53 protein-coding genes (2 of these 53 only partly in view) are annotated in these 57671 nt (G+C 36.0%); 16 read left to right on the top strand and 37 right to left on the bottom strand.

Annotated elements, in window-relative coordinates; all coding sequences use genetic code 11:
• Positions 1-108 carry the final stretch of a glycerol-3-phosphate 1-O-acyltransferase PlsY gene (gene plsY / locus ACFCT9_RS02430; protein WP_412520543.1) on the top strand. It extends 501 nt beyond the left edge of the window, so 108 of the gene's 609 nt are visible here — the last part of the coding sequence; its start codon lies beyond the left edge, outside the window; the stop codon is at positions 106-108.
• A gap of 187 nt (positions 109-295) precedes the next feature.
• Positions 296-592, top strand: a complete 297-nt coding sequence (locus ACFCT9_RS02425) for a HesB/YadR/YfhF family protein (RefSeq protein ID WP_412520541.1) — start codon at positions 296-298, stop codon at positions 590-592.
• A 64-nt stretch (positions 593-656) separates the two neighbouring features.
• Here ACFCT9_RS02425 and menI read toward each other — a convergent pair whose 3' ends face one another.
• The 3 genes from menI to ACFCT9_RS02410 form a co-directional block, all read right to left on the bottom strand.
• Positions 657-1118 carry a 1,4-dihydroxy-2-naphthoyl-CoA hydrolase MenI gene (gene menI / locus ACFCT9_RS02420; RefSeq protein WP_412520539.1) on the bottom strand — a complete coding sequence of 154 codons (462 nt, stop codon included), beginning with the start codon at positions 1116-1118 and terminating at the stop codon, positions 657-659.
• Positions 1119-1238: 120 nt separating this feature from the next.
• A complete protein-coding gene (gene acnA, locus ACFCT9_RS02415) occupies positions 1239-3944 on the bottom strand; it encodes an aconitate hydratase AcnA (protein WP_412520537.1) in 2706 nt (901 codons plus the stop codon).
• A 262-nt stretch (positions 3945-4206) separates the two neighbouring features.
• Positions 4207-5832, bottom strand: coding sequence for a BCCT family transporter (locus ACFCT9_RS02410; protein WP_412520535.1), 1626 nt, complete (start codon positions 5830-5832; stop codon positions 4207-4209).
• A 379-nt stretch (positions 5833-6211) separates the two neighbouring features.
• Here ACFCT9_RS02410 and mscL point away from each other — a divergent pair, with 379 nt between their 5' ends.
• Entirely contained in the window at positions 6212-6562 is a 351-nt protein-coding gene (gene mscL, locus ACFCT9_RS02405) for a large conductance mechanosensitive channel protein MscL (RefSeq protein WP_412520533.1), read from the top strand.
• Between the two features lie 84 nt (positions 6563-6646).
• Here mscL and sbcC read toward each other — a convergent pair whose 3' ends face one another.
• The 7 genes from sbcC to sosA all read right to left on the bottom strand — a co-directional run bounded on the left by sbcC (position 6647) and on the right by sosA (position 14945).
• Entirely contained in the window at positions 6647-9685 is a 3039-nt protein-coding gene (gene sbcC / locus ACFCT9_RS02400; protein ID WP_412520531.1) for an exonuclease subunit SbcC, read from the bottom strand.
• The gene (sbcD, locus tag ACFCT9_RS02395; protein WP_412520529.1) at positions 9682-10809 is read right to left on the bottom strand and encodes an exonuclease subunit SbcD; all 1128 of its coding nucleotides are present in this window, start codon (positions 10807-10809) and stop codon (positions 9682-9684) included. Before sbcD ends, sbcC begins: the two co-directional genes overlap by 4 nt.
• 272 nt (positions 10810-11081) lie before the next feature.
• Entirely contained in the window at positions 11082-11549 is a 468-nt protein-coding gene (locus ACFCT9_RS02390; protein WP_412520527.1) for a CcdC family protein, read from the bottom strand.
• A gap of 161 nt (positions 11550-11710) precedes the next feature.
• Complete coding sequence (locus ACFCT9_RS02385) at positions 11711-11941, bottom strand: YneF family protein (RefSeq protein ID WP_412520525.1); 231 nt, start codon at positions 11939-11941, stop codon at positions 11711-11713.
• Positions 11942-12115: 174 nt separating this feature from the next.
• Positions 12116-14104 carry a transketolase gene (gene tkt, locus ACFCT9_RS02380; RefSeq protein ID WP_412520523.1) on the bottom strand — a complete coding sequence of 663 codons (1989 nt, stop codon included), beginning with the start codon at positions 14102-14104 and terminating at the stop codon, positions 12116-12118.
• Positions 14105-14311: 207 nt separating this feature from the next.
• Entirely contained in the window at positions 14312-14554 is a 243-nt protein-coding gene (locus ACFCT9_RS02375; RefSeq protein ID WP_412520522.1) for a DUF896 domain-containing protein, read from the bottom strand.
• A gap of 157 nt (positions 14555-14711) precedes the next feature.
• Positions 14712-14945, bottom strand: coding sequence for a DNA damage-induced cell division inhibitor SosA (gene sosA / locus ACFCT9_RS02370; protein ID WP_412520520.1), 234 nt, complete (start codon positions 14943-14945; stop codon positions 14712-14714).
• A 144-nt stretch (positions 14946-15089) separates the two neighbouring features.
• Here sosA and lexA point away from each other — a divergent pair, with 144 nt between their 5' ends.
• Together lexA and ACFCT9_RS02360 are read left to right on the top strand one after the other, a co-directional pair.
• Entirely contained in the window at positions 15090-15713 is a 624-nt protein-coding gene (lexA, locus tag ACFCT9_RS02365) for a transcriptional repressor LexA (protein WP_412520518.1), read from the top strand.
• A gap of 270 nt (positions 15714-15983) precedes the next feature.
• Entirely contained in the window at positions 15984-16667 is a 684-nt protein-coding gene (locus ACFCT9_RS02360; protein ID WP_412520516.1) for a phosphoribosylaminoimidazolesuccinocarboxamide synthase, read from the top strand.
• Positions 16668-16724: 57 nt separating this feature from the next.
• Here the strand turns inward: ACFCT9_RS02360 and ACFCT9_RS02355 are convergent, their stop codons facing one another.
• From ACFCT9_RS02355 to rpsN, 8 genes are all read right to left on the bottom strand, one after another.
• Positions 16725-17237, bottom strand: a complete 513-nt coding sequence (locus ACFCT9_RS02355; protein ID WP_412520514.1) for an NAD(P)H-dependent oxidoreductase — start codon at positions 17235-17237, stop codon at positions 16725-16727.
• Between the two features lie 108 nt (positions 17238-17345).
• Entirely contained in the window at positions 17346-18758 is a 1413-nt protein-coding gene (locus tag ACFCT9_RS02350) for a sucrose-specific PTS transporter subunit IIBC (protein WP_412520512.1), read from the bottom strand.
• The gene (locus ACFCT9_RS02345) at positions 18751-19716 is read right to left on the bottom strand and encodes a carbohydrate kinase family protein (protein ID WP_412520510.1); all 966 of its coding nucleotides are present in this window, start codon (positions 19714-19716) and stop codon (positions 18751-18753) included. The genes ACFCT9_RS02350 and ACFCT9_RS02345 overlap by 8 nt, the downstream gene beginning before the upstream one ends.
• A 2-nt stretch (positions 19717-19718) precedes the next feature.
• Positions 19719-21188 (bottom strand): glycoside hydrolase family 32 protein, encoded by a 1470-nt coding sequence (locus tag ACFCT9_RS02340; RefSeq protein ID WP_412520508.1) that lies wholly within the window; start codon positions 21186-21188, stop codon positions 19719-19721.
• An 80-nt stretch (positions 21189-21268) separates the two neighbouring features.
• On the bottom strand, positions 21269-22237 hold the full coding sequence (locus ACFCT9_RS02335) for a LacI family DNA-binding transcriptional regulator (RefSeq protein ID WP_412520506.1): 969 nt from the start codon (positions 22235-22237) through the stop codon (positions 21269-21271).
• 200 nt (positions 22238-22437) lie between these two features.
• Positions 22438-23373, bottom strand: coding sequence for a CAP domain-containing protein (locus ACFCT9_RS02330; protein ID WP_412520505.1), 936 nt, complete (start codon positions 23371-23373; stop codon positions 22438-22440).
• Positions 23374-23473: 100 nt separating this feature from the next.
• On the bottom strand, positions 23474-24451 hold the full coding sequence (gene guaC / locus ACFCT9_RS02325) for a GMP reductase (protein ID WP_412520503.1): 978 nt from the start codon (positions 24449-24451) through the stop codon (positions 23474-23476).
• Between the two features lie 179 nt (positions 24452-24630).
• Positions 24631-24900 (bottom strand): 30S ribosomal protein S14, encoded by a 270-nt coding sequence (gene rpsN / locus ACFCT9_RS02320; RefSeq protein ID WP_002480842.1) that lies wholly within the window; start codon positions 24898-24900, stop codon positions 24631-24633.
• Positions 24901-25156: 256 nt separating this feature from the next.
• Here rpsN and rpmG point away from each other — a divergent pair, with 256 nt between their 5' ends.
• The 3 genes from rpmG (at position 25157) to ACFCT9_RS02305 (ending at position 27523) form a co-directional block, all read left to right on the top strand.
• On the top strand, positions 25157-25306 hold the full coding sequence (rpmG, locus tag ACFCT9_RS02315) for a 50S ribosomal protein L33 (RefSeq protein WP_001265708.1): 150 nt from the start codon (positions 25157-25159) through the stop codon (positions 25304-25306).
• 315 nt (positions 25307-25621) lie between these two features.
• Entirely contained in the window at positions 25622-27079 is a 1458-nt protein-coding gene (locus ACFCT9_RS02310; protein ID WP_412520498.1) for an amino acid permease, read from the top strand.
• A 129-nt stretch (positions 27080-27208) separates the two neighbouring features.
• On the top strand, positions 27209-27523 hold the full coding sequence (locus tag ACFCT9_RS02305; protein WP_107606053.1) for a hypothetical protein: 315 nt from the start codon (positions 27209-27211) through the stop codon (positions 27521-27523).
• A 56-nt stretch (positions 27524-27579) separates the two neighbouring features.
• On the opposite strand, the gene ACFCT9_RS02300 is transcribed toward ACFCT9_RS02305, so the two are convergent.
• Genes ACFCT9_RS02300 through ACFCT9_RS02285 form a run of 4 tightly spaced genes read right to left on the bottom strand, consistent with a single transcriptional unit; the run spans position 27580 to position 31707 of the window.
• Positions 27580-28383, bottom strand: a complete 804-nt coding sequence (locus tag ACFCT9_RS02300; RefSeq protein WP_412520496.1) for a Cof-type HAD-IIB family hydrolase — start codon at positions 28381-28383, stop codon at positions 27580-27582.
• A 53-nt stretch (positions 28384-28436) separates the two neighbouring features.
• On the bottom strand, positions 28437-29354 hold the full coding sequence (gene thrB, locus ACFCT9_RS02295) for a homoserine kinase (RefSeq protein ID WP_412520494.1): 918 nt from the start codon (positions 29352-29354) through the stop codon (positions 28437-28439).
• Complete coding sequence (gene thrC, locus ACFCT9_RS02290) at positions 29354-30421, bottom strand: threonine synthase (protein ID WP_412520493.1); 1068 nt, start codon at positions 30419-30421, stop codon at positions 29354-29356. Before thrC ends, thrB begins: the two co-directional genes overlap by 1 nt.
• Before the next feature lie 5 nt (positions 30422-30426).
• Entirely contained in the window at positions 30427-31707 is a 1281-nt protein-coding gene (locus ACFCT9_RS02285; RefSeq protein WP_412520491.1) for a homoserine dehydrogenase, read from the bottom strand.
• Positions 31708-31899: 192 nt separating this feature from the next.
• On the opposite strand from ACFCT9_RS02285, the gene ACFCT9_RS02280 reads away from it, so the two are divergent.
• On the top strand, positions 31900-33282 hold the full coding sequence (locus tag ACFCT9_RS02280) for an aspartate kinase (protein WP_412520490.1): 1383 nt from the start codon (positions 31900-31902) through the stop codon (positions 33280-33282).
• Positions 33283-33363: 81 nt separating this feature from the next.
• On the opposite strand, the gene ACFCT9_RS02275 is transcribed toward ACFCT9_RS02280, so the two are convergent.
• The gene (locus ACFCT9_RS02275) at positions 33364-33948 is read right to left on the bottom strand and encodes a hypothetical protein (RefSeq protein WP_412520489.1); all 585 of its coding nucleotides are present in this window, start codon (positions 33946-33948) and stop codon (positions 33364-33366) included.
• Between the two features lie 95 nt (positions 33949-34043).
• The gene (locus ACFCT9_RS02270; RefSeq protein ID WP_412520487.1) at positions 34044-34478 is read right to left on the bottom strand and encodes a hypothetical protein; all 435 of its coding nucleotides are present in this window, start codon (positions 34476-34478) and stop codon (positions 34044-34046) included.
• 225 nt (positions 34479-34703) lie between these two features.
• Here ACFCT9_RS02270 and ACFCT9_RS02265 point away from each other — a divergent pair, with 225 nt between their 5' ends.
• The gene (locus ACFCT9_RS02265) at positions 34704-35078 is read left to right on the top strand and encodes a transcriptional regulator, SarA/Rot family (protein ID WP_412520485.1); all 375 of its coding nucleotides are present in this window, start codon (positions 34704-34706) and stop codon (positions 35076-35078) included.
• A gap of 250 nt (positions 35079-35328) precedes the next feature.
• On the top strand, positions 35329-36189 hold the full coding sequence (locus ACFCT9_RS02260) for a hypothetical protein (protein ID WP_412520484.1): 861 nt from the start codon (positions 35329-35331) through the stop codon (positions 36187-36189).
• Between the two features lie 187 nt (positions 36190-36376).
• Here ACFCT9_RS02260 and nucI read toward each other — a convergent pair whose 3' ends face one another.
• Positions 36377-36910 carry a thermonuclease NucI gene (nucI, locus tag ACFCT9_RS02255; RefSeq protein ID WP_412520482.1) on the bottom strand — a complete coding sequence of 178 codons (534 nt, stop codon included), beginning with the start codon at positions 36908-36910 and terminating at the stop codon, positions 36377-36379.
• 127 nt (positions 36911-37037) lie between these two features.
• On the opposite strand from nucI, the gene ACFCT9_RS02250 reads away from it, so the two are divergent.
• Positions 37038-37232 (top strand): hypothetical protein, encoded by a 195-nt coding sequence (locus ACFCT9_RS02250; protein WP_412520480.1) that lies wholly within the window; start codon positions 37038-37040, stop codon positions 37230-37232.
• A gap of 54 nt (positions 37233-37286) precedes the next feature.
• Here ACFCT9_RS02250 and cls read toward each other — a convergent pair whose 3' ends face one another.
• A complete protein-coding gene (cls, locus tag ACFCT9_RS02245) occupies positions 37287-38792 on the bottom strand; it encodes a cardiolipin synthase (RefSeq protein WP_412520478.1) in 1506 nt (501 codons plus the stop codon).
• Between the two features lie 421 nt (positions 38793-39213).
• Between cls and ACFCT9_RS02240 the strand changes: the two genes are divergently transcribed.
• Both ACFCT9_RS02240 and glnA read left to right on the top strand, forming a co-directional pair.
• Positions 39214-39579, top strand: coding sequence for a MerR family transcriptional regulator (locus ACFCT9_RS02240; protein WP_002480827.1), 366 nt, complete (start codon positions 39214-39216; stop codon positions 39577-39579).
• Between the two features lie 20 nt (positions 39580-39599).
• The gene (gene glnA / locus ACFCT9_RS02235) at positions 39600-40940 is read left to right on the top strand and encodes a type I glutamate--ammonia ligase (protein ID WP_412520477.1); all 1341 of its coding nucleotides are present in this window, start codon (positions 39600-39602) and stop codon (positions 40938-40940) included.
• A 403-nt stretch (positions 40941-41343) separates the two neighbouring features.
• On the opposite strand, the gene ACFCT9_RS02230 is transcribed toward glnA, so the two are convergent.
• Positions 41344-42582 carry an aminotransferase class I/II-fold pyridoxal phosphate-dependent enzyme gene (locus ACFCT9_RS02230; protein WP_412520476.1) on the bottom strand — a complete coding sequence of 413 codons (1239 nt, stop codon included), beginning with the start codon at positions 42580-42582 and terminating at the stop codon, positions 41344-41346.
• 5 nt (positions 42583-42587) lie between these two features.
• Complete coding sequence (hflX, locus tag ACFCT9_RS02225) at positions 42588-43844, bottom strand: GTPase HflX (protein WP_412520474.1); 1257 nt, start codon at positions 43842-43844, stop codon at positions 42588-42590.
• 114 nt (positions 43845-43958) lie between these two features.
• Here hflX and ACFCT9_RS02220 point away from each other — a divergent pair, with 114 nt between their 5' ends.
• Positions 43959-44432 (top strand): glutathione peroxidase, encoded by a 474-nt coding sequence (locus tag ACFCT9_RS02220; RefSeq protein WP_412520473.1) that lies wholly within the window; start codon positions 43959-43961, stop codon positions 44430-44432.
• Positions 44433-44696: 264 nt separating this feature from the next.
• Here ACFCT9_RS02220 and hfq read toward each other — a convergent pair whose 3' ends face one another.
• The 9 genes from hfq to mutS all read right to left on the bottom strand — a co-directional run bounded on the left by hfq (position 44697) and on the right by mutS (position 56532).
• Positions 44697-44909, bottom strand: coding sequence for an RNA chaperone Hfq (gene hfq, locus ACFCT9_RS02215; RefSeq protein WP_412520472.1), 213 nt, complete (start codon positions 44907-44909; stop codon positions 44697-44699).
• Positions 44906-45868, bottom strand: a complete 963-nt coding sequence (gene miaA / locus ACFCT9_RS02210) for a tRNA (adenosine(37)-N6)-dimethylallyltransferase MiaA (protein WP_412520470.1) — start codon at positions 45866-45868, stop codon at positions 44906-44908. Before miaA ends, hfq begins: the two co-directional genes overlap by 4 nt.
• Before the next feature lies 1 nt (position 45869).
• Complete coding sequence (locus ACFCT9_RS02205) at positions 45870-46805, bottom strand: alpha/beta hydrolase (RefSeq protein ID WP_412520468.1); 936 nt, start codon at positions 46803-46805, stop codon at positions 45870-45872.
• A 197-nt stretch (positions 46806-47002) separates the two neighbouring features.
• Positions 47003-48670: a glycerol-3-phosphate dehydrogenase/oxidase gene (locus ACFCT9_RS02200; protein WP_412520467.1), complete on the bottom strand. Its 1668-nt coding sequence runs from the start codon at positions 48668-48670 to the stop codon at positions 47003-47005.
• A gap of 188 nt (positions 48671-48858) precedes the next feature.
• Positions 48859-50358: a glycerol kinase GlpK gene (gene glpK / locus ACFCT9_RS02195; protein ID WP_412520465.1), complete on the bottom strand. Its 1500-nt coding sequence runs from the start codon at positions 50356-50358 to the stop codon at positions 48859-48861.
• An 83-nt stretch (positions 50359-50441) separates the two neighbouring features.
• Entirely contained in the window at positions 50442-51257 is an 816-nt protein-coding gene (locus tag ACFCT9_RS02190) for an MIP/aquaporin family protein (protein ID WP_412520463.1), read from the bottom strand.
• A 168-nt stretch (positions 51258-51425) separates the two neighbouring features.
• Positions 51426-51959 carry a glycerol-3-phosphate responsive antiterminator gene (locus tag ACFCT9_RS02185; RefSeq protein WP_412520462.1) on the bottom strand — a complete coding sequence of 178 codons (534 nt, stop codon included), beginning with the start codon at positions 51957-51959 and terminating at the stop codon, positions 51426-51428.
• Positions 51960-51972: 13 nt separating this feature from the next.
• Positions 51973-53916: a DNA mismatch repair endonuclease MutL gene (mutL, locus tag ACFCT9_RS02180; protein ID WP_412520460.1), complete on the bottom strand. Its 1944-nt coding sequence runs from the start codon at positions 53914-53916 to the stop codon at positions 51973-51975.
• A gap of 12 nt (positions 53917-53928) precedes the next feature.
• Complete coding sequence (gene mutS / locus ACFCT9_RS02175) at positions 53929-56532, bottom strand: DNA mismatch repair protein MutS (RefSeq protein WP_412520459.1); 2604 nt, start codon at positions 56530-56532, stop codon at positions 53929-53931.
• 277 nt (positions 56533-56809) lie between these two features.
• Here mutS and ACFCT9_RS02170 point away from each other — a divergent pair, with 277 nt between their 5' ends.
• Positions 56810-57671, top strand: partial view of a glycerophosphodiester phosphodiesterase gene (locus ACFCT9_RS02170; protein ID WP_412520457.1) — the 5' portion only. Its footprint extends 92 nt past the window's final position; 862 of the gene's 954 nt are visible here — the first part of the coding sequence; the start codon lies at positions 56810-56812; the stop codon falls past the right edge of the window.

Genomic DNA, 57671 nt, shown 5'->3' with positions numbered 1-57671 from the left:
ATTTTGCTTGGTGTCAGTATCATTGTTGCAATCTTATTGATTATCAGACACCGTACAAATATCGCAAGAATCTTTAAAGGTGAAGAGCCTAAAATTAAATGGATGTAAACTATTGACCGGGACAAGATTTGTTCCGGTTTTTTTATGACTATTCAAACATTTGTCAAATTAGTTCTATACTTTTTAAAGAAATTGAGCATTTCAGGTTATTCTACATACTATAACGGTTATACTCTTATTATATGAATCATTCTATGCAACAATTTATTTTGGTAATAATGAGAGGAGTTTTACCATGGAATTGAAATTGACAGATAAAGCAATCAACTGGTTCAAAGATGAATTTGATTTACCAGAAGAAGGAAAAGCCATTCATATTTTCGTACGTTATGGCGGAGAACCTCAAATCAAACAAGGTTTCAGCCCTGCATTTAATCTTGATAACCGCAACGATCAACCGATTGAAATCGGATTTGAACAAGAATACGACGGCGTAAACATCATTATTGCCGAAAAAGATTTATGGTACTTTGAAGATGTCACATTAACAATTGATGTTGATGATAAAGATGAAATTACATTCAAATTTTAATAACCGTTAAAACACATATAAAACTGGGGCATCTCGATGTCCCAGTTTTTCTATACCTATTTACTTATTGAATACCATTCGTGACTTCAAAATGCTCGCCAGCTCTATTTCGTTTCTCTACCTCTTGATAAACGGCATGCCAATCAGGGAAATGTCGATCTAAACGAACCGGTGTATGTGAATCTTCTGTCATACAAATCAGTTCTGTTGAACCTGTGGTCGCTATTTCACCTTTTTCGTTATAAATCTCATAGTGATATAAAGAACGTAAACGTGTATAACGTTCTACCCATGTTTTGACTTTGACTTTCTCTGGATAAGTCACAGGTTTAATAAATTTCACATCTAAATGCGTTACAGGAGAAATGATGCCGCGTGCTTCCATATCTGCATAGTTGAAGCCAAGCTTGCTTATATAGTCTGTACGTGCAACTTCAAACCATGTCGCATAGTTGCCGTGATAAATAAAACCCATTTTATCAGTCTCTTGGTATCTTGCTTCTATTTCAGTTATACTGTATATCATTTTTACGCCACACTTTCTTTTCTCATTTCATGTTATATGATAGCACAAAATGAAGAGGCTAAGACAGTTTCAAACTATCTTAGCCTCACATCATTATTCTATGTGAATAAGGATTACACCTTATGCATTCGCTAATTTGTTACGTAATACAAGTTGTAAGATACCGCCATGACGGTAGTAGTCTAATTCAACTTGAGAATCGAAACGTGCGATAACTTCGAATTCGATTGTTTCGCCGTTTTCTTTTTTAGCTGTAACTTTAACTTTATCATGTGGTTTTACTGATTCATCGATGTCTACTGAAATTTCTTCAGTACCATCTAAACCAAGGCTGTCAGCTGATTCGCCGTCTTGGAATTGAAGCGGTAATACACCCATCATTACTAAGTTAGAACGGTGGATACGTTCGTAGCTTTGAGCGATAACAGTTTTAACACCTAATAAGTTTGTACCTTTCGCAGCCCAGTCACGAGAAGAACCCATACCGTAGTCATTGCCTGCAAGGACAACTAAACCAGTACCGTCTTCTTTGTATTTCATTGCTGCGTCGTAAATTGACATTACTTCACCTGTTGGCCAGTAAGTTGTGAAGCCGCCTTCTGTACCTGGCGCTAATTGGTTTTTGATACGGATGTTTGCGAATGTACCTCTAACCATAACTTCGTGGTTACCACGACGAGAACCGTATGAGTTGAATTCTCTGATTGGTACACCGTTTTCTTGCAAGTATTGACCTGCTGGCGTATCTTTACCGATTGCACCTGCTGGTGAAATGTGGTCAGTTGTTACTGAGTCACCAAATTTACCCATCACGCGTAAGTTGTTAAGCGGTTCGATTTTTCCTGGTTCTTTTGATAAACCTTGGAAGAATGTAGGGTTTTGGATATATGTTGATTTAGGATCAAAGTCATATAATGGTTGATCCGTTGTTTCAATTTCATTCCACATTTCGTTATTTGTGTAAACATCTGCATATTCTTCACGGAATAAGTCAGGTGTTACAGTGCTTTCAACTGTGTCAGCAACTTCTTTGATTGATGGCCAGATATCATTTAAGTATACATCGTTGCCATCTTTGTCTTGACCGATTGGGTCATGTTGTAAGTCGATATCCACAGTACCTGCTAAAGCATAAGCCACAACTAATGGTGGTGATGCTAAGTAGTTACCTTTCACTAATGGGTGAATACGACCTTCGAAGTTACGGTTACCAGATAATACAGAAGTTACTAATAAGTCTTCACCTGAAATTGCTTTTTCAATTTCTGGTAATAATGGACCAGAGTTACCGATACATGTCGTACAACCATAACCTACTAAGTTAAAGCCTAATGCATCTAAGTACTCTTGTAAGCCTGAATCATCTAAATAGCCTGTTACAACTTTTGAACCTGGCGCAAGTGATGTTTTCACGTATTCAGGTACTTTCATACCTTTTTCAACTGCTTTTTTCGCAACTAAACCAGCACCTAACATAACGTATGGGTTAGATGTGTTTGTACAAGAAGTGATTGCCGCAATTGCGATATCACCTGTTGTCATTTTAGCAGTGTGGCCATCTTCAAATTCAATTGTTGCTTCTTTGTCGAACTCTGATTCGTCGAATCCAAAACCTTGGTTACCTGCTGGAGCAGTAACTGCTTTTTCGAATTCTTGTTTCATATCGCCTAATTTGATTAAATCTTGTGGACGTTTAGGACCTGATAAAGAAGGTTCTACAGTAGATAAGTCTAATTCAACCACATCTGTGTATGAAGGATCTTCTTTTTCTACATCGAAGAACATATGGTTTTGTTTCAAGTATTCTTCAACTAATCCAATTTGTTCTTCTGTACGGCCAGTTAAACGTAAGTATTTTAATGATTCTTCATCTACTGGGAAGAAACCACATGTTGCACCATATTCAGGTGCCATGTTAGCAATTGTAGCACGGTCAGCTAATGGTAAGTGTTGTACACCAGGACCATAGAATTCTACGAATTTACCAACAACGCCTTTTTTACGTAACTCTTCAGTTACACGTAAAGCTAAGTCAGTTGCTGTTGCACCTTGTGGTAATTGGTTTTCTAAACGTACACCAATTACATCTGGGATTGGGAAGTATGAAGGTTGACCTAACATACCTGCTTCAGCTTCAATACCGCCGACACCCCAACCTAATACGCCAAGACCATTGATCATTGTCGTATGAGAGTCAGTACCGACTAATGTATCTGGGAATGCAACTGTTTCTCCATCTACGTCTCTCGCATGAACAACATTCGCTAAATACTCTAAGTTAACTTGGTGCACGATACCTGTTGCTGGTGGAACAGCATTGTAGTTATCGAATGCTTTTGTTGCCCAGTTTAAGAATTGGTAACGTTCAAAGTTACGGTGGAATTCTAATTTCATGTTTTGACGTAATGCATCTGGATTCGCATAGCTGTCTACTTGTACTGAGTGGTCAATAACTAAGTCTACAGGTACTTCTGGGTTAATTTTATTAATGTCGCCGCCTACATCATCCATTGCTTTACGTAATGAAGCTAAGTCAACAACTGCTGGTACACCTGTGAAGTCTTGTAAGATAACACGAGATGGTTTGAATGGTACTTCACCTTCAGCGCCATCACCGAATTTCGCTAATTCTTTAATGTGATCATCAGTGATAACGAAGCCATCCTCTTGACGTAATACTGATTCTAGTAATACACGGATTGAATATGGCAATTTGTTGATTTTAGTTAAACCTTGTTCTTCTAATGACTGCAAATCGTAAAAAGTATACGTTTTGTCGTTTAAAGTAAACGTTTTCTTTGCTTGTTCTTTTAAGTTAGAAGACATCTAAATCCCCCCTGATTAATATTAATGCCTTTAATTAGATTGTATATTGATATGATAGCGAATACAACTGATATTCATTAAAAACCCATTTGTTCCTTGTTTTTGTTTTATAATCAGTAAGTATAAGAAATCCTTATCATATACGGTTCGTGTAATAAGTATCTATTATGTATTGAGAATTATTTTCATTTATTCGACTCAAGCATATAAAAAATGCGCTGCCTTTCAATGTTTTATTGAAAGACAACGCATATCTCATCGATTAAGAATCTTGATGTTGTGCTTGTTGACGTGCTTTACGTTTTTCTAAAATATCTTCTTCATAATCTTGTTGTGAATATTTCACATACTCTTCTAAACGATGCTTATTAGGCGTTAATGTTAAACCTAAGAACTTACGTTCACGGTTCGCATCTTTGTAGAAGGCAATCATCATTAATATGATGACTATGGAGAATGGCAAGGCACTGATAATCGCCGCACTTTGTAGTGAGTTTAAGCCAGTATCTCCGCCTGAGAATAACAAGATAAATGCGATTAATGATTGCGCAATACCCCAAGTTACTTTAATCATTGATGAAGGTTCAAGTGAACCATATGATGTCTGCATACCTAACACGAATGTTGCTGAGTCTGCAGAAGTAACGAAGAATGATGCAATCAAGAGTAACGCAACGATTGATAACACAATACCAAGCGGCAAGTGATTGAACACGCCGAATAATTGCGTTTCAGGTGACATTTTGAATAGTTCAGGATGTTTTTTACCAGTTTCAATACCTAGTACACCGAACACACTGAACCAAATGAAGCTGACAAGTGCTGGTACTAATAATACGCCTGAAACGAATTCACGAATTGAACGTCCTTTAGATACACGTGCGATGAACACACCTACGAATGGACTCCAGCTTAACCACCAGCCCCAATAGTATAGTGTCCAGCCTGACATCCATTCACGTTTTTGTGGATTTAACGCTGCTGTATCAAAACTGTTGAATAAGAATGTATTCAACAAGCTACCTGTTGAGCTTGTTAACATATCTAAGATTAATACAGTTGGACCAATAATTAGTGCGACTATCATCAAGATTGTTCCTAAACCGATGTTTAAGTTACTTAAATATTGGATCCCTTTACTGATACCAGACCAAGCTGATGCGATGAACAAGATAGTTACAATTATGATAATGACACCTTGTACCCAAACATTGTTTGGAAGACCAAATAAGTAATGTAAACCACCATTGATTTGTAGCGCACCCATACCTAATGATACCGCTACACCGACAACAGTTGCGAAGACTGCTAAGACGTCAATGATTGTTCCAATTGGTCCATCTACTTTATCGCCTAAGATAGGACGTAAAGTCTTAGATAATAAACCTGGTTCTCCTTTTCTGAACTGTGCATAAGCAAGTGCTAATGCAACTACACCATAAGTTGCCCATGCATGGAAGCCCCAGTGGAAGAACGTAGAACGCAATGCTTCTGTATAAGCTTGAGCTGTTTCAGGTTTCGCATTTGGCGGCGCCGCAAAATGTCCCATTGGTTCTGCTGCACCATAGAATACTAAACCGATACCCATACCTGCACTGAATAACATCGCAAACCAAGAAATCGTATTGAATTCTGGTTTATCGTTCGGCTTACCTAGTTTCAGTTTTCCAATTGGGCTGAAGATAAGGAAAACACAGAAGAATACTAAGATTGTAGTTAAGATTAAGTAATACCAACCCAATTTATCGGTAATCCAAAGTTTGATTGTATTTGTAACATGATCAAACTGAGATGGGAAGATTGCACCAGCAAGTACTACGATAAGTACAATAAGCGAAGCGTAAATAAAGACTGGTGAAAACTTCTTACCTTTTTGAGAAGAATCCATAATCAATTACACCCTTTCTAGAATATTTTATTGTCGATACTATGCATTTGATATTTTATAACAAAATATCATTTTAGTAAAAAACCAAGTATAATCATAACAAAATCAAGTTGTATGGGCAAATTTAGAAAAATTGATTATACAATCGCATATAAATCAATTTTATTAAAAATACATTGAGTAATAATTAACTTGATTTCTTTCTATAGAGTTATACATTACTTTAACATACCCTTTTACCAGATAAATAACTTAGAAATAGGAACTTTTTTAAGTAAACGCTTACTATAAAAGAAATGCACAACTTCCAAAAAAATGTATTTTACTACACTAAATAATACTGTATAATAAACTTTAGAAAATTTAGGAGGACATATTCGTGTTTAAAGAATTCAAAGAGTTTGCCTTTAAAGGTAATGTATTAGATTTAGCTGTCGCTGTTGTTATGGGAGCTGCATTTAATAAGATTGTTACATCTCTTGTTACTTATATCATCATGCCATTAATCGGTTTGATTTTCGGTACTGTTGATTTCGCGAAAAACTGGTCAATGTTCGGTATTAAATATGGTTTATTTATCCAATCAATCATTGACTTCTTAATCGTTGCTTTCGCATTATTCTTATTCGTCAAAGTAGCTAACACAATGATGAAGAAAGAAGAAGTGGAAGAAGAGCCAGAAGAGAATACAGTGTTATTAACTGAAATCAGAGACTTACTACAAAAATAAAAATAGCCCATCTGATAAATAATATGTACTAAGAAGTAAAAAGCAATGCCGCAATTTTTACCTGCGGCATTGCTTTTTAGTTTTCTATTGGAATTTAAATGTTGCATTACTTTGATAACCATTTGACTGGATCTGAAGTATGCTTGGAATGCGTTGTTTTAATTCGCTGACATGAGAAATAATTCCTACCATGCGTCCTGACGATTTAATATTAATTAAAGTATCTAGTGCCGTTTCTAATGTTTCTTGATCCAACGTTCCAAAACCTTCATCAATAAAGATAGCTTCTAACGTAATACCGCCAGATTCTTGTTGAACTACTTCACTTAAACCTAAAGCCAACGCCAAAGCAGCTTGGAAAGATTCTCCGCCGGATAGCGTGCTGATGGGTCGTGATTTATTTGAGTACCAATCAAAGACTTCTATATCTAAACCACTGTATCCTGCTGAGACCGCTTCACTTCTCACCAACTTATATCGTTGATTTGTCATTTGGAAGAAGCGTTTATTCGCATGCTCAATAATCAAGTTTAAGTAATAGCGCAACACGAAGTTTTCTAATGTCAGTTTCTGATTATTCTTACCTGATAGAATTTCAGACAATCTGAATATCTCCTCTTGATCCGCTAACTCTTGTTGTAACGTCGTAATATGTTCTTTTAACGCTTTAAATTCTTTTTGATTGGCTTGCATTTTAAACTCATGTTCGGTCACTTGACGTGTTTTAACTTCTAATTGTGTATTTGCTTCTTGTAATTGTTCTGCTAAACTTTCTAAATCTGGTTTTTCTTGCCCTTCTACGCGTTGTTTTAAATTTTCAATTTGAGTAGTTAACTTTACTTGCGTATCACGGAATGTTTGAATCTCTTGTTCAATCGCTGCTTTCTCATTCATCTTTTCAAGCACACCTTGTACTTCATCAGGTGTTTGTATACCCAATGTCTCCATTTCTTGATGAGATGCTGTTTCTTGTTCTTTTATTTGTTGAGAGAGTTCAGTCAGACGTTCGTTTACACTTTGAAGTGAATTTTGATTTAACGCCTGTTCTTGTTCAATTCCTCTGATTGTTTCACTTAACTTTTGATGTTTACTTTCATACGCATTAACTTGTTTTTCTTTGATTTCATAATCATGTTTAAAGGCAGCACTTTCTTGATATGTTGTATTAGATTCAAAGGCATCAATCAGCTTTTGTTGATTTGTTAATTCTGCTTGTTGATTCGTCACTTTTATTTGTAATGACTGGATAGCTTCGTTGATTTGCTGCTTATGTTTTATTTTTTCTTCTAGTTCAGCATTTTGTTTTTGCTGTTGCTGTTTTTGTGCTTCTGTCTCTTTATACTTGGCTTGTAATGCTTCGATATCTACTTCTATTTTTGTATTTTCATGTTCCGCTTCAAACGTATCAACTGCCTGTTGTTCAATCTTGATTTCTGTATTCAGTTCAGCTGCTTTTCCTTTTAATTCGTCACGTTGTTGCTGCAACGCTTCAAGTTCAAGACGATAAGCTCTGAGCTGTTCATAATCCACATGATCAGATAAAGACGTTATCTCGTGTCCGCAAATTGGACAAGGGTCTCCTGGTTGCAACATGGATTGTAATTTTTTAATCATGGCTTCTTGGTTATCTAACTCTAACTGATGTGTATTAAACCCTTTAATTTTTTCTTCTAAGTCTGTTAATGCTTTCAGATTATCTTCTTGCTCTGTCGTTAAACGCTTAATATTTTCTTTTTGTTTTTTGTACGTAGTAAACGCAGTTTGATAGTGTTCAGCAGCTTTAATTTCATTGTCAATTTCAAACAATGCTTGTGTTAATTGTGTCACTTTATCGTAATTCGGCTGTTCAATTTCTTGGTCGGATTCAAGTTGTTTTAACTGCGTTTGTTGTGCTGTTAAAGCGTCTTGAAGTTGTTTCACTTCAGTTGTTAATGTTTCTAAGCGTTGATATGCCTTTTGGTATTGGTCTAAATTTTTATAAAAATACTGTGTATCATTTAAAAATTGTTGTGCTGCTTCAATTTGTGTTTGATCTTCTTGTAACTGGTCCAACTGCTTGTTGCTGTCTTCAAGTTGTTGTTTTAAATGATTGCGTTGTTTGTTTAACGCCTCAGCCTTCTCTTGTGTTTCTGTATAATCTTTACGTGTTTGTTTCAACGACGTCAAAATTTGATGCAACGGTCTGACTTCTCGCATTTGTTTTAACAACATTTCTAAAGCCTCGATACGTTTGATGTCACTTTGTAAGTTTTCATACTTCTCTTGTTCTTGACGCAATGCTTTGATATTTTGATCAAGTTCTAATGCTTTACGATAAGTCCCGTCTGCTTTTTCAAACGTATTTTGTATTTGTGCTCTTTCTTTAGTCAATTGTTTCAATGCATGCTCAGCTGTTGCTTCAAATTCTGGAATGTACTTCATCAATTTATCTGTTTGAATACTTGGCGTTTCTTTCAATGCTTCTAACTGCGTATCATCAAACGTCTCTACATTTTGCCAATGTTGCTCAATCGTTTGATAACGTAATTCTATTTGGTGTTTCTCATCTTTAATTTCTTCTTCTAATTGTTTTTTCAAAATATCAAAACGTACGGTGTTGAATAATGTACGTAGGATGGTTTGTTTTTCTGAACTTTTAGAGAACAAGAATTTCTTAAATTCACCTTGCGGCAGAATAAACAACTGTCTGAACTGGCTCGCATTCACACCTAATAATCTAATCAAGTACTCTTTACCTTGTCTGATTCGGCTTTCAATCAATTCATAAGTATCGTTTTTCCATTCGAAAATCTGGGCGTCACCTTTAGTTTCATTTTTATTGCCTTCTTTGACAAACGGAGCTTGACGTACTACTTTAAACCATCTGTTTTTCAAACGGAATTCAAACGTAACTACCATAGGTGATTTACCATCTGCGAAATGACTTCTAAGTTCCTTCCCTTTTCTGCTTTCTAACGATGCTTCATCAAATAATGCGTAAACAATCGCATCAAATAACATCGATTTCCCTGAACCTGTTTTACCGCTGATTAAAAATAATTCATTGTCTTCTAATTTAGAAAAGTCTATCGTTTCATCTAAGAAAGGTCCGAAATTTTCCAAATGTAATGTTAAAGGTCTCATGCCTCGTCACCTCGATTCATACGATTTAACAGCGCATTAATTTTATTCTCTTGTACATCACTTAATGATTTTTGTGTCATACTCTCATAAAAATCTTCTATAATTTCTTTGTCTGTCATTTGTTTAATCGCATTTTGTGTTTCATGCATTTCGAATGTTTGCGTATTATTAGACAGCGCTAATACATTCGGATAGATTTGTTTTAAATTCATCATCGGATCATTAACATGTGACAGTTGTGTCAAATTAAAATGCATATAGTTTTCTTTATTATCAACTTCAACATTTTCTTGAACTGCATCTTCATATGTCGCATCGACGACTTCTAATTGTCTAAGTGGTTTTAATGGAATGAAAGTAGATTTAATTTGTCCTTCATCCTCTACGATTAATCTGCGATAACCTTTGGATTGTTTTGTTTCTGAGAATGAATACTGCAAGAGCGAACCGCTGTAATGTACAAAATCGTATTGAATACTGAATGGATGGTGTAAATGTCCTAATAGCACACTATCAAATTGTTTCATGACATTTTCTGAAATTTCTTCTACCGTTCCAATCGATAAATCACGCTCTGAATCGGATTTAATCCCACCAGACACTGTTAAATGGCCTACCAACATATTCGTTTGGTCAGGATTGAGTTGTGCGGTCATATGCTTTAAACAGCATTGAATTGCTTGATCGTATGATTTTAATGTTTCTTCAGGATAGAAATGTTGAATTTCTCCTAATGTCGCATATGGCAGCATATAAAAATTAACGCCCTCTATGGTAATGGGTTCAGTGATACGATCTAAATTCGTACGGATATAGAGCTTTGTATGTTCAAACCAGCTGGCACCATAATTCAGTCGTGTTCTGCCATCATGATTTCCGCTAATAATAATGAGCGGAATATTTAAAGTTAAATTTAATGTTCTTGTAGTCTCTTCTAATAACTTGACTGTTTCTTTATTTGGATAACTCGTGTCATATAAGTCACCTGCGATAACAATGACATCTGGTTGTTCTTCTTTCATCGCTTCAATAAATTGTTTCAGAATGTAACGTTGATCTTCTAAGAAAGATTGTCCATTTAATATTTTACCTAAATGCCAATCGGCAGTATGTATGATTTTCATGCCATCACCTCTTTTATTGATTATAATACAAAACGCCCATCCCTATATAGAGCATAGACGTTAAACTGTATTTACTTATATAATTTTTGAAATTTTGCGAATGTATACACCAACCCAGCGATAATAGCTGAAATAATCGCAACGACGTGTTTGAACTTCATGTGATTCACCTCACTCTATAATACTTTTTACCCAATACAAAAATAAACGATGCTTTTTCATCACTCGAAAAGCATCGTTTATTTAATAATACTGAATGGATTGGACTCCTATTAATTAACCATTTGATTTCTCAGCTTTTTATATTTCATTAACATCGCGATACGCCAAGGTAATATCATTGAGAATGCGAGTAAGAAAAACATTCCGCCGAGTTGACCTGGGTCGATTTGACTACTGATGACTAATTTCATGACTGTACGAATGAGTAAAAGTGAAATCAAAATAATTGGGAAGGCCTTTGAACGTTTCATATAAATCTCTGTACCCTTTACCTCAAAACGAGAGGTCCAAATCAATACTATTGAGAACAATAACCCGACTGCCATTGCTTCAAGTGCTTCTAATCCTGTAATTCTAAAGTAAGGAATGACATACATCAAAGCACCTGTAGACATGAAAATCGGAGGTAAAATAAGTTTCTTCTCATTTACTGGATATTGTTGTGCTTTCATTCGTAATATAATAACGCCGATACTCATTAAAAATGCGACACCGACTGAAAATATGAGATATAACACCGTGACACCTTCTTTTCTTCATAGAGTCTATCCTAAGAAACCATTTCATAGTATATCATTTTGTGTCGATTATTCCATATCAAAAAGAATTGAACAAGTGAATTATAAACAAAAAGAAAGCTATATGCCGCTGCACACAACTTTCTTTTTATAGATACTGGTTATTTCATTTTTTGATCCATGTTTTTGTTCATCATTGTCATCATTTGATTTATTTTCTTTTGAGATGGTTTTTGGCCCATTTGCATCATCATCATACGTAACATCTCTTCATTGATAGGAGGATTCTTTTTAAGATAATCCATCATGTATTTTCTTGCTAAGAAGAATCCACCAAGTAAACCGATGATTAGCGCAACAATAATTAATAAAATTGCTATCCAAGTTGCCATTGTCTCACCCACTTTCTTTATCCTTTAGCATTTTACTAAAATAATTTCATCTTTTCAAGTTGAATTGATACTAAAACAAAAGAATAAGAGCTATTCCTAGCTCATTGAAACGCTAACCGTTACTTTGGGTGTTTCAATTGTAGAACAGCTCTTATCTGTATCTTAATTTAAAACTTATAGGTTATTCAAAAGTTTTAAAACATTTTCTTTAGTGAAGCCGTATTTTTCAACTACTAAACCGCCTGGTGCACTTGCGCCGAAACGATCGATACCAAGGACTTCGCCTTCTAAGCCGACATATTTATGCCAACCAAGTGATGAAGCCATTTCAATTGCTAAACGTTTTTTAATTGTTGGCGGAATTACTTCATCTTGGTAAGATTTTGGTTGTTGTTCGAACGCATACCAGTTTGGCATAGAAACGACACGTACTGAATTTCCGTTATCCGCAAATGTTTTTGCTGCTTCAACTGCTAAGCTGACTTCTGAACCAGAGGCTAATACAAGATATTCTGGGTTAGCTTCAGATTCATAAACAACATAAGCACCTTTACGTACACCTTCTTCAACTGTTTCTTTAGAAACATCTAATACTGGAAGGTTTTGACGTGTTAATACTAATGAAGTTGGTGTTTGTTCACTTTCTAATGCAACTTCCCAAGCGACACGTGTTTCGTTACCATCTGCTGGACGAATCACATTCATATTAGGAATTGCACGTAAACCAGCTAATTGTTCAATTGGTTCATGTGTTGGACCATCTTCACCAACAGCGATTGAATCATGTGTGAAGATGAATGTTGAGTTAAGACCCATAATTGCTGAAAGTCTTAATGCTGGTTTTAGGTAGTCACTGAATACGAAGAATGTTGCACCGTATGGATTTAATCCACCATGTGCTGCCATACCGTTTACAGCTGCTGCCATCGCAAATTCTCTAACACCAAACCAAATGTTTTTACCTTCAGGTGTATTGCGATCATAGTCAGGTGCATCTTTAACGTTAGATTTGTTTGAACCTGCTAAGTCAGCTGAACCACCGAAGAATGAAGGTACAGATTTGCTTATTGCTTGGATTACATCACCTGAGTCTGCACGTGTTGCACTTTCAGAACCTACTTCAAATTCAGGTAATTCTGCTTCATAGTTTTCTGGTAATTTACCAGCAATCGCATCTTTGAATTCTTGAGCTAATTCAGGATATGATTCTGTATATTTTTCAACTAAAGCTTTCCATGCTTCTTCATTTTCAGTTGCACGTGTCAACATAGTTTCATTGAAGACATCGTATACTTCATCTGGTACATAGAAGTGTTTTTCTGGATCTAATTTGTAGTTTTCTAATGTTAATGTACGTTCATCATCACCAAGTGGTGCACCATGTACGCCATGTGTACCTGATTTGTTTGGTGAACCGTAACCAATCACAGTTTTAACTTCAATCATAGTAGGACCATTTTGTTCTTTAGCTTTTTCAATCGCACTATTGATTTCTTCTAAATCATTACCATCTTTAACTAAGATATGGTTCCAACCATATGATTCAAAACGTTTTTTGATGTCTTCAGAGAATGCTTTATCAAGATCACCATCTAATGAGATATCATTTGAATCATATAACACGATTAACTTGTCTAATTGTAAGTGACCTGCAAGTGAAGCTGCTTCATGTGAAATACCTTCCATCAAGTCACCATCAGAAGCTAAAACATAAGTGTAGTGATTTACAACTTCTGCGTCAGGTTTATTGAATTTACCTGCTAAATGGTTTTCTGCCATTGCCATACCTACTGACATTGCGAAACCTTGTCCAAGTGGACCAGTTGTTACTTCGACACCTTGTGTGTGTCTAAATTCTGGATGACCTGGTGTTTTAGAATCCCATTGTCTAAATTGTTTTAATTCTTCTAATTCTAAGCTGCCTGATACATGTAATAGGCTGTAAAGTAATGCAGAACCATGTCCTGCAGATAAGATGAATCTGTCTCTGTTAAAGTATTCATTTGAATTAGGGTTAAAGTTCAAATGTCTTGTCCATAGTGTGTATGCCATCGGAGCGGCACCCATTGGTAATCCTGGATGACCAGAATTTGCTTTTTCAATTGCATCAATACTCAATGCTCTGATTGTATTGATTGCAAGCTCATCTCTTTTATCGAACATCAATAAAACTTCCTTTCTATACAGCATGATTTTATGCCATTATACATTATATTAGTTAAGTTTAACATTCATTATCCTCGTGAAACCGTTACCAAATATAATAAATGATATTTAATCATTAAAAATTTACAAATTCATGAAAAAGAGCTTTTAGAACGTCATTTATTCAGTTCTAAAAGCTCTACATTTATTGTAGTATATTGAATTTTATTGTCTTTTATTTTGCTCACGTTGTACTTGTTTCAATTTTTCAGGTGTTACATCATTACCTTCCGGATCTAATACCTTAGTATTTTCAATTTGTTGTTTGAAACCTTCACGGAATGTTTCAAGGTATTTTTGATGCAACTCTGCTCTTTCTTTTGCTTCTTCTTTAGTTAAACCTTCTGCTTTTTTCTTTTTAGAAAGCTCATTAATACGGTTAATTGTTTCTTTATGTTGATCTGCCATGCTCTCGACCTCCATTAGTCTGATGATTATTTATCTTAGCAAACAATCGCTCGAAATAAAATGAATATGTTTTGTTAATCTTATTCCCGATTGTATGAATCTTACACCTTTCACCCATTGATATATAAGGCAGAATCAACATTACGTTTAGCATTCATCAGTGAACTGTTGCGACAATTGGTCTATTGTTTTGTTCGCCTTGTTCTATATATTGTTTATCTTGTTCGGCTTTTTGTTCTACCTTCGTTGAAAGCGTATGGTCTGTCATTTCGTACACTTGTTCTTGCTTACTTGATTGCTCTGCTCCGATTAAAAACGCTGAAACTAACATAAAGGACATTAAAAACACTGCGATATATAGTAAAAAACTAGTTTGATATTTCTTAATCATTATTCGAACACCCCTAGAACATTTGTTTGTATTTACACAATATCAGAACGATTGTTCGGTGTCAACACTTTTACGAACAAATGTTTGTAAAGGCTATATTAACGTGATATAATAAGAACAAACTAGAAGAGGATGTGCATTTAAATGACTGAACTTACGAAGCGTCAAAGCGAAATTTATGAATATATAAAACAAGTCGTTCATACCAAAGGTTATCCGCCAAGTGTCAGAGAAATCGGTGAAGCAGTCGGACTTGCTTCAAGTTCTACTGTACACGGGCATTTATCACGATTAGAAAGCAAAGGCTATATTCGTCGTGACCCTACAAAACCACGTGCAATTGAAATTGTCAGCGATCAAATTGAAGATGCTGCTGAAATCGAAGGTACAATTCACGTACCAGTTATCGGTAAAGTTACAGCCGGTATCCCAATTACAGCAGTAGAAAATGTAGAAGAGTATTTCCCATTACCAGAACACTTTACTTCAACTCATAACAGCGATATCTTCATTCTAAATGTTGTCGGAGACAGTATGATTGAAGCTGGTATTTTAGATGGAGATAAAGTCATCGTCAGAAGTCAGACTATCGCAGAAAACGGTGATATTATTGTAGCTATGACAGAAGATGATGAAGCAACAGTAAAACGCTTCTACAAAGAAAAACATCGTTATAGATTACAACCAGAAAACAGCACGATGGACCCTATCTACTTAGAACATGTTACTGTTTTAGGTAAAGTTGTCGGTCTATTTAGAGAACTATAGGCTATCGTATCTGTTCATAAGCATATCATCTCTTCTAAATATTGTTCGTGACGAATAATTAAATTCAAATCAACTGATTAACAAATAAGCACACTGTAATGTCCCAGATATTTGGACACGACAGTGTGCTTTCTTTTTGCCTCATATGTTTTAGATAGCACACATCTTGTTTTTGAGTGTTATTTTCAAACCCATTTCATACTTTTATATTTATATAATAGTCAATTTCTCTTATACTAAATATAACTACTACTATAGGAGTGAGATGAAATGGATTTAATCTACAAAGGTAAAACAAAAGATGTCTATCAAGATAAAGATGGTGAAATTGTACTATTCTTTAAAGATGATATGACAGGTAAAGACGGTGTATTTGATCCAGGTGAAAACCAAGTTGGATTAACTGTTGAAGGTTCAGGTAAAGCTGGTTTAAAAATGACAAGCTACTTCTTCGAAAAAATTAATGCTGCGGGAATTCCAACACATTACATCGACGCAAACATCGACGAACGTCAAATGCGTGTTAAACAAGTTTCTGTGTTTGGCAATGGCTTAGAAATCATTTGCAGATACCGTGCAGTTGGTTCATTTATTCGTAGATATGGTGATTATATCGAAGAAGGTGCACCACTTAACGGTTATGTAGAAATGACTTTAAAAGATGACGAACGACAAGATCCATTAATCAATAAAGCTGGTCTTGAAGCTTTAAATATTTTAAAACCAGGTGAATATGATGAAATTGCTGAATTAACAGTTAAGATTTCAGATATTATCAAAGAAGAACTTGCTTCAAAAGGTTTAGAATTATTCGATATTAAATTAGAATTTGGTCGCGATGAAAAAACAGGCGAAGTGTTACTTATTGATGAAATCTCAGGCGGTAACATGCGTGTATTCGATAAAGACGGTAAATACATCGAACCATTAGCATTTGGAGATTATTTATTCTAATAACAAGCATGCCGAGAATGATTTGTTCATTCTCGGCTTTTATTTTGCTTATAAAGATTAAACGAATTCAACATAGCGCTTTGTACCTTCTGCTAACTCAGCAGTCGTCGCATGATTTACGGTACCATATTGCGCAAAGTATCCTTGATAATGTGCACCTATATAATTAAAGGTCGCAATAAACGGCGACAATAATGTCTCTAGCGTGTAGTGATTCGATCCTTCTTCGCTGTAATCCGCTTCTAAACTCCCCACAGTCGTCGCAATGGCGAATTTTTTATTTTGCAGCTTCGTCCCTTTTGGTCCATACGCATAATTAAATAACAAAACTTCATCAAGATATTGTTTTAACAACGGTGGACTACTATACCAATATAATGGAAATTGGAATACAATCGCATCATAATTCAATAATCGTGCTTGTTCAGTTGATACATCTAACTGACTGTCTGGATACTGTTTATACAAATCAACAACATCAACCGCTTCATGAATTAATGCATCTTTCCACATTCGATTCACGATTGATTGTTCCATATTTGGATGTGCAATCATTACTAATGTACGCATCTCAACGCTCCTTTTAATGATTATTTTGACTAAATACTTTAGTTATACTATACACTAAACCTTAATAAAAAAACTGCTAACCACAACGTGTGATTAACAGTTCATCCTTTATTTTGCTTCTTTAATTTTCTCAGCTAATTTATCGCTATATCCGAAGAACCACGTTAATACAAAAGCTGTCGCAAATGAAATAACAAGTACTAATAAATACAGCGGTAATTGGCCAATATCTTTTAAGAATAATAAGATACCTGGCAGTACCGTAATGGCCATTCCTGATGCTTTCAGGTGGAAGATTGCTGCGAAAAATCCTCCCACAGCACCACCAATCAAACCACAAACAAACGGTTTGAAGTAACGCAAGTTCACACCGAAAATCGCAGGTTCTGTAATGCCGAGTAGTGCTGAAAATGCTGATGGTAACGCTAACGCTTTTAATTTTGCTTTTTTCGTTTTAAGTCCTACCGCAACAGCTGCCGCGGCTTGTGCAGTCATAGCTGCTGAAATAATTGGATTGAATTCATTATAATGGAATTTTTCTAACAGCTGAATTTCCATGAAGTTAAAGATGTGATGCACACCTGTCACTACAATAATTTGTTGGAATAAGCCAATTAACAAACCAGCAATGCCAAACGGTAAAGCTAGTACCCATTCTGTGCCTGATAGTATAATCGTTTCAATCGAATGGAACACCGGACCAATCACAAATAAACCTAATGTGATCATCACGAGTAAGACTAAAAATGGCGTTACGATTAAATCAATCGCATCTGGTATCCGTTTTCTAAGTGCCTTCTCAAACTTCGCACCAAGCAAACCGACAAAGAATGCTGGCAAGACTGAGCCTTGATAGCCAACAATCGGGATGAAGCCAAAGAATTTGATAGCTTCTGCAGAACCATCACCGACTTGATAGGCATTCGGCAAAGCCGGATTGACTAGCATTAAACCTAATACAATCCCTAAAACCGGACTACCTCCAAAGACTTTAAATGCACTCCAAGCTACTAAAGCTGGTAAAAACGCAAATGCAGTATCCGTCAACACTTGTGTGAATAAAATAAAGTTTTGCGGTATATCTTTAGCTGTCATGCCCATCCAACCTAAAATTTGTTCATTCATGACCACACCGCGCAAGCCCATAAAGAGCCCTGTCGCGACTAATACTGGAATGATCGGCACAAAGACATCACCGAACACACGAATAGCACGTTGAAAGGCATTGCCTTGTTTTGCGCCCGCTTCTTTAACCTCAGACTTAGTACTGCCTTCTAAACCCAGATTAGTAATCTCATTATATATTTTATTGACGGTACCGGTTCCAAAAATAATTTGAAATTGACCCGAATTATAAAAGGCACCTTTCACCTTTTCAATTTCTTCTACTTGTGCTTGATCTACTTTTTCTTTATCTTTTACCATAATTCTCAGTCGTGTTGCACAATGGGCAAGAGACTGAATATTCTCTTCTCCACCCACTGCTTGAATGACTGATTCTGCGATTTTCTTATCACTCATGACTTTCACCTCTCATCAACATTTTCGTTTGTGCCTGTGTCGGTAAACTTTCGATTGCGCCATAGGCGGTTGTCGTTAATGCGCCAACCGCATTCGCAAATCTTAGATATTCTTTTCCTTCTTCAAATAACGTCTGTTTGCCTTGTGTTAATAATTGATAGTTAATCGCACCGATAAAGGCATCTCCTGCACCAGTGGTATCTAACACTTTAACTGGATAACCTGACTGTTGTGCTATTAAACCCTCTTTTGTGTATAGAGAAGCACCTGCTTTGCCTTCTGTATAAATTACTGCTTCAACATTTCCTCTAAACAAAGATGCGATTGCATGTTCTTTGTCTTTAATACGCGTAATAAATTCTAATTCTTCATCTGAAATTTTGACAATATGCGCTTTCGGAATAAATTCTAATACAGTATGATGAAGTGCATCTAGATCATCCCATAACGGAAAGCGCAGGTTCGGATCAAAGACAACCGTTCCATTTGCTTCTATCATTCGATCAATAAGTACACGATGTGTCATTTTCATTGGACAATCTACTAAATCTACAGAACAAAAATGTAAAATATCTGTTTCATCAAAAGAAAGTTCACTTAATTGATCCGCTTCCAACAACATATCCGCAGATGGTTTGCGATAAAAAGCAAAATCACGTTCGCCATCTGCTGTTAAACTGACAAAAGCTAAGGCTGTGTTCGCTTGCGTTGTTTGTTTCATATACTGCGTATCCACGCCGACACCATTGAGTTTATCTGTGATTTTTTCACCAAATGCATCATCACCGACTTGCGTAATAATTGCTGCGTCACCGCCAAGTCTCGCAACACAACTTGCAACGTTCGTCGGTGCGCCGCCTACTTGTGGTGAAAACTGTGTTACTTCTTTTAATTTCGCATCACGTTTACTCGGGATAAAATCGATTAATGCTTCGCCCACTGCATATAATTTACTCATGATTACCCTCTTTTCAATTCATATTGTTTCGTTTTAATTTTAACGTTTCCAGATGCTGAAAACATACAATGTTCATAGGGTGCTTTGGGAAACAAACGTGTTGTCATCACATGTGTTCCTTCATTAATGAAGATTTCCATACTCGAAGTATCGATGAAAATCCTTAAACTTTGTAATGGTTGATTTAATTTCACTGTTCTTGTCTGATTATCTTGATTGCTCGGTAATGTGCCACTTTGACTACGGTCAAGCATTAATGCACCTGTATACTTCTCATATGATATTTTAACCGCTTCATCACTTTGATTTGAAAATACAACACTTAATTCATCCGCTTCATTCTCTACAATTGAAATATCGACTTCTGACCGCTCAGGATGAATCAAATCTATCATAGTGCTGTCTTGATTAACCTCACATATTGCTTCATAACTGCACACTCTCAACTTCTCTACATCAGGATGTACCTTTTGAATCAATGTATCATCTTTAATATTCAATACCCTAGGCAACGTGAGACAATGTGCCCAATCATACTGATCTGTTGGATAATTGATATCTGGCAATCCCATCCAACCGATTAATACGCGTTCACCTTCTTTAGATAATGTCGTTTGCGGCGCATAAAAATCAAAGCCATGATCCAACTCCATAAATCCATCATGTTTCATTTCTAACGTTTCTAAACTAAAATCTCCGATGATATATCCAGACTGATATATATTTTGAAAATGTATACCGTCTGGTTCAATGCCTTGCGGACAGAAAATCAAGACATCTTTGTCATCTAGTTTAAATAAATCCGGACATTCCCACATATAGCCAAACTCAGATAATCCTGTGTCAATTTCACCGAGTAAATGAAAGTTAAGTGAGGTATCGCCTTGATAAATTAATGCGCGTCCTGTTTGTTCTGTAGTTTGTGCACCAATCACAAAATAATAATGCTCATCTTCTTGCCACACTTTAGGATCTCTGAAATGTTCTGTATAACCCTGTGGCACACCTTCAATAATCGGTTGTTTCGCAACAACCTCAATGTCGTCATTTAATTTCGCAACCATTTGGTTCGGTATACGTTCCCACGCTTTTGTCCTGTGATTTCCTGTATAAAAGACATACAAGTGATGATCAATTTGTATACTTGACCCACTATATGCCCCGTGAGAATCATATGTGGTATCTGGGTAAATAACAGGGCCTTTATTTTCAAAATGAATTAGGTCTTCTGACTCGACATGATACCAATACTTCAAACCATGTACAGGGCCTAGAGGAAACCATTGATAAAACAAGTGATATTTGCCTTTAAAATAAATAAAACCATTTGGGTCATTCAACAATCCTGTGACAGGTTGAATGTGATAGTGTTGTCTCCAAGGCGACTGATTCACTTGATCTTTCATCGCTTCAAAGATATCATTTGAAATTGAAGCTAACCCGCGATATCTCGCTTCACGTGTCCATTCCATTAGCGCACTCCTCTCTTATTGGAACCGGTTCCAAAATAGTATATAAGTAAAACGCTTTCATAAACATTTTACTTATTGGTTTAAGAGAAGTCAATACTGTTATTTTTAATCAATTCGAAATCCATCACTTCTACTTGTTCAATCGCTTCTCCTTTAATCGTACGAATCAAATTCTGTGCTGCTTTCTCACCCGTTTGTTTATAAGGGAAACTGATTGTCGCAAGAGACGGTGTGACAATGGAAGTCGTATCGTAACCGCCAAACCCAGCAATTGATAATTGATCGGGCACTTGAATGTGTTGTTGATGTGCTGCCTTTAATGTCCCTAACGCAATATTATCGGTACCGCAGATCAGCGCTTCATATTTTGAGACTAATGCTTCTGCCGCAGAAACGGCTTGTTGCAAATCAAATGTTGTGTAATAAATATCTGGTGTTTGATTATACTGTTTAAGCCCCGCTAATACGCCATTTTTTCTTTCAATCCCTACTGCTTTATCGTATTCATCGACACCTATATAGGCGATACGTTTAAAGTGCTGTTGACCGAACAACTCACCTATCATACGCCCTGCTTCAAAATCATTTTGTATCACTGACGGCACTCGTTCATCTGATTGTCCAACTACAATGACGGGGGCTTTGATATCTTGAATTGCTTCAATGTGCTGTTTCGTAATTTGTGTTGCGATAAGCAATATACCGTCTACTTTATTTTTGTTTAAAGTATATAATGCTTCTACTTCTTGTTCGATACTTTGGCTCGTATTCACAATCAATGTTTGGTACTTAATTTCACGTAAGTAGGTATCTGCCCCTTCTAGAATCTGGTTTGCCGCATAGGAATCTAATCTCGGAATAATCGCACCGATCATAAATGTGCGTTTCGCTTTAAGAGATTGCGCAAATTGATTGGGAGAATACCCTGTTTCTTGTACAATTCTATCTATTTTATCTTTAGTTTTCTGGCTGACAGAACCGCCATTTAAATATCTGGATACGGTACTTTTAGATACATTGGCCATCGCTGCTATATCTGAAATATTCATAATTAACCTCCTCACTTCTATATTTTTCAACTTTATTCGAAGTATTTAATTTCTTCTCACCCTATTTTTCTACTTGTGCTTATTATAATCAGGAGTGTATTCATTTATCAATAAGCGCTCTATAAATTAAACATTTCTTTATATTATAAAAGGCAAAATCTCTGTTGAAACCAGAAATTTTGCCTTCATGTGATGGGTTATTAACTTGTATAATTTTCGGTCCAGAACGGTTGTCTTTCATCATTGAAATCCACACCGACACCTAAGTTTTTATAATTGGGTTGTAAAATATTTTTTCTATGTCCTTCTGAATTCATCAGACCTTCATGTGCGAAAATACTATTTTGATGACCATACGCTAAGTTTTCGCCTGCGCTGTTATATTCAATCCCATCTTTTTTCATACGATCAAATGGAGACTCTCCTTTTTGGTTCGTATGATCAAAGTAATGATGGTCGGCCATGTCTTTACTATGTTTTCTCGCAGTATTAGAGATGGTATCACTATATTTCAATACAGATAAACCTTTTTGAACACGTTCTGCATTGACTATATCAAAGTTTTGCAGCTCAAAACCTTGTGCAAGTGATGACGATGGTGCACCGTAAGGTTTCATCAAACGATGTTCCATTTCTTTGCTGATTTGCATCACACCTGTCACTTGGTTATTTTCATGCTTATCATAAAAGACGGTTGTATAAATACCGTCTTTATCAAAGACATCATATTCATCGCTCGTGACTTGGTATTTGTAGTTGCCTTTTGTCATTTCATCAATGGGTTGACCCAGTCTATCTCTGACAGCTGATTTTGGAGAACCGTACTTGATTTTCGATTTTGAAGATATAACATTTTGGTTACTATAAATACCATTCACTTTATTGTTCATATAACTGACCATCACAAATGAATGATAATCTTTATGATAGGTATACCACTTTAAACCATATTCATTGGCACTGACACGCTTAGGTTGACCTAAAGCTTGTTCTACTTTATCTTTTGTCATATTCATTTGAATATTATTTAACGCAAAATCTTGCTTATCTGGCACTTTAAGTGCTGTTTCATTAACACTTTCCTGTGCAGTCACAGCTTGAATTTTGGCTTTTGCTTGGTTTTGAATGTTAATCATCCAAGGTGTTTCTTTAACTGGAATAATTAAGAAAGCAAGTAACAGGATGACTACAAATGAAAATGTGCGTCTAATCGTCTACACCTCCAGATGGTAAGGCTTAGTCTCTATCACCATTAAAGATAGAGTTTCTTACAATGACATAGTCTACTTTTCTTAATTCTAGTAAATCTTTGCCACCTGCATATGAAATAGAGCTTTGTAAATCTTGTTGCATTTCTTTTAATGTGTCTACTAATGAACCTTTATGTTCCACAAACATTTTCTTGCCTTCGACATTTTTACGCTCACCTTTTTGATATTCAGATGCACTGCCGAAGTATTCTTTGTATAATTTACCCTCTAATTCGACTGTTTCACCGGGTGACTCTTCATGTGCAGCAAATAATGAGCCGATCATTACCATTGAAGCACCGAAGCGGATAGATTTCGCAATATCGCCATGTGTTCTGATACCGCCATCAGCAATAATGGGTTTACGCGCTGCTTTACTGCAGTGGTTAACTGCCGCTAATTGCCAACCGCCTGTGCCAAAACCAGTTTTGATTTTAGTAATACATACACGCCCAGGTCCGATACCGACTTTTGTCGCATCTGCCCCTGCATTTTCTAATTCTCTTACAGCTTCAGGTGTCCCAACATTACCTGCAATCACAAACGATTCTGGTAAATATTCTTTTAAATGGCGAATCATATTGATTACTTGTTCTGAGTGGCCATGTGCAATATCGATTGTGACATATTCAGGTTTTAAGCCTTGTTCAGCAACTTCTTTTACAAAGTCATATTCATTCGCTTTCACGCCAACTGAAATTGATGCGAATAAGCCTTTATCGTGCATTTTTTTGATAAATGGAATACGTGCTGCTTCATCAAAACGATGCATAATATAGAAGTAATCATTTTCTGCGAACCATTCTGCAAGTTTTTCATTCATAACCGTCTGCATATTCGCAGGAACTACCGGCATTTTAAAACGACGTGGACCGAATTGAATGGATGTATCACATTCTGAACGGCTTGTTACAATACATTTATTAGGAATCATTTGGATATCTTCATAATCAAAAATTTTCATATCTATCTAACACCTTATTCTTTATTTTTATCTAATCTTCAAAAGTCCACTATACATCATACTATCTCATTATCGCTTTTGCCATGAAAAAGAATACATTCGTCAAAAAAGCAAAAAAAAAGAACACATTCCATTCAAGAAATGTGTTGCTTGATGAATTGATTCCCAAAAACTAGTGCTTACCAGCTTGCTTTTCTTACGCCTGGAATTTGACCTTTATGCGCATGTTCTCTGAATGCGATACGTGACATTTCGAATTTTCTCATTACACCACGTGGTCTTCCAGTCACTTTACATCTGCGAGTTAAACGTGTTGGTGATGAATCTCTAGGTAATTTTCTTAAAGCTTCATAGTCACCTTTAGCTTTTAACTCTTGACGTTTTGCGTAATATTTAGCAACGAGTTCTTCTCGTTTTTGTTCTTTAACAACTTTTGATTTTTTTGCCATTAAAGTTCCTACCTTTCTTAATAGTAAATGTTCATAATCGTAATTATTACGATTTATATCATAACACAATTTCCATCTTTATCAATACTTTTTGCTCATTTTTTAAGCAAAGTTATTTACTAATCACAAATTTTTCTATACAATAGAATACATTGAGCTTATGCTGCTTATTTTATCCATCTTGCACGACAGGCATGATTGTGGTAAATTTAAGTGCGTAAGTATTGCTAATAACTTAATAGAAAGGGTGTCTACATTGCGCGTAAACGTAACATTAGCTTGCACAGAATGCGGCGATCGTAATTATATTACTACTAAAAACAAACGTAACAATCCTGAACGTATCGAAATGAAAAAATACTGCCCAAGATTGAACAAATATACATTACACCGCGAAACTAAATAATGTATTGAAACTACGATAGTGAACTTACCTATTCAAATCGGTAATGTTCACTTTTTTTATTTTAATTTGTCCACTCATGTATGCTCAACATAAAATCATGTCAGCACACTTTGAATGGTTCTAAATATACACCTCTCTGACGATTTTGTCCATGAGGTATCACTGATTATGAAATACAGAATGTACTTTTTTTCTATTATTTGTCAGAATCTTTCAAAATATTTGATTTAATACGTCAAAGGTCATTGATAAGTTGTAAAAAAACAATTAGAATAGAGTACATATATTTTAATTTAAAGATTAGAGGTAACGCATATGGATGAAAACAAAATGAATCGAGGACTCAGTTCTCGCCATATATCAATGATTGCTATTGGGGGCGCAATCGGTACAGGTCTCTTTATTGCTATGGGCGGTGTCATCTCCCAAGCTGGACCTGGCGGTGCGATTTTAGCGTATTTGATTATTGGTATTATGTTGTATTTCTTAATGTCATCAGTTGGAGAGCTTGCAACCTTTTATCCTGTATCAGGCTCTTTCAGTTCATATTCAACGCGATTTATTGATCCTTCCCTTGGCTTTACTGTTGGTTGGCTATACTGGGCAATGTGGTCACTTGTTACGAGCGTAGATGTCATTATCGCATCAAACGTACTGTATTACTGGGACACATTCAAGTTTTTCTCTCCACTTACATGGAGTTTAATCTTTATCACGTTTTTATTACTGTTGAACATTTTTACGGTTAGAGCTTTCGGTGAAGCAGAATTTTGGTTGGCAGCCATTAAAGTCGTTACAATTATCGTATTTATCGTAGTAGGTATTTTGACAATCTTCGGTATTTTAGGCGGTCATACGTATGGCTTCAAAAACTTCACAATCGGCGAAGCACCGTTTGTTGGAGGCACTGCCGGATTCTTGAGCGTTCTATTAATCGCCGGATTCTCAGTCGGTGGAACCGAGGTCGTTGCGGTAACAGCTGGTGAATCAGATGATCCTAAAAAATCAATGCCGGCCGCAATCAAATCAGTGTTCTGGAGAATTTTATTATTCTATATTCTTTCAATTGCAGTGATTTCAGCGATTTTACCTTATAACGAACCATTATTACTTAATAAAAATGAATCTGTAACCCAAAGTCCATTTACCATTGTATTCGACAGAGTCGGTATCGCTTTTGCGGCATCTGTTATTAACGCAGTTATTTTAACGTCATTATTATCAGCCGCAAACTCTGGTATTTATTCAACAAGCCGTATGCTGTTCTCACTCAGCACAGACAAACAAGCACCGAAATTCTTAAGTTACTTGCACGGTAAAACAAAATTACCTATTCCAGCAATCCTAACGAATTTCGTTATTGTTGTCGTCGTTATTATTTTAGCGAACTTCCATGCGAATGCGATTTTCACATTGCTTGGCATTATCGGACAATTAGTTATCTTCGTATGGGCAGCCGCAATCTTCTCACAAATGAGATTGCGCAGAGGCTTAAAGGCACAAGGTATAGACGTCAACGAACGTTTGCCATATAAAACGCCTTTATATCCATTCGGCCCTATTATCGTTTTAGCTATCCTATTGTTCTTATTAATCGGGGGTTCATTCGAAAATATTGTTCAATTGAATGTCGGTGGAATCATTAAAGATATTGGTCCAATTCTAGTACTCTTCATTATATTCATCGTGCATAAAATGATTAAGAAAACAAAACCAGTTAAATTAAAAGAAATGGATGTAAGAAGTTTCGAAGAATTTAATAAAGTGAAATAATGTTTTCATTTAAACAGATTGGCTAAGCCAATCTGTTTTTTCTTGTTAAATGATAACTTTTAAGATTTTACCGACTTAGGATATATAGTATAATGAGGATAATAAGATGAGAAATCGAGGTGTTACAACATGGTAGGACAAACAAATTTATTTGACGATGTTTTAAAGGAAGACGAACGTTTTGTAATCGTCGTTCAATCTCTTGAAGAAAAAAATGGCAGACTGATTAAAAGAACTTTAAGAGAATATCCAAGTCTAGAACATGATCAAATGGTACCTCTATTTGAACACTTAAAAGATGTTTACCTAAGTGAACCGTTTGAAAGTGGACAATCTGCATTTATTATCACTGTCTATACAAACTTAGATTACTCAGCTGATAATATTTATGCGCTTGTAAAACGAAACCATGGCATGCATGAATGGACGCATACAGCTAAATAATCGCACAAAAATGAGACTTTCGATGAATATCAGAAAGTCTCATTTTTTGTTTCAATTTATAAAATTTTCTTTAAAGCATAGGCAATACCATCTGAGTTATGATCTAACGTCACAAAGTCAGCCACTTCTTTTAAAGCATCGCGCGCATTGCCCATTGCGACAGCGTAACCCGCTTCTTTCATCATAGAATAGTCATTCATACTATCCCCAAATGCGATGGTCTCACTAATATCAATTCCGACCTTCTCACATAATGCATGCAATGCTTGGCCTTTAGATACACCGTGAGGCACAAATTCTAAGAAGAAAGGTTTACTCGTCGTCACATCAATTTGATCGTTAAATACACCCTCAAATGCCTGTGCACGAGCTTGGATATGTTCTTCATAGTCCACACCTAATACTTTGGCTACTGGATTTTGAATAAAGGCTTTCAAATCATCTGTACGTTGCATTGGCAGACCTGTAAGTTCTGACTCAATATTCATGTACTCATGTTCACCTTCATAGATAATATGGCCATCTTGATACGTTAACGCAAACATATCGTTTTCTCGACAATAATCAATAATACGATCAAAGTCTGCTTTAGAAATACTTTGTTCCGCTTCTAACTCTCCATCTCTTACACGTGTCGTACGACTACCGTTAAAGCTGATGACATAACTATCATGTTCGTTTAGATGCAAGTCTCTCGCAATCGGCAGCATCCCTTCTGTAGGACGTCCTGAAGCTAAGACGACATGGTAACCTTTTTCTTGTAAATCAATTAAATAATTAGCAGTTTCTGGACTGACTTGATTCTCTGAATTCAACAAAGTATCATCCATATCCATTACTATCATTTTATAGTTGCTCATATGATGTATTGCGCTCCTTTTTAGCGTATTCCATCAAATTATATCGCATTTCCTTATGATTCATAAACTTTTTCTACGATTATTCCGCTTTTGTTGACTGAAATTAATTCAGATTCACATTCTGGCAATTCCTTGTTCAATCTTCTGACTAATTTACCGCTTTTAGAAGGATCAATTAACGTTAAAATTGTCGGACCTGCCCCGCTGATTACTGTCGCATAGGCATGGTATTCACGTCCTAACGCTTTAACGCGTTGAAATTCTGGGATCAACTCTTGACGGTAAGGTTCATGGAATCCATCCATTTCCATCAACATCCCTGCTAATTGATAATCATGCTGCATCAGCGCACTTAACATTGTGTTGCTGATGGCACTATATTGAACCGCTTGTTCATGTTCAAAACTTTTTGGCAAAACTTGTCTAGAGTCATGCGTTTTCAGCTCGTAACTTGGAATTGTGATGACCAAGTTCACATAAGGGGGTTCAATTGAAGAAATATACGTTTCTTTCGTTTCATGATTATAGAATCCAGCAATCATGCCACCATAAATAACTGGTGCAACGTTATCTGGATGACCTTCTATTTCTGTTGCGGCTTCAACCATTTCAAACTCTGATAATTGTAAATGGCCAAAGAAGTCTGCTAAATAAATCCCTGCAACTAAAGCAGAAGCCGAGGACCCAAGTCCTCTGGCTAAAGGAATTTCACTTCGCATTGAAACCGTTAATGGCGGGACAGACATTTCATATTTCTGTTCAAGAAATCGTACGACTTGGCAAATCAGATGATGCTCATCAGTCGGCAAGCCATGCAAGTTGTCACCCTTATGGTGGAAATGCCATTGTTCATCTGCACTTACTTCTGCTTCCACATAGAGGAACTTATTTAATGCGAGTCCGATTGAATCAAAGCCTACGCCTAGATTGGCAGTAGAAGCGGGAACTTTAAGCTTTAAACTTTCTCCCATTAATGAATAGCTCCTTTGATATATTTAATAATACTTGCTTTGTCATTTGGTAATGATTTAATTGGATTGTCTAATAATGAGATGGCAGTATCAGGGTCTTTTAAGCCGTTACCAGTCAACACTGCAGTTACAGTAATATCTTGTAGTAATTTACCGGCTCTATGCAATTTAATTAAGCCAGCGATTGATGCATTACTTGCTGGTTCTGCAAACACACCTTCTTTAGAAGCTAAGAGTTGATAAGCTTCTAAGATTTCATCGTCTGTGACACTATCAATTAAACCGTTAGACTCATCTAATGCTTTGACAGCTTTATCCCAACTTGCTGGGTTACCGATACGAATCGCAGTTGCGACTGTTTCAGGGTTTTTAATCACTTTATTTTGTACGATTGGTGAAGCCCCTTCAGCTTGGAAACCAAATAATTTCGGTAAACCTGTTTGATGTTTTTCATTAAACTCTTTGAAACCTTTCCAATACGCTGTAATATTACCTGCGTTACCAACTGGAATAGCTAACACATCCGGTGCTTTGCCGCCTAATTGATCTACAACTTCAAACGCACCTGTTTTTTGGCCTTCAATACGGAATGGATTAATAGAGTTGACTAATTCGATTTCGTTTTCTTCTTTCGCAACTTCTTTTACAATTTCTAATGCTTCATCAAAGTTGCCTTCAATAGAAACGATTTCTGCACCATACATTACTGCTTGTGATAATTTACCTAAAGCAATTTTACCTTCAGGAATAACCACAATCGCTTTTAAACCAGAACGTGCTGCATAAGCAGCTGCTGAAGCTGATGTGTTCCCTGTTGATGCACAAATGACTACTTTTTTGCCTTCTTCTTTGGCTTTAGTAACAGCCATTACCATACCGCGGTCTTTAAATGAGCCTGTTGGGTTGGCACCTTCAAATTTTACAAACAAGTTAATGCCTAACATGTCTGATAATGTATCACAATGAATCAACGGCGTTTGGCCTTCATTTAAAGTTACATTTGGTGTATTTTCGTTAACTGGGAGATATGCTTTGTATTCTTGTACTAAACCTTGCCATCTTTTCATTTTAATTAAACTCCTTCTACTGGATAAACTTTTTCTACTGGATATTTGCCTTGTGCTAAAATTTCGTCAGCTGGTACATTGATTCCTTTCACAACGACAGCTGCTGTGTTGTCACTGTGTTCAATGACATGAAGTGATTTGTGAAGCGGTAATTGTGCTTTAACCTCTTCTTCCACACGTTTAACAGGTGCTCCATTTGTTTTTAAAACTACAAAGTAACTTGCTTTTTCTTTTAATTTTGTAGGTTCATCTGCATCAATCATTTCTTTCGCATGACCTGTTTTTAATTCAAAGTGCGGCGGTAAAGTATGCAGATTAGATTCGAATTGCAGTGACACGTTTAGCAAGTCGCTGACTACTGCACTACCTGTCGCTAAACTACCTGCACCTTTACCATAGAACATCGTTTCCCCTACTGAGTCACCGATGACATAAATCGCATTGTATTCGTTTTCTACAGATGCTAATTGATGTCTTTCATCGATTAAGGTTGGTGCTACAGATGTCTCAATGACACCATTATCAAATGTACCTTTACCGATTAATTTGATTTTATATCCAAGCGCTTTTGCAGCGTTGATATCTTCTACTGATACGTTAGAAATTCCTGTTACTTTAACTTCATCTAAGCTAATTACTCTGTTGAATGATAAGTATGTAACGATGACTACTTTTCTTGCGGCATCGATACCTTCAACATCGTCAGTTGGATCTGCTTCTGCAAACCCTAAACGCTGCGCTTCATCCAAAGCTTCTTTAAAGCTTGTGCCTTCTTTAGTCATTTTAGATAAAATGAAGTTGGATGTTCCGTTTAAAATACCCATGAATTTACTAATATTATTGGCATTTAAACCATTGTTGATTGCGTTGACAATTGGAATACCGCCTGCCACACTGGCTTCGAATTTTAATGCGACACCATTTTCTTCTGCTAAATCTTCTAACGTTCTTAAATGCACTGCTAATAAATCTTTATTGGCAGTAATGACATGCTTGCCCTGTTTTAATGATTTTTTCAACCACTCAACAGTAGGTTCGATACCCCCCATAACTTCAATCACAATGTCGACATCTTCATCGTTTAAGATTTCATCCACATCTTCAGTCAAATGATATTTGCTGATGTTGAGCGGACGTTTTTTCTTTTTATCTCTAACGAGAATATGTTTGATGTGAAGATCTTTGTGAATCGTATCTTTAATCTGTTGATGATTCTCTTCAATAATTTTAACTACTCCTGAGCCCACTGTTCCCAGACCTAGCAAAGCGATGTTTAACTTCTTCATAATTACATTCCTCCGTTTGTTCGTTCTAAAAAAACACCTGCACTATTGAAAAATACTTGATTATGGTTTAGTATAAATTCATTCATCAAAATTGTAAAGTTCAAAAAATTTGGAATATGTTGAAATTTTAGCATTTTTCACCCAAAAAACAAAGCAGTAAATTATTAAGATTGAGAGAAAGGTTGATTAAATATGAAAGTAGCTAAATTCGGCGGCAGTTCCGTCGCTTCAGCAAGCCAAATTCAGAAGGTATTAAACATCATCAATAGCGATGACGAAAGAAAAATAATCGTTGTGTCTGCTCCTGGTAAAAGACATTCTGAAGATATTAAGACAACTGACTTGTTGCTTAGGCTTTATGAAAAAAGTGTAGCCAATTTAGATTATCAAAATAAAAAGGAAGAAATTATCGCCCGTTACGCAGATATTATCCATGATTTAAACATGGACGAAAGTATTTTAGCGGAATTCGATGACATTCTCGAACAGCGTATTAAAACAAACCAAAGCAATCCGCCTCGTTTAAAAGATGCATTGCTCTCTTGCGGTGAGGACTTCAACGCTCGCTTAATTGCACAATATAACAACGATCAAGGTGTTAAAACTACATATGTGTCACCTTTAGACGCAGGTATTACCGTTACCAACACACCGCAATTCGCACAAATCTTAGAAGAATCTTATGATAAAATTTACAATCTAAGAAAAATTGAAGGCAAAATTATTGTGCCAGGTTTCTTTGGTTACTCTAAACAAGGCAATGTTGTCACATTCCCTCGCGGCGGTTCAGATATCACAGGCGCCATTTTAGCACGCGGTGTTCGTGCAGCACTCTATGAAAACTTCACAGATGTGTCTGGAATTTATCGCGCTAACCCTAACTTAATTAAAGATGCCGAAATCATGGAAGAAGTAACATATCGAGAAATGCGTGAACTTTCATATGCGGGCTTTAGTGTATTCCACGATGAAGCACTTCAACCTGTTCAACAAGAACGTATTCCTGTTGTCATCAAAAATACAAACCGACCTGAAGATCCAGGTACTTTCATCAGATACGACCGTGATATCAAACCAGACCATTTAATTACAGGTATCAGTTGTGATAAAGGCTTCACAGTTATCAACGTACGTAAATACTTAATGAACAGACAAGTCGGTTTCACACGTAAAATCTTATCCGTATTAGAAGATTACAATATCTCATTTGACCATATGCCATCAGGTATTGATAACGTCAGTATCATCATGCGTACACATCAAATACGCGGTAAAGAAACGAAAGTGTTAAACGAAATCCGTAAACAATGCGATGTGGATGAATTAGGTATTGATAATGATTTAGCTGTGATGATGGTCGTAGGTTTAGGTATGAATCAAATGGTAGGTACTGCTAATATGATTACATCGGCATTAGCCAAAGCCAATATCAACTTAAAAATGATCAACCAAGGTGCATCTGAAATTTCAATGATGTTCGGAATCAGCGTCAAAGATGCAGATGATGCAGTGCGCGCAGTGTATGAAGGCAGTTGTGCATACAGAGAAGAACAACTAAATTTACAATTAAAATAATCTGAATTTAAACAATATTTAGTTAATTAGAAGACAAAAAAATTACAAGAGTGTTGCGTAAAAAGCAACGCTCTTGTTTCATTAGGATGCATATAATGCATCGTGCAGACGTTCTTCACCTACTACAACACGCAGCATCACAAATTGGTAATAACTTAAAGCATCGATTACCGCTTTATTATTAAAGCTGCTGCGATGTACTGACGGTTGCAGCAACTCATACATCAGAACGATTTCCGGTTTAATGTAGTCAACGCCCCATGGTAAGGAATGGAAATATATATGTTTTTCAGGTAACCGTATACTGTGATCGAATCTGAACATCCATTCTTTGTTATGAACATCATAAATATAAATAGTCATGATTTTTTGATGATGTATTTCTACTTCTAAATGTGTAAGCAGTGAGAATTTCGTATCTCTTAATTTTTCACTGACGTTCCCTTCTGAATCTATGTATCGAATACGATAATTATTGGGGATATTCTTGATAACCTTTGTAAGGTTCTTACGTTTCACGCAAATATCTACTGTATCGTTAATAATAAATTCATTCTTTAAAAATAATAATTTTGCAGTCTCTCCGAAAAATTTGATTTCATCATTGGCATGTTCTATCAATCTTTCAACCAAGAAATTTAAATCTTCATTATTAGACTTATGCATTCTGACACCTCCTACTAGTAAGCGCTTACAATTATGGTTATATTTTCTCTCTATTCATATTCATTTTATCGTGTGATTCACGACTTGTCTATCTTTTAATTCATATCACCGAGATGCGTATAATCCTGCTTGGCTTCTATCAAATCAGGATAATTGATGACATAACTATATTGCGTTTGTTCGATCAGCGCTTTTTGTAAGGCACCTATTTCAGCATGTACTTGATATAAACATCCTTGTTCATCTATGTAACTCGGTGCACACAAATAGATATCAATCTGTAAAGTTTTAAAAGTATTTACCATCGTGTCCCCTGTCATTATATGCAGGCTTGAATCAACTTTGCCTGGCGCAAAAATAATATTAGAAAACGTGTTACGACATACATATCGCATCACATCGGTAGAAAAAGTCACCACAGATACATGAATTCCCTGCTCAGTGAGATAGTCTAATACATAATATGACATTGGATGATTATCTAATGCGATGACGGCATTAGGAGGAAGATTTTTATAAAAATCTGTCAATTCTGTTTGATTCTTTAGGTTTGAGAACAATTTTTTAAACTCCTTTTGTTATACCCAGTAATCCTATTGGATTTATAAACATTATTTTTTCGTTTGTTAATTGATATTTTAAAAATAGTTACAATAATTTAAGTTAAAACCAAAGAATTTCTCTTTTCAAAGTATAACTTTTTTATTATAATAATGTAGACGCAAGATATTATAAATACAACACGAGGTGAAATCATGTATTCTGAAAAAACACAGTCTACAGAATCGATTTTTTACTATGAATTGCATCGAAAAGCATTAATTAATGCTTTGAAGAAGGAATTTAATTTACGCTTTAATGATCTATTATTTTTAAAACACATTTTAGATCATGATAAGAAATTAATTCCTCTTCTTGACGTAAAACACAGTATGAATTTCAGTTTAATGGAAATTCACAAATCTTTTAGCACATTAACGGAAATGAAAATCATCGGTAAACAGCGCTGTATCGATGATGAACGAAAAGTATTTATCACTATTACTAGCGCACAAACAAAAAAAGCATTGAAACTGCTTGAGGATTTTGACGCTTTACAAAAATCTATCTTACAAGATACAAAAGCGTAATAGTTTTTAAGTTATTTCATTGTTTCCCATGCTGAGTTGAAACCAAACACTCAAAATTAAATTTAATTTTTAAAGTTCCAGACACAATCACTTAATATTCGTCTGGAACTTTTTTAATATTAACGTAATATGTCATAAATGTTACATTAACCTTTAGTTAAGACTTTATTATTGATTTTTACCACTAAGAGTTAGATTATTAGGGTATGTTTAAATTTAACTACTTTTTATTGAGTAAGGAATGATAGATATGTATTTAATATTTCTTCTAGTTGCTGTAATTGTGATACTGGCAATTGCATTAGTTGTATCACGTGGCTTAATGCAACATCGACTAGATACTGAGATTTATTCAAAGAATCAACTCGTAAGTAAGGTGAACACTTTACGTACAGAAGTTGCATCATTGAAAAATCAAATCATTAATGATGGTTCACAACAACATCATTATGGTGTACGCAAAGCGAAACAATCTATTGAAAAAGTGATGCAAAACTTGAAAGAAGTTGGAGAAATCAAGTTTTATCATATTGTTTCAACAGGCAATACCGCAGTTAAACATCCGCTCTTCAATTTCTTGCGTACATTTGATTATGTGGTCATCACAGATAAAGGGTTGTTAAATATCGATGTGAAAAACTGGAAAGAAAAAACATTTTATCACTTCAGTGCCGAACCTGATAAACCTATTGATACAAATGTCGAGGATATTGATCAAATTATCGGCCATTACATCGCTGACCAATATCAAAGTCAATTCCAGTCTTCAAGAGAAGATATTTATACGTTCACTGAAAAAGTCAAAAGTAATAGTGTCACATTTGAATTCTATGACAATGACCCATATCTTACAGCCGCTATTAACTCTAAAGAGCTTAAAGATGCTTTTGAAAAACATTTCAATCAAAAAATTTCAAGCGTTGGTTTAGTATACTTTAGTGACGGGTCTGTAAATATTATCGATGGTCCCACTGAACGTCAAAAATATGTTGAAACCGCAACATCTAAGCATGACTTAAAAGATGCGATTCACAATATTTTTACGCAATCTAAACATGAAATCGCTGAACGCGATTGCGACAAAATTCTAAACTATATCAATCAACCATAATTAGTAAAACCCTGAAGTTAGCACAATGATTCTAACTTCAGGGTTTTACTTTGTTTTTGGAAATTGAAACTGATTTATTATGTCATATAAAGAAAAGGGAAAACTTCTGTTAAGTACAGAAATCTTCCCTTTTAAAATGAGCGCATAACCCATTCAATTATTTCTTTCATGACATTGGCTTGATTCGTTAACTCCAAATATTTAAATGCTTTTGTTTTGCTTCACGTTCAGCCGCTTTAAAGACGTCACGATATTTGCCGTTTGGCGCGAAATACTTTTCACGTGCTAGTCCTTGTTTAACTAATTTCTCATTAAACATATGCTTCTCATCCAGCCAAACATAGGCTAGATAACGACCATATTGATCTTTCGGTTCTTTATCAAATTCTAAATAAACCTTTTGATTATTCAAATGCTTCTTCGTATAACTTGAAGCTTCTTTCCCATACGGCTGTACAGGCGTATTAGGTTTAACTGTTTCTGGCGTATCCATTCCAATCATTCTGACTTTAATTTCACGGTTATCTTTATCTGTTGCGATAAAAGTATCACCATCAATAACACGTTTGACCGTTACCGCTTCTTTATCCCCAATTGACGTTGAGGCTTGTTCTCCTCCGCTTTGTTTAAACGGACCAGAATGATTAAAGTATTGGAAACCTAAAACAATTATAGCAATCACCGCAATAACAATGATTGTCGACATAGATTTACGTTTCAAAAATTTCACCTGCTTTGATTAAAGTTATCACCGAATCATCATACCTATTTTTTCCTAGCTACGTCAATTCTCTGATGCACAAAAATTTGGTATGATAGTAATAAGGAATTTGATGAGGAGGCGTGCTATGCAAGCCATTAAAGAGAATCTCGTAACGATTGTTGCTGTGGCAGTCGCAATTATCGTCGGCTTGATTTTGCAATATGTATATGAATTTCCATTACTTGTGACAGCCATTATTGGTGTCTTAATGGGAATGCTTGTTGGATTTATACTATTTATCATCCAACAAAATCGAGAAAAACATAACAAGAAGAAATAACACCGCATAAACAAACTCGGAAATGAGTCAGCTCACTTCCGAGTTTTTGTTTACTTATAAAATTGGTGTAATCAGTTTTGAGAAGCCTTCTTTCATCTTAATCCAGAAAGAACGATTCGCATAACGTGCTTTCGTCAACTCTGTCGATAAAGTCACGTCATGTTCAAAGGCTTTGCGTAATTCTGTCGCAATCGCTTTATCATACATAAACGCATTGACTTCAAAGTTTAATTCAAAGCTTCTGAAGTCCATGTTCGCTGATCCAACACTCGCTACTTCATCATCAATAACCATCATTTTAGAATGGATAAATCCATTATTATAAGTATAGATTTTTACTCCAGAGTCTAATAACTCTGCTGCATGATAGTACGTTGCCCAGTATACAAATGGATGGTCCGGCATATCTGGTATCATTAAATGAATGTCTACTCCAGAGTTCGCTGCCATCTTCAATGCGTTAATATAAGAATTATCTGGTATGAAATAAGGACTCTGCATATAAATAGATTCTTTGGCTGAGTTGATCATTTTGGTATAGCCGTACTCAATTTCATGCCAATTATCGTCAGGTCCACTGGAACAAATTTGTAGAGATACCTCACCTTTGTCTTCTTTAACAGGGAAATACTGTGGCTTATATTCTAATGATTGACGCTTAGCTTGAGAATTCCAGTCCAACATAAAGCGTAACTCTAAGGCATCTACGGCAGAACCTTCGACTCTGACATGCGTATCCCTCCAGTAGCCGAACTTCTTACTTAAACCTAAGTATTCGTCTCCTACGTTGAATCCGCCAACGTAGCCGATTTGGCCATCAATAACAACAATCTTTCTGTGATTTCGGTTATTGACTCTAAAATTGATGACGGGCAGTTTACTTGCGAAGAAAGATTCCACTTGTCCGCCAAGTTCTCTAAAACGCTTAAATTTGCGAAGTGATATCTTTTTCGAGCCAATATCATCATATAATAATAAGACCTCTACACCCGCTTCTAACCGTTCTTCTAATGCATCTATAATGCGATGTCCTAAGCCATCTAATTCAAAGACATAATACTCTAAATGGATAAACGTCTCTGCTTTTTTGATATCCTCAATCATTTGGTCATATAACTTATGACCATCAACAAACACATCGACAGCATTACCCTCTGTTAAGAAAGCAGGTTGTCTCGTCAGCAACATGTTCACTAAGTCGTGATGTTTATGCACAATCTCATTATCACTTTGAATTTCATCTTGTTGTACTTGGTAACGTTGTTCATTGATGATGTCATTAAATTGTTCGATATCTTTTTTATAATCTTTATACAGTTTTTTCTTTGATACCCCTCTTCCAAATAAAATGTATATGAAGAAACCTAAAACAGGCGCGATAAATAAGATAAAGAGCCATGCCCAAGTGGCACTTGTAGATCTATCTTTCAAAAAGATGATATTAAAAGCAACAATCAAATTCAAAAACGTGAATAAGATAAAAATGCCTAGCAATATATCTCCGAGTAATCCAGGTACGTAAAAGGCAATCATTGTTTCAACTCCATTCTTGCGATTCATTTTTAACACTTATATTGTTATTAATATTAAGTTAAAACATCTATCCATTAATAAAAATACGTTGAAACCATTTTATCATTTATAATTACCTAACACATCACACTAGCGACTGAAATATTTATTTTTAATTTGAACTTAACCTTATGTTTATGTCTGATAACACTTAGGTATTTATTTACATAGGACAAGCGATAACAAGATTTCTCTCGTATATACGTTTATATATAATAAATCGGAACGAAAATGTGAATTTTTTATGAATGGTTCGTGTTTTAATTTGTTTCAATTATCAGAAAACAACGCTATAACCCTTGATAAATAAGGCTTTTGATGCCCATGTCAGAAAACCTTACATATTTTTGTAATTTCGGTTTATTTGTGATAAATTAATAACAAGTTCAAAAATAGAGGTGATGGAGAAATGTCAAATGATGCACTACGCAGAAACATGGCCGTCTTCTCTATGAGTGTCGTAAATCAATTGACTGAGCTAACACCAAGACAGGTACGGTATTACGAAGCACATGGACTCGTTAAACCAGAGAGAACACCCGGTAACAAAAGATTATTTTCAATGAATGATTTAGATCGCCTGTTAGAAATCAAACACCTATTAGAAAAAGGGTTTAACCTAAAAGCAATCAAACAAATCATTTATCAAGATGATCAACATTTGTCTACTGATGAAAAAGCTATCAGAAAACATGTTATCGTTGAAGCAACACAGAAACCGCAACAGGAAGCTATCCCGATAAATCGAGGCGACCTTTCTCGTTTTATCAAATAATTCACTGGAGGATTTAAAACATGGCAAAACGTACATTTACAAAAGATGACATCCGCAGATTTGCTACTGAGGAAAACGTAAGATATTTACGCTTGCAATTCACTGACATTTTAGGAACAATCAAAAATGTTGAAGTACCTGTAAGTCAATTAGAAAAAGTATTAGATAATGAAATGATGTTCGACGGATCTTCAATTGAAGGTTTCGTACGTATTGAAGAATCAGATATGTATTTACACCCTGACTTAGACACTTGGGTTATTTTCCCTTGGACAGCAAGTCAAGGTAAAGTTGCGCGTTTAATCTGTGACGTATATGGTACAGACGGCAAACCATTTGCTGGTGACCCACGTACAAACTTAAAACGTGTCTTAAAAGAAATGGAAGAATTAGGCTTCACAGATTTCAACCTAGGACCTGAACCAGAATTCTTCTTATTCAAATTAGATGAATATGGCGAACCAACATTAGAATTAAATGACCATGGCGGTTACTTCGACTTAGCACCTACTGACTTAGGTGAAAACTGCCGTCGTGATATCGTATTAGAATTAGAAGACATGGGCTTTGATATTGAAGCCAGCCACCATGAAGTAGCACCTGGCCAACATGAAATCGACTTCAAATACGCTGATGCAATCACTGCTTGTGATAACATCCAAACATTTAAACTTGTTGTTAAAACAATCGCGCGTAAACATAACTTACATGCGACATTTATGCCAAAACCATTATTTGGTGTAAACGGAAGCGGTATGCACTTCAACGTTTCTTTATTCAAAGGTAAAGAAAATGCATTCTTCGATCCAAATGGTCGTGACCAAATGACTGAAGAAGCTTACCAATTCATCGCTGGTATCTTGAAAAACGCACGTGGATTCACTGCTGTATGTAACCCATTAGTAAATTCATACAAACGTTTAGTTCCAGGTTACGAAGCACCATGTTACATCGCTTGGAGTGGTAAAAACCGTTCTCCATTAGTACGTGTCCCAACTTCACGTGGTTTATCTACTCGTGTAGAAGTTCGTTCAGTTGACCCAGCAGCTAACCCATACATGGCTTTAGCAGCAATTTTAGAAGCTGGTTTAGACGGAATCAAAAACAAACTTAAAGTTTCAGACCCTGTTAACCAAAACATTTATGAAATGAACCGTGATGAACGTGAAGCAATCGGTATCGAAGACCTTCCTTCAACACTTTACACAGCATTAAAAGCAATGCGTGAAAATAAAATTGTTAAAGATGCATTAGGTTCACATATCTATAATCAATTCATCAACTCTAAATCAATTGAGTGGGATTACTATAGAACACAAGTATCTGAGTGGGAACGCGAACAATACATGAAATTGTATTAATATTACGCCCAAAGGTGCTAAACAATAGGGATATAAAAAGAGGCCATCTGGCCTCTTTTTTTGTTGTTATCTTAATCTTTTATTGCGTTTTATCTTACCAAGTTTATACAAAATGAAAGAAACTGCTACCATATATATTCCTAACACCGAATAGAAAAATACAGGCCCTAAAGATTTACTCGCTTCAAAACACAGCAGCATCATTAATGATAAGACAAACAATAAGGTACGATAAGTCAGAACCATAACGTTCTCCTCCACTCTGAGTATTCATGTACCTTCTTTTTCTCTCACATGTTCATTATTATTATATCTTTTTATTTTTTTAATTTCATATACTTCACAGTATTTTTTCTGCGCTTCCATTAAAAAACCGACGCAATTTTGCGTCGGTTGCTTTATTTTAGATAAGTCCTTCTTCATTCATTTGTTGAACAGCTCTTGTGACAGCGAGCTTAACATGTTCATACGTTAATCCACCTTGAACATAAGCTTCATATGGCGGTCTGATTGGCCCATCTGCAGATAATTCTATTGATGAGCCTTGTACGAATGTTCCTGCTGCCATAATTACATCATCTTCATACCCTGGCATATAACTTGGTTCAGGGCTAAAGTGTGCGTTGATGGGTGAAGCAGCTTGAATACACTGACAGAAACGAATCATTTGTTCAGCTGTCTCAAATTGAACAGTTTGAATCAAATCTGTTCTTGGTGTATCAAATGCAGGGACAGTATTCATATTTAATTTCGTTAAGAAAAGACTTGTAAAAAGTGCGCCTTTCAAACTTTGGCTAACGACATGCGGTGCAAGGAAGAAACCTTGATACATGCTCGGTAACTCTGTTAAAGATGCACCTGCCTCTTTACCGATTCCTGGCGCCGTTAAACGATAGCCGCAACGTTCGATTAAATCTGTTCGTCCAACGATATAACCCCCAATACGTGCTAAACCGCCGCCTGGGTTTTTAATTAATGATCCTGCCATTATATCGGCACCCGCTTCTATAGGCTCTATATCTTCCACAAACTCTCCATAGCAATTATCTACAAAGACCACGACTTCAGGATGTTTGGCTTTGATTTCAGCTACTGCGTGTTTAATTTCATCTACCATGATTGAAGGGCGTTGATCATACCCTTTTGAACGTTGAATGGCGATGACTTTTGTCTGTTCATTGATCACATTTAATACAGCAGGTACATCAATTTGACCTGACTTTGTTAACGCGACCTCCTTATATATAACACCATTTTCTTTTAAACTGCCAATACCATTCCCGTTCACACCGATTACTTCTAACAGTGTATCGTAAGGGCTGCCAGTGATATATAACAATTCGTCGCCATGTTTTAAATTGGCTTGTAACGCGACAGTAATCGCATGCGTACCAGAAATAATTTGCGGTCTGACTAATGCATCTTCTGCTTTAAATGTATGTGCATAAATTGCTTCTAAATGGTCACGTCCAATATCGTCATAACCATAACCAGTGGTCCCTTGTAAGTCAGATTCTGTCGCTTTGACCGCATGAAAGGCATCGAGTACTTTCGCTTGATTACGATAAGCACGTGCTTCAATCGTCTTAAAATAAGGTTGTAATTCATTTTCTGTTTCTTGAATCATTTGTTCTATGTCCATGATGCTCATTTCTCTCCATTTTCTTCTGCTTTTCTTCTATAACCTTCTACTTCATAACTTTCATTGTCCTCATTAAATTCTAACTTGTGAATTAATGTGTGGCGTTTTAAGAAATAAAGACGATCTGCATCATCTGCAGGAATCGTTTCTTGATAAGGTTCCATTTGTTTTTCAACTTGTTCCATTAATAGCTGTCTTACTTTATCTTCATCCGCTTCATCTCGTGCTGACACATAAACATTCGGCAACTGTGATGCGGGTGTTGGCCCTTCATTTAAATCTTTTTTGTTAAAGACAACAGCTTGTGGAATTTTATCCATATCTAAATCGCCGATAATTCGATTGACCGTATCATACTGCGTACGATATTCCTCATTGCTGGCATCAACGACATGGAGTAATAAGTCTGCATCACGTGCTTCTTCAAGTGTCGATTTAAACGCCGCAATCAAAGTCGTTGGCAATTTTTGAATAAAACCAACGGTATCAGAAATAATTAAGTTATAGCCATCATTCACTTGAATTTGACGGGTTTTAGGATCTAGCGTGGCGAATAAAATATCTTTTTCGTACGTAGATTCATCCGCTAAAATATTAAACCAAGTTGATTTACCAGCATTTGTATAGCCGACTAATGCGACTTGGAAGACATGATTTTGTCTTCGTTTAGAACGATAACGTTCACGATGTTCAACTACGGTTTGCAGTTGATGTTTAATTTCATTCATACGACGACGAATATGACGGCGGTCTGTTTCTAATTTCGTTTCACCTGGACCTCTTGTGCCGATACCGCCACCAAGTCTAGACAAACTTTTACCATGGCCTTGCAAGCGTGGCATTAAATAATCAAGTTGTGCTAGCTCAACTTGTAGCTTACCTTCTTTACTGCTTGCGCGCATCGCGAAAATTTCTAAAATCAATTGTGTTCTATCTATAATTTTAATACCTAAATTATCATTCAGACTTTTAGATTGTGCAGTTGTCAACTCATCATTGGTTACGACAACATCCACATCATACATTTCTACGTAATTTTTAATTTCTTGTAATTTTCCTTTACCCACATAGGATTTGTCTTCAATACGGTCTTTTTGTTGGGTAATTTCACCTAGCACATCTAAACGGCATGTTTGTGCAAGTGCTTTTAATTCATCCATTGTTTCTCTGAAGTCGAATTGCTTTTCATCATATGCATCAACCCCGATTAACAATGCTTTTTCAACCGCTTCTTCTGTATCAAATATTTTCTCTTGAGGCAAAATGTATCCTCCTTCAATTCATTTTACACGTCATCCCTTTTATTTTATCATAAGAGCATATCTAAAGACTAACAAGCAAGAATGTGTTAAGTTTGGGACAATGAGGTGAAAAACATGAGCATATATGATATTGAAGTTACAAACATAGATGGCACAACCTATCAGCTAGAACGCTACAAAGGAAAGGTCATGTTAATTGTCAACACAGCAAGCCAATGCGGCTTCACACCACAATTTGAAGGCTTGCAAGAGCTATACAAGCAATACCAAGACGAAGGCTTCGTCGTATTAGGATTCCCTTGTAACCAATTTGGCAAGCAAGAACCTGGTAACGGACATGAAGCCATGCAGAATTGTAAAATTAATTACGGGGTCACTTTCCCGATGCATGAAAAAATTAAAGTAAATGGACCAGAACAACACCCATTATATAAATATTTAACAGATCAACAAGATGGGTTCTTCAACAGTAAAATCAAATGGAATTTCACTAAATTCTTAATTGATAGAGATGGCAATGTGGTTAATCGTTTCTCACCGCAAAAAAATCCAAGTCAAATCAAATCAGATATTGAAGCACTATTATAATCAAATAAAGACCGTTATTAAAACCATTGCATCAATGATTTTAATAACGGTCTATTTATATTGCTATTAAAAAAAGCAACACCCTAACAATAAGCTGTATGCTTAGTGTCAGGCGTCGCTTCGTGTTCTACCTATAAAACCTTTTTAACTTGTTACTAAAACTCAGTTCAACATGATTCATCTTTTGTGAGATTATATGCAATCTAACCAGTACATGATGTATAGTCGTGATGATTGGGTTTTAGACTTAAACAAACGAACAAATTACTCAACTACTGATGGTTCTTGTGTGAATGTGCTGATCGCATGTTTGTAAATTAAATGATTTTTTCCTTGTGAATACAAGTTCACAACGGTGTCATCAAATTCTACAATTGTTCCTTTCATTTGGAAACCGTTTAATAAGAAAACAGTTAACTCTTCATTGCTGTCTTTGAAACCTTGCAGAAAGTTCTCTTGGATGCGTTTATCATTCATGATTGCATTCTCTCCTTCTTTTTATTTATGTGGGCAGTAATGTCATCTAGAATCAATGGAAGTGGCTGTTGCTCTCTATCAAACCATTGCACATTCATCTTGTTTTTGAACCAAGTCATTTGACGTTTTGCATAATTTCTTGAGTGTTGTTTCAACTTGTCAACTGCTTGTTCAATCGAAATGTCCTGATTAATAGCAGGAATCAACTCTTTATATCCTATCGCTTGCATGCTCTGACAATTTGTATAACCTTGTCTCAGCAGTTGCTCTACTTCATTATATAAACCCGCTTTCATCATAAGATCAACACGATTGTTTATTCGTTGATACATAGTTTCACGCGACGTTTCTACCCCTATTAATAATGTATCATAATTTTCTGTATATTGTTGAACTTTTTTGCGATTACTTAATTTTTTTTTCGTTTTCAGGTAATATTCAACCGCTCTCAACACTCTTTTGCGGTTATTCGGGTGAATATCCGCTGCCGATTCCGCATCAAAGCTTGCTAAATAAGCATGAAGTTCTTCGTTAGATTTACTTTCTAACAATTCAAGCTTCTCACGCACAGCTTGTGCTTTTTCTTCAGAAACTTCTTCTTTATCAAAAGGATAGTTATAAATTAATGATTGAATATAAAGCCCTGTACCTCCAGCGATGATTGGCACTTTACCGCGCTCTGTAATATCTTTAATTAAATGCTCAGCACGTGTTTTAAAATCATATGCTGAAAATGATTCATCTGGATTTAAAATATCAATGAGATAATGAGGGATATTCTGCATTTCATCAGGTGTTGCTTTAGCTGTCCCGATGTCCATGCCTTTATAAACTTGCATCGAATCACCGCTGATAATTTCACCGTCGATTTGTTTCGCAAGTTCAATACTTAATTCTGTTTTACCTACCGCTGTCGGTCCTACGATGACAACAAGTAAAGGTTTTGTGTGGTCGTGCATGTTAATCCCCCTGCTTGTATTTATTTAGGATATTTTTCTTTATCCAGTCATACATGTTATTCCATGTTTGTTGATACTCTTCTTCAAACAGAATTTCATGTCGTTTATTACGATAAAGTTGTACCGTAATATGTTTTACTCCATTTTTCTTCATTGCTACGCCCAGTCTGCGAATACCTTTGCCGTAATCTCCGAAAGGATCATCTTTACCAGAAATTAATAAGACAGGTAAATCTGGATCCATTTTCTTGATTTCTTTCGGTGTACTTGTGTTCATCATTTCATTTAATGTTTCGTAAATGACTTGATTGGACACTAAGAAACCGCAGTATGGATCTGCGCAATATTTATCAACTTCCTCTCTTTGTGTTGATAACCAATCATTCTCAGTACGCACGTGTTGAATACGTCGATTGAATGGTTTGAAAGTAAGACGGTTCACCCATTTGAGTCTTCTGCGTTTGCCAAAAACAATTGTGACTAATTTCATTAATGATGCTAAAACTTTACCTTTTACTTTCGGGAATAAACCTGTACCTGTCAAGATTAATCCTTGTGGCATTTCCGGATACATTTCAACATATTTACGTGCAATAATCGAACCCATTGAATGGCCCAGTACAATATACGGTATACCTGCACGATTAGGATATAGCGTTTGTGCAATTTCATAGGCATCTGAAGCTACCGTTTGGATGCTGTCATAATGACCTCTTGTACTTTCGTCTATATCTTTACCATGGCCGCGATGATTATGGCGAATCACATCATACCCTTGTTGATTGAGTGATTCGACAAACGTATCATAACGCCCCATATGCTCAGCCATACCATGAAAGATATGTACAATACCAATTCTTGTTTTATTTGCTTTATCTAATTTAACTTCAAGATTCGTACCATCTTCTACTGTTACTTTAAATGTGTTAGGACACATTGACTCCACCCCCGTCATACTTATAATTCTATGATGTCAATTCTTGTTGTCTTACATGTCTATTATAAAACAGTGTCGATTTTCTTGGAATAGGATTTCATTTACCTAAAACGTAAATAAACTGCATATTTTCATACATAGATATCAAAAATGAGCTGAAACATCGTTCCAACTCATTTTGATTTAATTAAATTTGTTTATTCTGCTGCTTGATGATTTGCAGTTCTAGCTTGATTTACCGCTTCATTTAACTCTTCTGTAAACAATGCGCGTTGCATATCATCATAGTCCAACAGTTGTGCAAGTACATTGACTACTGCATCTTTATATTTCAAGACATCATCCACATCGAAATACAACATACCTGTTCTGCGGATTAAGAAATCTGTAGGTTTATAAACCATTTCATTTTGGATACCATATACAAGTTCTGCATAAATCTCTAATGGCAATCCTGAATTTTGATATTGTGCAGTATGCGCAATTTTATAAATTTCATCCGCATTTGAACCGTAGCGACGTGCAATATCCTCTGCTGTTTTAGCATCGATTTGATATTTTTTCGCTTCTGCTACTTTCTCTTCTACGAAATGTTCAAAGTTCGCACTGCCGCCGACATCTCCGCCTGAAATAGTCAGATTTTTTGTTTCACAAGGACCGAATTTTTTACCGAAATCTTGTTGCAAACGTTTTGCGAGCAAATCAACAATACCTTTTGCCATATGACGATAGCCTGTTAATTTACCGCCAGCAATCGTTAACAGACCTGATTTACCTTCCCAAATTTCATCTTTACGTGAAATTTCAGATGGGTCTTTACCTTCTTCTAAAATTAATGGTCTGATACCTGCCCATGAAGATTCGATATCTTTATCCGTAATATCTAGGCCTGGGAACATATAGTTCACCGCATCAACTAAATAATCACGATCTTCTTGTGTTGGTAGTGGTGATGCTTTGTCATTATTGTAGAATGTGTCTGTTGTACCAATATAAGCTTTGCCTTCACGAGGAATTGCAAAGATCATTCTGCCATCAGATTTTGTATCAAAATAAACCGCTTGTTGTAATGGGAATTTAGATTGATCAATGACAATATGAACACCTTTCGTTAAGCGCAATTGTTTATTGTTTCTTGAATAATCTGCACCTCTGACTTCATCTACCCATGGTCCACTGGCATTGATCACTTTTTTAGCGTGAATTGTATAAGCTTCATCAGTCAACATATCTGTTACTTGAATACCATTCACTTTTTCGTTGTCATTGTATGTGAAGTTCATTGATTTTGTATAGTTTAGAATATCTGCACCTTTTTCTGCAGCACGTTTCATCACTTCAATTGTTAAACGCGCATCATCTGTACGATATTCAACATAGTAACCGCCGCCTTTAAGGCCATCTTTTTTAACTAACGGTTCTTTTTCTAATGTTTCTTTTTTATTCAACATTTTTTTACGTTCTGATTTTTTAACACCTGCTAAACGGTCATACATTGCTAAACCGATAGATGTTGAAAATTTACCGAAAGTACCGCCTTTATGCATTGGCAACAACATCCATTCTGGTGTGGTTACATGTGGACCATTCTCATAAACAATCGCACGTTCACGTCCAGTTTCAGCTACAACCCCGACTTGTAGTTGTTTTAAATAACGTAAACCGCCATGTACTAATTTGGTAGAACGAGAACTTGTTCCTTGCGCGAAGTCTTGCATTTCTACTAAGGCTACTTTCATACCGCGATCTGATGCATCTAATGCGATGCCGGCACCTGTAATACCTCCGCCGATAATCACGACATCATATTCTTCCTCTTTCATTCTTTCTTTAATTGCATTTCTGTTTAATGTTGATAAACTCATGAACAACGCCTCCTAAAATATTCTGATATACATGCATGAGACAAGTCGATAAGTGAATTTACCGCGAAATAGATAAAAAATGAGAGACCTATCCCATACATTTAAAATGGTGTGAACAGTTCTCTCATTCTCGAGTCATAGATATTAACTTGTCTTTAGTATAACACAATTAGAAATCAATCGTCTAATTAGTGCTCTGGTTTGAAGACTTGTGTCGCTTCTACTGCTTTCTTCCAACCTTTATAAAGTTTTTCTCTTTCTTCTTCAGACATTTCAGGTTCGAAAGTACGCTCTAATTTCCAACGGTTTGAGATTTCTTCTTTACTATCCCAGAATCCAACCGCTAACCCTGCAAGATACGCAGCACCTAAAGCAGTTGTTTCATTGATTTCAGGTCGTTCTACTGTGATATTTTGAATATCTGCTTGGAACTGCATTAAGAAGTTATTCTTAACTGCACCGCCATCTACACGGATATTCTTCACTTCAATACCTGAGTCTTGAATCATAGCCTCAACCACATCACGTGTTTGATAGCAAATAGATTCTAAAGTTGCTCGGATGAAGTGTTCTTTTTCAGTTGCACGTGTAATACCAAAGACTGCACCGCGTGCACTAGAATCCCAGTATGGTGTACCTAGTCCAACAAATGCCGGTACTACATACACACCATCACTTGATTCAATACGATTCGCATAGTTCTCAGATTCAGGCGCTGAGTTAATCATACGCAACCCATCACGCAACCATTGAATGGCTGAACCAGAAACGAAAATTGAACCTTCTAGTGCATAGTGCACTTCGCCATTTAAACCGAATGCAATTGTTGTTAATAAGCCGTTATCAGATTGGATCGCTTCTTTACCTGTATTCATCAACATGAAGCCACCCGTACCATACGTGTTCTTCACTTCACCACGTTCGAAACATGCTTGTCCGAACAATGCCGCTTGTTGGTCACCTGCAATCCCTGCAATCGGTACTTCTTGTCCGAAGAAATGATAATCTCTTGTTTTAGCGTAAATTTCACTAGATTCGCGAACTTCTGGCAAGATTTGTTTTGGAATATCTAGAATTTCTAATAATTCATCATCCCATTTTAATTCATGAATATTGTAAATTAACGTACGGCTGGCATTTGTGTAGTCCGTCACATGCGCAGCGCCCCCTGATAATTTCCATACAATCCATGAATCCACTGTACCGAATAATAAATCGCCGTTTTCAGCTTTTTCTCTCGCACCTTCAACATTATCTAAAATCCATTTGATTTTAGTACCAGAGAAATATGGATCAAGTACTAAACCTGTTTTCTCACGGAAAGTATCTTCATAACCTTGATCACGTAATGATTGTACAATATCTTGCGTTTGACGTGATTGCCATACAATCGCATTGTAGATTGGACGGCCAGTATGCTTATCCCAAATAATTGTTGTTTCCCTTTGGTTCGTAATACCGATGCCGCTGATTTGATGCGGATAAATATTATCATTATTCAAGACAGTTGCGATAACAGATAATACTGATGTCCAGATTTCATTAGCATCATGTTCAACCCAACCTAAATGCGGAAAGTGTTGTGTGAATTCTTGTTGAGCTGTTGAAACAATTTCCCCTTCTTTATTGAATAAAATTGCACGTGTACTTGTAGTACCTTGGTCAATTGACATAATATATTTTTCCATTGTAAGCACTCCTTACCCCTGATTTTAACATGCTTTGATGTTTTTCTAATTTCATTTGATTCTCTTAAAACATTGATATCACTTTAATAAATCGTACTGATATCCTTTTTGTCGATTTTATTTAATACTAAACCTAAAATCAACGTTGCGATCGTTAATACGATTGAGACAACAGAAAGTGCATCAAATGCGCCTTTATACGCTGCACGATAAATACAAGCCCCTAACATTCCGCCTGCAATTGGTCCAAGTACAGGAACAATCGCATAAGACCATTGAGATCCGCCTTTACCTGAAATCGGTAATAAAGCATGCGCAATACGCGGACCTAAATCACGCGCTGGGTTAATCGCATACCCTGTTGGGCCACCTAAACTTAAACCGATTGCGACAATTAAGCCACCGACAATAATCGGATTTAAGCCTTCAGTAAATTTATTAATCCCAATAAATAGTAAACCTAACGTTAATGCTGCTGTACCGATAATTTCACTAATAAAGTTGGCATAATAATTCTTGATACCAGGTGCTGTACAAAATACAGCAAGTTTTGCTTCTTTATCATCAGTGACTTTCCAGTGTGGTAAATACATTAACCAAACTAAAACACCACCAACAATACCACCAAGCATTTGACAAATAATATAACCAGGTACTTTGTACCATTCAATACCGCCATCCATCGCAAACGCAACGGTAACAGCTGGATTTAAATGCGCACCTGAGAAAGTACCTACTGCGTAAACACCAAGTGTAACCGCAAGACCCCAGCCTAGTGAAATATTAATCCAATCACTGCCAAGACCTTTAGACTTCGCTAAATTCAAATTGGCAACCACGCCGCCCCCAAATAAAATCAGAATGGCTGCCCCTAGAAATTCCGCAAAATATGGACTCATCTAAAATCACTCCTTAAAAATAGACAAAGAGACCCCTACATGAACTGCGTACAATGTAGAAGTCTCCTATCTCTATCAGTATTAATATTAACTTATTAACAGAATATCTTTTTATGAAAGCGTTGTCAATAATTATTCACATTTTCACAAAATGAAAATGTAACATTTTTACCATAATGTTTTATTACTCGTCGTAACATATTCCGCACCACTTGTTACGGCCTCTTGTACTTCCTCTTCTAAATCAATTAAGCCACCCGCAATAACAGGGGTTTGTGTTTCATTATAAATCTTCTGAATCACCTTACTTGCGACTCCTGGCAATACTTCCACAAAATCTGGTTTCACTTGTTGAATTAAAGCGATACTACGATTAATTGCGTGACTATCTATAATAAAGACGCGTAAAATAGTTGTCACTTTCAACATTTTAGCTTTTTTAATCACTTTTGGTTTCGTCGATACAATCCCTTTAGGCTTGAATTTCTGAATTAAATATTCACATCCAAATTCATCATGCGCTATACCCCTTGTTAAATCTACATGAATATACATTTCCATTTCATGTTGTTTTAATAAGTCAGTAATACTTTGTAAATGACCGATGTGCGCATCTAATAATACACAAGTAGGATAATCCGTCTTCACTAATTTCTCTAAATCTCGCATTTCACGGATTGCAGGCAAAATGTGTGGTTTCAATGTCATATCTCCTTTATTGGATTCGTTTGAATAAACACTCCATTTCATAATTTGAAAAGCTGATGATAATCGGACGACCGTGAGGACAAGTAAATGGATCTTCCATTTCTCTCAATTGATCAATCAAGTCCGCCATTTCATGATTTCTTAAGTAATGATTTGCTTTAATTGATTTCTTGCAGCTCATCATAATAGCCGCTTCTTCTCGAATCTTCTTGATTTCTACTTTTTTATGTTCTAAGACATATTCAACCATATCCTGGATAATTTCTTCCGCTTCAGCTTTAGGGAACCATACAGGATAACTATTAACAATATAATCATGTGCACCGAATGGTTCAAGATGCACCCCGACTTTATCTAATTCATCTTTAAATTCATCGATAATCATTTGTTCATCTTTAGAAAAATGGAACGTTAATGGGATTAATAAATTCTGTACTTCATTCGTGACTTCACCAATTTTTTCTCGGAAGTACTCATATTTAATACGCTCTTGTGCCGCATGCTGATCAATCATAAACATCCCTGTTTCATTTTGCGCAATGATATATGTCCCATGAACTTGGCCAACCACTTCCATATATGGCACTCGATGCTTCGGTTGTGCATTCTGTGTTTCTCGTACATCTGGTTCAGGTGGTACATCATAAGCTGCTTCTTCAGGTGTTTGTGCAATTTCATTTTCCCGAAGTGATGTTTCATTATCAGATTGTGTATCTGTCTCATCTAAATCAGCTAAAACTGATTTCTGCATGTCTTGATATGCTTGATAATCTGATGCTGTTTGATGTGTTTCAGAGACTTGTTCATTTGAAACATTCGCTTCAGTTTCAGATGTATTCGAATCAACATTTGAAGCAGGTGCTTGTTGCTGATTTCTTTTTTCAAAATCTAATTTCTGTTGTTCGAATGATTCTAGGACTTTATTCTTTTTATACAATTTATTTTGATCGTTGTGCGGAATCAAGATTTTATCTTTAAATGCCTCTCTGATTTTCTCCACAATCAACGCATACAACTGTTCCTCTTTAGATAAGCGAACCTCTAACTTTGTTGGATGTACATTGACATCCACTAAGATAGGATCCATCTCTATATTGATATAACAAATGGGATAACGGCCAATGGTTAATAACGTATGATAACCTTCAACGATGGCTTTATTTAAAATAAAGTTCTTGATATATCGGCCGTTAATAAAGATTGAAATATAATGGCGGTTACTACGAGAGTGTTCTGGCTTTGCGACATAACCTTCTAAATGATAATCACTTGTATCCCCTGTGATATGGACTAAATCTTTAGCAACTTTCATCCCGTAAATTTCAGCCATGACTTCATTCGTACGACCGGAACCATTCGTTTTAATCAACACTTTGCCATCTGAAACTAAAGTAAAGCGGACATCAGGATGACTCATCGCCATTCGATTGACGATATCTGTAATCTTTCCTAATTCTGTATATAAGCTTTTTACATATTTTAAGCGAGCCGGTGTATTATAGAACAACGATTCTACTAAAATATCTGTCCCTTGTTTTGCTTTCGCTGGTTTTTGTTTTAAAATCGCACCGTCTTCTGCATAAATTTCATGACCATTTTGACCATCTGTACATGTTTTTAATGTCACTTTTGCGACAGACGAAATACTGGCTAAGGCTTCACCACGAAAGCCTAACGTTCGAATATGAAATAAATCGCTGTCTTCACTTAGCTTGCTTGTGGCATGGCGATGAAAGACTAACTGCAAATCATCTTCTTCAATACCTGTACCATTATCCACAACACGAATGGATTCAATCCCAGACTGTTTGACTTCTATATTGATTTCACTTGCTTGTGCATCAAGGGCATTTTCTAATAATTCTTTGACGACTGATCCAGGACGTTCAACCACTTCACCCGCTGCGATTTTGTTCGCAAGTGAAGTTTGCAATTCTTTAATTTTGCCCATGATTCGTCACCTCTATTTTAATTGGTTTTGTAATTCATTTAATTTAATCAATGCTTCAAGCGGTGTCATATTGGATAGATTCAACTGTTTCAATTCCGCTTCTACTGCACTTTCTTTCGGCGGATTCTCAAATAAATCGAAGCTGCCTTGGAAGAATTCTGGTTCATCCTCGTTAGTACTACTTGTTGCTTGATTACTTTCAGCCACCTGCATAGCTGATCCTTCTTGCGCAGGAATATGCGGATGTGGTTCATCTTTCGCTTCAAAGGCATCTAAAATGACTTGTGCACGTTCAATAACTTCGTCCGGCAAGTCAGCTAATTTCGCAACTTGAATGCCGTAACTGTCATCTACTGCACCCTCTTTGACTTTATGCAAGAAGATAAGTTCACCTTGATATTCATTGGCTGCGACATGCACATTCTTCAAGCATGCTAAGGATTGGTCTAATGTCGTTAATTCATGGTAATGGGTTGAGAATAAAGTCTTCGCATGTGATGTTTGCGCAACATATTCAATCATAGCTTGTGCTAAAGCTAAACCATCGAATGTAGACGTACCGCGGCCAATTTCATCGAAGATAATCAAACTATCTTCTGTCGCATAAGTTAATGCTTTTTGTGCTTCCAACATCTCTACCATGAACGTACTTTTACCTGATACTAAATCATCTGCAGCACCAATACGGGTAAAGATCTGGTCAAATATCGGTAATACCGCTTCTTGACATGGTACATACGCACCCATTTGCGCCATTATACTGATAATCGCAATTTGTCGCATATAAGTCGATTTACCAGACATATTCGGCCCTGTAATTAAGTAAATAAATTGTTCGTCATCTAAGTAACAATCATTAGGTACGTAGTCATTATAATCCATCACACGTTCTACAACCGGATGACGTGAATCGACTAAATTCAACGTTTTATCTTCACTGAATTCTGGTCTGACGTAGTTATATTTTTGCGCAATTTCCGCAAAACTTTGAAGACAGTCAATTTCAGAAATTAATTTTGCTTGTTTTTGAAGACGCTCAGTATAAGCTTTAACCGCTTCTCTCAACTTAACAAATAGTTGATATTCCAATTCTACGGCTTTATCTTCCGCACCTAAAATCAAGTCTTCTTTTTCTTTTAGTTCATCGGTAATAAAACGTTCCGCATTAGAAAGTGTTTGTTTACGTGTATAGCCATAATCTGCCGGTTCGAAGTCTTTCAAGTTTGCACGTGTAATTTCAATAAAGTAACCAAAGACTTTGTTGAAGCTGATTTTTAACGAACGAATGCCGGTGCGTTCACGTTCTTTCGCTTGAAGCTGCGCTAGCCACTGCTTCCCATTAATTGAAGCTTCTAAATACTCATCAAGTTGTTCATTAAAGCCTTGTTTGAATATACCGCCATCTTTGACAGAAATTGGAGGTTCTTCAACAATACTTTGTTCTAATAATTCAAGTAAATCATCTAACGGTTCCAGCTGTCTGAATTGTTCTGGCAGCTGTTGATCAAACTCATCTAATAAAGCTTTGATGTTCGGAATTTCAGAAATCGAATGCTTCAATTGAATCAAATCACGCGCATTAACATTACCATAGCTGACACGTCCTACAAGACGTTCAATATCATAAACTTGGTTTAAATAATTGCGTAATGTGTCGCGTTCGATAAAGCGATCGATTAATTGAGACACCGCATCTAAACGTTCATTAATGGCTTGTTTATAAATAAGCGGACGATCGATCCATTGTTTTAAACGACGTGCACCCATCGGTGTTTTAGTTTCATCCATCAGCCATAATAATGTGCCTTTTTTAGATTTTAAACGAATACTTTCAGTTAATTCTAAGTTTCGCTTTGCGTAATAATCCATTTTCATAAAATCTACAGCTTCATAGACTTGTACATCTTCAATATGGTCTAAATTACGTTTTTGCGTATGATGAATATAATCTAATAATACTTGTACTGCTCGATGCATCAAGGCATCTTCTACTTGATTGACTGGATATGCTTGATTGCTGATGTCATCGACTACTGTCAATGTTTCAGTCGCTAACGACATTTGTTGTTTTAAATGGTCCTCTACTGCTTCTGCAGTCACAATTTCATTCGGATTAATTGTTGTGATTTCATTCAGCAACATACTTTCATCTTTAAAGTGTGTCACTTTTAATTCACCAGTAGAAACATCACAATAACTTAACGCAATGCCATCGTTCTCTGTGACAAAGCTTAAAATATAGTTATTTTGTTTCTCATCGACACCACCTTGGTTCATGATAGTCCCCGGTGTAACGACACGAATCACTTCTCTTCGCACCATACCTTTTGTGACTTTCGGATCTTCCATTTGTTCACAAATCGCAACTTTATAGCCATTATCAATCAACGTTTCAATATAGCTTTCCGCAGAATGATAAGGAACACCGCACATCGGTATTGGATTTTCTTTTTTTGCGTCACGTTTCGTTAACGTAATTTCTAATACTCTTGATGCAACTTTGGCATCTTCATAAAACATTTCATAAAAATCGCCTAGTCTGAAAAACAGTAAGCAGTCTTGATATTGTGATTTAATTTTTAAATATTGCTGCATCATCGGCGTTACATTTGTCATGATTTTCAATCATTCCTTCTAATTTTAGGTTTAATCATTATAAGTGATTGTATAGGAAATTCATATTCTTTTCACTTGTCTTAACTCATCTATTTTAACAAATTATGTTCTCACAAACGAGCATCGTCTTTACACTGTAATTTTAATCCACCATTAAATCTATTAATAAATCATAAAAAAATCGTTAATTTCAATAAACTTATAGCTAATGTCTTCTATTTTACTTATATTTTAAGTTATTATTAAAATATCTTAAATAAAAGGAGCACAAACACCTATGAAAATTAAATCTACCCTTATTTCCACGCTTATGATTTCAACAGCACTTCTAACTACTTCAGCAACAACTTATGCGAGTGGTGGCGGTGGTACCATCGGACCCGCTTCCAATCCGCAAAACCATTCCACACAAAATATGGCAAAGCATCCACATAATGTTTTAAACCAAAATGTTGCGATTGCACATCGCGGTGCGAGCGGCTATGCGCCGGAACACACTTTCTTCGCTTATGATAAAGCGAAAAATGATTTGAAGGCTGATTATATTGAATTAGATCTTCAAATGACAAAGGACGGCAATTTGATTGCGATGCATGATGAAACCGTTGATCGTACAACAGGCGGAAAATATCATGGGCCAGTTAAAAATTATACAACTGCACAACTCAAAAAAATGGATGTTGGGACATGGTTCAATGTTAAAAATCCAAAATACGCAAAACCAGAATATAAAGGTGCAAAAATTCCAACACTAGATGAAATTCTAAATCGCTATGGTCAAAATGCGAACTACTACATTGAAACTAAATCACCTGATGTTTATCCGGGCATGGAAGAAAAACTACTTAAAACACTGAATCAACATGGTTTATTAGCACCCGCAAAATTAAAAAAAGGACAAGTTGTCATTCAAAGCTTCTCACAAGAAAGTTTATTGAAAATGAAACGCCTAAATAGTCATATTCCATTAATTCAATTAACAAATGCTGGTCAATTATCTACATATACAGACCAACAACTAGACTACATTGCATCTTATGCGCAAGGGGTCGGACCTGAATATCATGATGCGACAGCTCAAACTGTTGCTAAAGCACATCGCCATCATTTACTTGTGCACCCTTATACAGTAAATACAC

The organism is Staphylococcus simulans, assembly GCF_047037175.1.
Lineage (GTDB): Bacteria > Bacillota > Bacilli > Staphylococcales > Staphylococcaceae > Staphylococcus > Staphylococcus simulans_C.
The sequence above is the reverse complement of the archived record's forward strand: the minus strand, read 5'-3'. Positions and strand labels throughout refer to the sequence as shown.

Excerpts from the sequence above, each read along its gene's own strand:
- ACFCT9_RS02375 (WP_412520522.1), bottom strand. The coding sequence starts at position 14,554 with ATGGCAGATCAACATAAAGAAACAATTAACCGTATTAATGAGCTTTCT.
- mutS (WP_412520459.1), bottom strand. The coding sequence starts at position 56,532 with ATGACAAATGTAACGCCGATGATGCAGCAATATTTAAAAATTAAATCA.
- thrC (WP_412520493.1), bottom strand. The coding sequence starts at position 30,421 with ATGAAAAGATGGCAAGGTTTAGTACAAGAATACAAAGCATATCTCCCA.
- ACFCT9_RS02200 (WP_412520467.1), bottom strand. The coding sequence starts at position 48,670 with ATGAGTTTATCAACATTAAACAGAAATGCAATTAAAGAAAGAATGAAA.
- guaC (WP_412520503.1), bottom strand. The coding sequence starts at position 24,451 with ATGAAAATTTTTGATTATGAAGATATCCAAATGATTCCTAATAAATGT.
- menI (WP_412520539.1), bottom strand. The coding sequence starts at position 1,118 with ATGATATACAGTATAACTGAAATAGAAGCAAGATACCAAGAGACTGAT.
- ACFCT9_RS02205 (WP_412520468.1), bottom strand. The coding sequence starts at position 46,805 with ATGTGTCCTAACACATTTAAAGTAACAGTAGAAGATGGTACGAATCTT.
- ACFCT9_RS02260 (WP_412520484.1), top strand. The coding sequence starts at position 35,329 with ATGTATTTAATATTTCTTCTAGTTGCTGTAATTGTGATACTGGCAATT.
- ACFCT9_RS02385 (WP_412520525.1), bottom strand. The coding sequence starts at position 11,941 with ATGGCAACTTGGATAGCAATTTTATTAATTATTGTTGCGCTAATCATC.
- ACFCT9_RS02230 (WP_412520476.1), bottom strand. The coding sequence starts at position 42,582 with ATGGACATAGAACAAATGATTCAAGAAACAGAAAATGAATTACAACCT.
- ACFCT9_RS02285 (WP_412520491.1), bottom strand. The coding sequence starts at position 31,707 with ATGAAGAAGTTAAACATCGCTTTGCTAGGTCTGGGAACAGTGGGCTCA.
- rpsN (WP_002480842.1), bottom strand. The coding sequence starts at position 24,900 with ATGGCAAAAAAATCAAAAGTTGTTAAAGAACAAAAACGAGAAGAACTC.
- acnA (WP_412520537.1), bottom strand. The coding sequence starts at position 3,944 with ATGTCTTCTAACTTAAAAGAACAAGCAAAGAAAACGTTTACTTTAAAC.
- ACFCT9_RS02305 (WP_107606053.1), top strand. The coding sequence starts at position 27,209 with ATGGTAGGACAAACAAATTTATTTGACGATGTTTTAAAGGAAGACGAA.
- ACFCT9_RS02410 (WP_412520535.1), bottom strand. The coding sequence starts at position 5,832 with ATGGATTCTTCTCAAAAAGGTAAGAAGTTTTCACCAGTCTTTATTTAC.
- ACFCT9_RS02350 (WP_412520512.1), bottom strand. The coding sequence starts at position 18,758 with ATGAGTGATAAGAAAATCGCAGAATCAGTCATTCAAGCAGTGGGTGGA.
- ACFCT9_RS02425 (WP_412520541.1), top strand. The coding sequence starts at position 296 with ATGGAATTGAAATTGACAGATAAAGCAATCAACTGGTTCAAAGATGAA.
- sosA (WP_412520520.1), bottom strand. The coding sequence starts at position 14,945 with ATGATTAAGAAATATCAAACTAGTTTTTTACTATATATCGCAGTGTTT.
- thrB (WP_412520494.1), bottom strand. The coding sequence starts at position 29,354 with ATGGGAGAAAGTTTAAAGCTTAAAGTTCCCGCTTCTACTGCCAATCTA.
- ACFCT9_RS02240 (WP_002480827.1), top strand. The coding sequence starts at position 39,214 with ATGTCAAATGATGCACTACGCAGAAACATGGCCGTCTTCTCTATGAGT.
- ACFCT9_RS02220 (WP_412520473.1), top strand. The coding sequence starts at position 43,959 with ATGAGCATATATGATATTGAAGTTACAAACATAGATGGCACAACCTAT.
- tkt (WP_412520523.1), bottom strand. The coding sequence starts at position 14,104 with ATGTTCGATAAAAGAGATGAGCTTGCAATCAATACAATCAGAGCATTG.
- mutL (WP_412520460.1), bottom strand. The coding sequence starts at position 53,916 with ATGGGCAAAATTAAAGAATTGCAAACTTCACTTGCGAACAAAATCGCA.
- ACFCT9_RS02345 (WP_412520510.1), bottom strand. The coding sequence starts at position 19,716 with ATGAGTAAATTATATGCAGTGGGCGAAGCATTAATCGATTTTATCCCG.
- sbcC (WP_412520531.1), bottom strand. The coding sequence starts at position 9,685 with ATGAGACCTTTAACATTACATTTGGAAAATTTCGGACCTTTCTTAGAT.
- lexA (WP_412520518.1), top strand. The coding sequence starts at position 15,090 with ATGACTGAACTTACGAAGCGTCAAAGCGAAATTTATGAATATATAAAA.
- glnA (WP_412520477.1), top strand. The coding sequence starts at position 39,600 with ATGGCAAAACGTACATTTACAAAAGATGACATCCGCAGATTTGCTACT.
- sbcD (WP_412520529.1), bottom strand. The coding sequence starts at position 10,809 with ATGAAAATCATACATACTGCCGATTGGCATTTAGGTAAAATATTAAAT.
- ACFCT9_RS02310 (WP_412520498.1), top strand. The coding sequence starts at position 25,622 with ATGGATGAAAACAAAATGAATCGAGGACTCAGTTCTCGCCATATATCA.
- hfq (WP_412520472.1), bottom strand. The coding sequence starts at position 44,909 with ATGAATGATAAACGCATCCAAGAGAACTTTCTGCAAGGTTTCAAAGAC.
- ACFCT9_RS02265 (WP_412520485.1), top strand. The coding sequence starts at position 34,704 with ATGTATTCTGAAAAAACACAGTCTACAGAATCGATTTTTTACTATGAA.
- ACFCT9_RS02335 (WP_412520506.1), bottom strand. The coding sequence starts at position 22,237 with ATGAATATTTCAGATATAGCAGCGATGGCCAATGTATCTAAAAGTACC.
- glpK (WP_412520465.1), bottom strand. The coding sequence starts at position 50,358 with ATGGAAAAATATATTATGTCAATTGACCAAGGTACTACAAGTACACGT.
- ACFCT9_RS02280 (WP_412520490.1), top strand. The coding sequence starts at position 31,900 with ATGAAAGTAGCTAAATTCGGCGGCAGTTCCGTCGCTTCAGCAAGCCAA.
- miaA (WP_412520470.1), bottom strand. The coding sequence starts at position 45,868 with ATGCACGACCACACAAAACCTTTACTTGTTGTCATCGTAGGACCGACA.
- ACFCT9_RS02360 (WP_412520516.1), top strand. The coding sequence starts at position 15,984 with ATGGATTTAATCTACAAAGGTAAAACAAAAGATGTCTATCAAGATAAA.
- ACFCT9_RS02275 (WP_412520489.1), bottom strand. The coding sequence starts at position 33,948 with ATGCATAAGTCTAATAATGAAGATTTAAATTTCTTGGTTGAAAGATTG.
- ACFCT9_RS02300 (WP_412520496.1), bottom strand. The coding sequence starts at position 28,383 with ATGAGCAACTATAAAATGATAGTAATGGATATGGATGATACTTTGTTG.
- cls (WP_412520478.1), bottom strand. The coding sequence starts at position 38,792 with ATGAATCGCAAGAATGGAGTTGAAACAATGATTGCCTTTTACGTACCT.
- ACFCT9_RS02330 (WP_412520505.1), bottom strand. The coding sequence starts at position 23,373 with ATGATTAACATTCAAAACCAAGCAAAAGCCAAAATTCAAGCTGTGACT.
- ACFCT9_RS02355 (WP_412520514.1), bottom strand. The coding sequence starts at position 17,237 with ATGCGTACATTAGTAATGATTGCACATCCAAATATGGAACAATCAATC.
- ACFCT9_RS02250 (WP_412520480.1), top strand. The coding sequence starts at position 37,038 with ATGCAAGCCATTAAAGAGAATCTCGTAACGATTGTTGCTGTGGCAGTC.
- ACFCT9_RS02340 (WP_412520508.1), bottom strand. The coding sequence starts at position 21,188 with ATGGAATGGACACGTGAAGCGAGATATCGCGGGTTAGCTTCAATTTCA.
- ACFCT9_RS02190 (WP_412520463.1), bottom strand. The coding sequence starts at position 51,257 with ATGAGTCCATATTTTGCGGAATTTCTAGGGGCAGCCATTCTGATTTTA.